Origin of the sequence: Chromobacterium sp. IRSSSOUMB001, assembly GCF_023507765.1 — a bacterium.
GTDB classification, from domain to species: Bacteria; Pseudomonadota; Gammaproteobacteria; order Burkholderiales; family Chromobacteriaceae; genus Chromobacterium; species Chromobacterium haemolyticum.
On the sequence record NZ_JALCYU010000002.1, the window covers coordinates 340,595 to 396,079 of the forward strand.

At 62.4% G+C, this 55,485-nt stretch carries 57 protein-coding genes (2 of these 57 only partly in view); 21 read left to right on the forward strand and 36 right to left on the reverse strand.

The window, feature by feature from the left end:
* On the reverse strand, positions 1-613 hold the 5' portion of the coding sequence (locus MOV80_RS03690) for a LysR family transcriptional regulator (RefSeq protein ID WP_240333852.1). 305 nt of this gene lie to the left of the window's left edge; 613 of the gene's 918 nt are visible here — the first part of the coding sequence; it begins with the start codon at positions 611-613; its stop codon lies beyond the left edge, outside the window.
* Between the two features lie 75 nt (positions 614-688).
* Here MOV80_RS03690 and mdtH point away from each other — a divergent pair, with 75 nt between their 5' ends.
* On the forward strand, positions 689-1,891 hold the full coding sequence (mdtH, locus tag MOV80_RS03695) for a multidrug efflux MFS transporter MdtH (RefSeq protein ID WP_019101270.1): 1,203 nt from the start codon (positions 689-691) through the stop codon (positions 1,889-1,891).
* 85 nt (positions 1,892-1,976) lie between these two features.
* On the opposite strand, the gene MOV80_RS03700 is transcribed toward mdtH, so the two are convergent.
* Positions 1,977-2,180, reverse strand: coding sequence for a cold-shock protein (locus tag MOV80_RS03700; protein ID WP_019101271.1), 204 nt, complete (start codon positions 2,178-2,180; stop codon positions 1,977-1,979).
* Between the two features lie 231 nt (positions 2,181-2,411).
* Here MOV80_RS03700 and clpS point away from each other — a divergent pair, with 231 nt between their 5' ends.
* Entirely contained in the window at positions 2,412-2,720 is a 309-nt protein-coding gene (clpS, locus tag MOV80_RS03705) for an ATP-dependent Clp protease adapter ClpS (protein WP_019101854.1), read from the forward strand.
* Entirely contained in the window at positions 2,720-4,996 is a 2,277-nt protein-coding gene (gene clpA, locus MOV80_RS03710) for an ATP-dependent Clp protease ATP-binding subunit ClpA (RefSeq protein WP_043592750.1), read from the forward strand. The genes clpS and clpA overlap by 1 nt, the downstream gene beginning before the upstream one ends.
* Before the next feature lie 53 nt (positions 4,997-5,049).
* On the opposite strand, the gene xerD is transcribed toward clpA, so the two are convergent.
* The 8 genes from xerD to MOV80_RS03750 form a co-directional block, all read right to left on the reverse strand.
* Positions 5,050-5,937, reverse strand: coding sequence for a site-specific tyrosine recombinase XerD (gene xerD, locus MOV80_RS03715; RefSeq protein WP_039755739.1), 888 nt, complete (start codon positions 5,935-5,937; stop codon positions 5,050-5,052).
* 230 nt (positions 5,938-6,167) lie between these two features.
* Complete coding sequence (locus MOV80_RS03720; protein WP_043592753.1) at positions 6,168-6,635, reverse strand: methylated-DNA--[protein]-cysteine S-methyltransferase; 468 nt, start codon at positions 6,633-6,635, stop codon at positions 6,168-6,170.
* A gap of 91 nt (positions 6,636-6,726) precedes the next feature.
* Entirely contained in the window at positions 6,727-7,095 is a 369-nt protein-coding gene (rplS, locus tag MOV80_RS03725) for a 50S ribosomal protein L19 (protein WP_019102875.1), read from the reverse strand.
* 3 nt (positions 7,096-7,098) lie between these two features.
* Complete coding sequence (trmD, locus tag MOV80_RS03730; RefSeq protein ID WP_019102876.1) at positions 7,099-7,866, reverse strand: tRNA (guanosine(37)-N1)-methyltransferase TrmD; 768 nt, start codon at positions 7,864-7,866, stop codon at positions 7,099-7,101.
* On the reverse strand, positions 7,866-8,372 hold the full coding sequence (gene rimM, locus MOV80_RS03735) for a ribosome maturation factor RimM (protein ID WP_019102877.1): 507 nt from the start codon (positions 8,370-8,372) through the stop codon (positions 7,866-7,868). The genes trmD and rimM overlap by 1 nt, the downstream gene beginning before the upstream one ends.
* Positions 8,373-8,407: 35 nt before the next feature.
* Entirely contained in the window at positions 8,408-8,656 is a 249-nt protein-coding gene (gene rpsP / locus MOV80_RS03740; protein WP_019102878.1) for a 30S ribosomal protein S16, read from the reverse strand.
* A gap of 107 nt (positions 8,657-8,763) precedes the next feature.
* Complete coding sequence (locus MOV80_RS03745) at positions 8,764-11,439, reverse strand: bifunctional acetate--CoA ligase family protein/GNAT family N-acetyltransferase (RefSeq protein ID WP_191186329.1); 2,676 nt, start codon at positions 11,437-11,439, stop codon at positions 8,764-8,766.
* Positions 11,436-12,446: a cation diffusion facilitator family transporter gene (locus MOV80_RS03750; protein WP_019102880.1), complete on the reverse strand. Its 1,011-nt coding sequence runs from the start codon at positions 12,444-12,446 to the stop codon at positions 11,436-11,438. Before MOV80_RS03750 ends, MOV80_RS03745 begins: the two co-directional genes overlap by 4 nt.
* Before the next feature lie 189 nt (positions 12,447-12,635).
* On the opposite strand from MOV80_RS03750, the gene nadA reads away from it, so the two are divergent.
* From nadA to rpoS, 5 genes are all read left to right on the forward strand, one after another.
* Positions 12,636-13,553: a quinolinate synthase NadA gene (gene nadA / locus MOV80_RS03755; protein WP_107732801.1), complete on the forward strand. Its 918-nt coding sequence runs from the start codon at positions 12,636-12,638 to the stop codon at positions 13,551-13,553.
* A 130-nt stretch (positions 13,554-13,683) separates the two neighbouring features.
* Entirely contained in the window at positions 13,684-14,430 is a 747-nt protein-coding gene (surE, locus tag MOV80_RS03760) for a 5'/3'-nucleotidase SurE (protein ID WP_019102882.1), read from the forward strand.
* Positions 14,412-15,083, forward strand: a complete 672-nt coding sequence (locus MOV80_RS03765) for a protein-L-isoaspartate(D-aspartate) O-methyltransferase (protein WP_019102883.1) — start codon at positions 14,412-14,414, stop codon at positions 15,081-15,083. Before surE ends, MOV80_RS03765 begins: the two co-directional genes overlap by 19 nt.
* On the forward strand, positions 14,996-16,255 hold the full coding sequence (locus MOV80_RS03770; protein ID WP_232060505.1) for a peptidoglycan DD-metalloendopeptidase family protein: 1,260 nt from the start codon (positions 14,996-14,998) through the stop codon (positions 16,253-16,255). The genes MOV80_RS03765 and MOV80_RS03770 overlap by 88 nt, the downstream gene beginning before the upstream one ends.
* Before the next feature lie 49 nt (positions 16,256-16,304).
* Positions 16,305-17,252, forward strand: a complete 948-nt coding sequence (gene rpoS, locus MOV80_RS03775; RefSeq protein ID WP_019102885.1) for an RNA polymerase sigma factor RpoS — start codon at positions 16,305-16,307, stop codon at positions 17,250-17,252.
* 52 nt (positions 17,253-17,304) lie between these two features.
* Here rpoS and MOV80_RS03780 read toward each other — a convergent pair whose 3' ends face one another.
* Genes MOV80_RS03780 through MOV80_RS03790 form a run of 3 tightly spaced genes read right to left on the reverse strand, consistent with a single transcriptional unit; the run spans position 17,305 to position 21,077 of the window.
* Positions 17,305-19,242, reverse strand: coding sequence for a DUF3488 and transglutaminase-like domain-containing protein (locus MOV80_RS03780; RefSeq protein ID WP_249604845.1), 1,938 nt, complete (start codon positions 19,240-19,242; stop codon positions 17,305-17,307).
* Positions 19,229-20,197 (reverse strand): DUF58 domain-containing protein, encoded by a 969-nt coding sequence (locus tag MOV80_RS03785; RefSeq protein ID WP_249604846.1) that lies wholly within the window; start codon positions 20,195-20,197, stop codon positions 19,229-19,231. The genes MOV80_RS03780 and MOV80_RS03785 overlap by 14 nt, the downstream gene beginning before the upstream one ends.
* The gene (locus MOV80_RS03790) at positions 20,181-21,077 is read right to left on the reverse strand and encodes an AAA family ATPase (protein WP_019102888.1); all 897 of its coding nucleotides are present in this window, start codon (positions 21,075-21,077) and stop codon (positions 20,181-20,183) included. Before MOV80_RS03790 ends, MOV80_RS03785 begins: the two co-directional genes overlap by 17 nt.
* A 73-nt stretch (positions 21,078-21,150) precedes the next feature.
* On the opposite strand from MOV80_RS03790, the gene MOV80_RS03795 reads away from it, so the two are divergent.
* Complete coding sequence (locus MOV80_RS03795; protein ID WP_019102889.1) at positions 21,151-22,110, forward strand: histone deacetylase family protein; 960 nt, start codon at positions 21,151-21,153, stop codon at positions 22,108-22,110.
* A gap of 64 nt (positions 22,111-22,174) precedes the next feature.
* Here the strand turns inward: MOV80_RS03795 and plsY are convergent, their stop codons facing one another.
* On the reverse strand, positions 22,175-22,804 hold the full coding sequence (gene plsY, locus MOV80_RS03800; RefSeq protein WP_019102890.1) for a glycerol-3-phosphate 1-O-acyltransferase PlsY: 630 nt from the start codon (positions 22,802-22,804) through the stop codon (positions 22,175-22,177).
* Positions 22,805-22,877: 73 nt separating this feature from the next.
* On the opposite strand from plsY, the gene MOV80_RS03805 reads away from it, so the two are divergent.
* Positions 22,878-23,237 (forward strand): dihydroneopterin aldolase, encoded by a 360-nt coding sequence (locus tag MOV80_RS03805; protein ID WP_019102891.1) that lies wholly within the window; start codon positions 22,878-22,880, stop codon positions 23,235-23,237.
* Positions 23,238-23,309: 72 nt separating this feature from the next.
* Positions 23,310-23,735: a PaaI family thioesterase gene (locus MOV80_RS03810; protein ID WP_081554369.1), complete on the forward strand. Its 426-nt coding sequence runs from the start codon at positions 23,310-23,312 to the stop codon at positions 23,733-23,735.
* Between the two features lie 14 nt (positions 23,736-23,749).
* Here the strand turns inward: MOV80_RS03810 and MOV80_RS03815 are convergent, their stop codons facing one another.
* The 15 genes from MOV80_RS03815 to mutY all read right to left on the reverse strand — a co-directional run bounded on the left by MOV80_RS03815 (position 23,750) and on the right by mutY (position 39,074).
* Positions 23,750-24,040, reverse strand: coding sequence for a hypothetical protein (locus tag MOV80_RS03815; RefSeq protein WP_146176145.1), 291 nt, complete (start codon positions 24,038-24,040; stop codon positions 23,750-23,752).
* Between the two features lie 74 nt (positions 24,041-24,114).
* Positions 24,115-24,507 (reverse strand): group II truncated hemoglobin, encoded by a 393-nt coding sequence (locus MOV80_RS03820; protein ID WP_231138240.1) that lies wholly within the window; start codon positions 24,505-24,507, stop codon positions 24,115-24,117.
* Entirely contained in the window at positions 24,504-25,718 is a 1,215-nt protein-coding gene (purT, locus tag MOV80_RS03825; RefSeq protein WP_200123058.1) for a formate-dependent phosphoribosylglycinamide formyltransferase, read from the reverse strand. The genes MOV80_RS03820 and purT overlap by 4 nt, the downstream gene beginning before the upstream one ends.
* Before the next feature lie 109 nt (positions 25,719-25,827).
* A complete protein-coding gene (locus MOV80_RS03830) occupies positions 25,828-27,084 on the reverse strand; it encodes a D-amino acid dehydrogenase (protein WP_019102896.1) in 1,257 nt (418 codons plus the stop codon).
* A 67-nt stretch (positions 27,085-27,151) separates the two neighbouring features.
* Positions 27,152-28,003: a CheR family methyltransferase gene (locus MOV80_RS03835; RefSeq protein WP_019102897.1), complete on the reverse strand. Its 852-nt coding sequence runs from the start codon at positions 28,001-28,003 to the stop codon at positions 27,152-27,154.
* Positions 28,004-28,065: 62 nt separating this feature from the next.
* Positions 28,066-28,398, reverse strand: a complete 333-nt coding sequence (erpA, locus tag MOV80_RS03840) for an iron-sulfur cluster insertion protein ErpA (protein ID WP_019102898.1) — start codon at positions 28,396-28,398, stop codon at positions 28,066-28,068.
* A gap of 216 nt (positions 28,399-28,614) precedes the next feature.
* Positions 28,615-29,643: an N-acetyl-gamma-glutamyl-phosphate reductase gene (gene argC, locus MOV80_RS03845; RefSeq protein ID WP_019102899.1), complete on the reverse strand. Its 1,029-nt coding sequence runs from the start codon at positions 29,641-29,643 to the stop codon at positions 28,615-28,617.
* A 156-nt stretch (positions 29,644-29,799) separates the two neighbouring features.
* Entirely contained in the window at positions 29,800-30,192 is a 393-nt protein-coding gene (gene rpsI / locus MOV80_RS03850; RefSeq protein WP_019102900.1) for a 30S ribosomal protein S9, read from the reverse strand.
* 15 nt (positions 30,193-30,207) lie between these two features.
* Complete coding sequence (rplM, locus tag MOV80_RS03855; protein WP_019102901.1) at positions 30,208-30,636, reverse strand: 50S ribosomal protein L13; 429 nt, start codon at positions 30,634-30,636, stop codon at positions 30,208-30,210.
* Positions 30,637-31,135: 499 nt separating this feature from the next.
* Entirely contained in the window at positions 31,136-31,846 is a 711-nt protein-coding gene (deoD, locus tag MOV80_RS03860; protein ID WP_043632219.1) for a purine-nucleoside phosphorylase, read from the reverse strand.
* 70 nt (positions 31,847-31,916) lie between these two features.
* On the reverse strand, positions 31,917-33,131 hold the full coding sequence (locus tag MOV80_RS03865; RefSeq protein ID WP_019100356.1) for a phosphopentomutase: 1,215 nt from the start codon (positions 33,129-33,131) through the stop codon (positions 31,917-31,919).
* Positions 33,132-33,146: 15 nt separating this feature from the next.
* The gene (deoA, locus tag MOV80_RS03870) at positions 33,147-34,472 is read right to left on the reverse strand and encodes a thymidine phosphorylase (RefSeq protein ID WP_019100355.1); all 1,326 of its coding nucleotides are present in this window, start codon (positions 34,470-34,472) and stop codon (positions 33,147-33,149) included.
* A 214-nt stretch (positions 34,473-34,686) separates the two neighbouring features.
* Positions 34,687-35,454, reverse strand: coding sequence for a deoxyribose-phosphate aldolase (deoC, locus tag MOV80_RS03875; RefSeq protein WP_043592765.1), 768 nt, complete (start codon positions 35,452-35,454; stop codon positions 34,687-34,689).
* Between the two features lie 330 nt (positions 35,455-35,784).
* Entirely contained in the window at positions 35,785-37,989 is a 2,205-nt protein-coding gene (locus MOV80_RS03880; protein WP_039753689.1) for a bifunctional (p)ppGpp synthetase/guanosine-3',5'-bis(diphosphate) 3'-pyrophosphohydrolase, read from the reverse strand.
* Positions 37,990-38,033: 44 nt separating this feature from the next.
* Complete coding sequence (gene mutY, locus MOV80_RS03885; RefSeq protein WP_048415718.1) at positions 38,034-39,074, reverse strand: A/G-specific adenine glycosylase; 1,041 nt, start codon at positions 39,072-39,074, stop codon at positions 38,034-38,036.
* A 126-nt stretch (positions 39,075-39,200) separates the two neighbouring features.
* Here mutY and MOV80_RS23545 point away from each other — a divergent pair, with 126 nt between their 5' ends.
* From MOV80_RS23545 to MOV80_RS03900, 3 genes are all read left to right on the forward strand, one after another.
* A complete protein-coding gene (locus tag MOV80_RS23545) occupies positions 39,201-41,891 on the forward strand; it encodes a THUMP domain-containing protein (protein ID WP_345944376.1) in 2,691 nt (896 codons plus the stop codon).
* 414 nt (positions 41,892-42,305) lie between these two features.
* Complete coding sequence (locus tag MOV80_RS03895) at positions 42,306-42,620, forward strand: DUF1484 family protein (RefSeq protein ID WP_019100350.1); 315 nt, start codon at positions 42,306-42,308, stop codon at positions 42,618-42,620.
* Between the two features lie 195 nt (positions 42,621-42,815).
* On the forward strand, positions 42,816-43,418 hold the full coding sequence (locus tag MOV80_RS03900; protein WP_019100349.1) for a MarC family protein: 603 nt from the start codon (positions 42,816-42,818) through the stop codon (positions 43,416-43,418).
* A gap of 28 nt (positions 43,419-43,446) precedes the next feature.
* On the opposite strand, the gene MOV80_RS03905 is transcribed toward MOV80_RS03900, so the two are convergent.
* The gene (locus tag MOV80_RS03905) at positions 43,447-44,172 is read right to left on the reverse strand and encodes a transporter substrate-binding domain-containing protein (protein WP_249604847.1); all 726 of its coding nucleotides are present in this window, start codon (positions 44,170-44,172) and stop codon (positions 43,447-43,449) included.
* Positions 44,173-44,466: 294 nt separating this feature from the next.
* On the opposite strand from MOV80_RS03905, the gene MOV80_RS03910 reads away from it, so the two are divergent.
* Both MOV80_RS03910 and MOV80_RS03915 read left to right on the forward strand, forming a co-directional pair.
* Positions 44,467-45,801, forward strand: coding sequence for a dicarboxylate/amino acid:cation symporter (locus MOV80_RS03910; RefSeq protein ID WP_249604848.1), 1,335 nt, complete (start codon positions 44,467-44,469; stop codon positions 45,799-45,801).
* Between the two features lie 125 nt (positions 45,802-45,926).
* The gene (locus MOV80_RS03915) at positions 45,927-46,517 is read left to right on the forward strand and encodes a hypothetical protein (protein ID WP_019100346.1); all 591 of its coding nucleotides are present in this window, start codon (positions 45,927-45,929) and stop codon (positions 46,515-46,517) included.
* Between the two features lie 73 nt (positions 46,518-46,590).
* Here the strand turns inward: MOV80_RS03915 and MOV80_RS03920 are convergent, their stop codons facing one another.
* The 3 genes from MOV80_RS03920 to ppsA form a co-directional block, all read right to left on the reverse strand.
* Positions 46,591-46,938 carry a NirD/YgiW/YdeI family stress tolerance protein gene (locus MOV80_RS03920; protein ID WP_019100345.1) on the reverse strand — a complete coding sequence of 116 codons (348 nt, stop codon included), beginning with the start codon at positions 46,936-46,938 and terminating at the stop codon, positions 46,591-46,593.
* Between the two features lie 61 nt (positions 46,939-46,999).
* Positions 47,000-47,434, reverse strand: a complete 435-nt coding sequence (locus tag MOV80_RS03925) for a hypothetical protein (protein WP_249604849.1) — start codon at positions 47,432-47,434, stop codon at positions 47,000-47,002.
* 92 nt (positions 47,435-47,526) lie between these two features.
* Positions 47,527-49,914: a phosphoenolpyruvate synthase gene (gene ppsA, locus MOV80_RS03930; protein ID WP_081576306.1), complete on the reverse strand. Its 2,388-nt coding sequence runs from the start codon at positions 49,912-49,914 to the stop codon at positions 47,527-47,529.
* Between the two features lie 321 nt (positions 49,915-50,235).
* On the opposite strand from ppsA, the gene MOV80_RS03935 reads away from it, so the two are divergent.
* The 5 genes from MOV80_RS03935 (at position 50,236) to MOV80_RS03955 (ending at position 54,058) form a co-directional block, all read left to right on the forward strand.
* The gene (locus MOV80_RS03935; RefSeq protein ID WP_043592814.1) at positions 50,236-51,060 is read left to right on the forward strand and encodes a pyruvate, water dikinase regulatory protein; all 825 of its coding nucleotides are present in this window, start codon (positions 50,236-50,238) and stop codon (positions 51,058-51,060) included.
* Between the two features lie 446 nt (positions 51,061-51,506).
* Positions 51,507-51,806 carry a hypothetical protein gene (locus MOV80_RS03940; protein WP_019101872.1) on the forward strand — a complete coding sequence of 100 codons (300 nt, stop codon included), beginning with the start codon at positions 51,507-51,509 and terminating at the stop codon, positions 51,804-51,806.
* A gap of 228 nt (positions 51,807-52,034) precedes the next feature.
* Positions 52,035-53,057: a tryptophan--tRNA ligase gene (trpS, locus tag MOV80_RS03945; RefSeq protein WP_249604850.1), complete on the forward strand. Its 1,023-nt coding sequence runs from the start codon at positions 52,035-52,037 to the stop codon at positions 53,055-53,057.
* Between the two features lie 138 nt (positions 53,058-53,195).
* Positions 53,196-53,501, forward strand: coding sequence for a chorismate mutase (locus tag MOV80_RS03950; protein WP_019101874.1), 306 nt, complete (start codon positions 53,196-53,198; stop codon positions 53,499-53,501).
* Positions 53,502-53,593: 92 nt separating this feature from the next.
* On the forward strand, positions 53,594-54,058 hold the full coding sequence (locus tag MOV80_RS03955) for a CreA family protein (protein WP_019101875.1): 465 nt from the start codon (positions 53,594-53,596) through the stop codon (positions 54,056-54,058).
* A 44-nt stretch (positions 54,059-54,102) separates the two neighbouring features.
* Here the strand turns inward: MOV80_RS03955 and MOV80_RS03960 are convergent, their stop codons facing one another.
* The 3 genes in view from MOV80_RS03960 to MOV80_RS03970 are tightly spaced (at most 24 nt apart) and all read right to left on the reverse strand, a layout consistent with a single transcriptional unit that may run on beyond the window.
* Positions 54,103-54,879, reverse strand: coding sequence for an MBL fold metallo-hydrolase (locus MOV80_RS03960; protein WP_019101876.1), 777 nt, complete (start codon positions 54,877-54,879; stop codon positions 54,103-54,105).
* A gap of 24 nt (positions 54,880-54,903) precedes the next feature.
* Entirely contained in the window at positions 54,904-55,296 is a 393-nt protein-coding gene (locus MOV80_RS03965; protein WP_043592816.1) for a hypothetical protein, read from the reverse strand.
* A 14-nt stretch (positions 55,297-55,310) separates the two neighbouring features.
* A protein-coding gene (locus tag MOV80_RS03970; RefSeq protein ID WP_019101878.1) for a TatD family hydrolase crosses the window boundary here: on the reverse strand, positions 55,311-55,485 show its 3' end. 596 nt of this gene lie beyond the right edge of the window; 175 of the gene's 771 nt are visible here — the last part of the coding sequence; its start codon lies beyond the right edge, outside the window; its stop codon occupies positions 55,311-55,313.

The following is a 55,485-nucleotide window of genomic DNA, read 5'->3' on the forward strand; positions in this document are numbered from 1 at the left end:
CGTCACACTCAACACCCCAATACTGGGGCGCAATCCGGTAAGCCGCCGCCTCCTCCAGATACAGCGGCTGTGCGCGCTCCGCCAAGGGATGTCCGGCCGCTGCCACAGCCACGATGGGAGAGCGCCACAGCGTTTCCATATGAATGCCCGCCATCGCCGGGCAACGCAGCACAAAACCCACCTGCACCAAACCGGACAACAGGTTCTGCATGATCTGCGATGAATGGTCGGTGTCGCAGCGGATTTCCAGCGGCGCTTCGACCAGATCCAACAACAAGGGGCCAAAAACCGCCGATGTCAGCGATGGCAGACAAGAAAGCCGCAAACAGGGTAAGGCCGGCGTGCCCTGCAGGATTTCCCTCCCCTGCTCCAGAGCCGACGCCGCCTGCTGTGCCGATGGCAAAAAGGCCAGGCAGGCCGCAGTGGGTTCCGCGCCACGCCGATGACGATGAAACAGGCATACCCCAAGTTCCAGCTCCAACGCTTGCACTCTCTGACTGACCTGTGGCTGCGACCAGCCGCGCTTGGCGGCAGCCTGACTGAAGCTGCCCAACTCAGCGATATCCAGCAGCAGGCTCAAATCCGAGAGGACGATAGACATAAGAAAATCCAATATTAACTATTACAGATTAATCAGTTACAGAATATCAGGGTCGCTCATAAAATGACATGAAAATAAGGAGATTTCATGGCACTGCTAAAGCGGGCCCGGACCTTGGGCAAAGCTTTCATCCTGGTGGACAACCTGATCGTGGTATTCGGTTTCTTCATGGTTTTTCCCTTGATCAGCCTTCATTTCGTCGATCAACTCGGCTGGACCGCCGCTGCGGTGGGCTTTGGATTGGGCCTGCGTCAATTCACCCAGCAGGGGCTAGGCCTGTTCGGCGGATCCTTGGCTGACCGTTTCGGCGCCAAACCCCTGATTGTGGCCGGCATGCTGCTGCGCGCCGCCGGCTTCGCCGCCATGACGCTGGCGGACTCCCCATGGCAGCTCTGGCTGTCCTGCTTGCTCTCCGGCCTGGGCGGCACGCTGTTCGATCCGCCCCGCTCCGCGCTGGTGGCCAAATTGACAAGACCCCGCGAGCGCAATCGTTTCTATTCCCTGCTGATGATGCAGGACAGCGCCGGCGCAGTGGGCGGCGCCCTGTTCGGCTCCTGGCTGCTGCAGTTCGACTTCCGCTGGGTCTGTCTGGGTGGCGCTGCCGCGTTCTTGGCCGCGGCGGCGGCAAACGCCTGCCTGCTGCCGGATTATCGCGTTGCCGCGCGGCGCGCGCCGGCGCTGGCCTCTATCCGCACGGTACTGAACGACCGCCGCTTTCTGAAACTGGTGCTCACGCTCAGCGGCTACTACCTGCTCAGCGTGCAGATCATGTTGCTGCTGCCCATCGCAATCAAGCAATTGACCGGCACTCCTCAGGCCGTCGGCTGGATGTACGGGCTGGAAACCGCCTTGTCGCTCAGCCTGCTCTACCCGCTGGCGCGGCTGGGCGAACGCCATTTCCGCCTGGAAACCCGAGTACTGGCCGGCATTGCGCTGATGAGCCTCAGCCTGGCCTGCATGGCCGCGGTGCGGCAACCGCTGGCCGCCTTTGTCATCCTGGCTGTGTTTTTTCTCGGCACCCTCATCACCGAACCTGCGCGGGAAACCCTGGTCGCCAGCCTGGCTCGTCCGGAAGCCAGGGCCAGCTATATGGGCGCCAGCAGGCTGGGGCTGGCCTTGGGCGGCGGCGGAGGCTTTCTCGCCGGCGGCTGGCTGTACGACTTTGCTCAGAACCAGCATCAAGCCGGCCTGCCCTGGCTGCTGCTGGCCGCCGCGGGCGCGCTCACCTTTATCGCGCTGGCGCGCCAATTTGGCCCAGCCGCGCCCAGAGCAGCCAAACAAGCGGCCTAACAACAACAAAAGCCCGCCGGATGGCGGGCTTTTCATCAATCAGCTGGGCTGTTTGCCTTACGGCAGACAGACAGTAAAACCGGTGTTACGCGTTCTGAATATTAGACGCTTGCTTGCCCTTCGGACCGGACACAACTTCAAAGCTTACACGCTGCCCTTCTTTCAGGGTTTTGAAGCCTTGCATGTTGATGGCCGAGAAGTGAGCGAACAAGTCTTCGCCGCCTTCATCCGGAGTAATGAAGCCAAAACCTTTAGCGTCATTGAACCACTTAACGGTACCTAATGCCATTCTTACTTCCTTGCAAAAAAAGGCTGGTGAAGCCGACCAACTTAGAGCTTAATAAGAGTTGTCTGGCTTGCCTAGCGCAAAAAAATGCCAAACAGTTAAGCCAAGCACCAGCTGCATTTCTACGCAACCCGCCGCTCATCGTCAAGTCGTAGAGGAAAAGTGCCAGTCCCCTTGAAAAAAACTCTCGGGGAACCCAAATTGAAGTAAGACGCAGATTCCACGAAAGCCGACATGTCTACGCAGTTCAAGGACGATGCCATACAAGAGGCGTCCCGGGTTAGGGAAAACCCACCCCCGATGTATAAGGTCTTGTTATTGAACGATGATTTCACCCCAATGGATTTTGTGATCCAGGTTCTCCAGCAGTTCTTCTACATGAACCGCGAAAAGGCCACTCACATCATGCTGCAAGTCCACACGCAAGGTCACGGCGTGTGTGGCGTTTATACCAAAGACGTGGCTGCAACAAAGGTCGAGCAGGTGTTGCAATATGCGAAAGCGCACCAGCATCCGCTCCAGTGCGTTATGGAGGAAAACTGATGATTGCCCAGGAGCTTGAAGTAAGCCTGCACATGGCGTTCATGGACGCAAGGCGCAAGCGCCACGAGTTCATCAGCGTGGAGCATCTGTTACTCGCGATGACCGACAACCCGTCGGCTGCCGAAGTACTGCGCGCATGTGGAGCCAATATCGACCAGCTGAAAAAACAGCTGGGCGATTTTATCGATGAGCACACCCCCACCGTGCCTGGAGAGGCGGAGGTGGAAACTCAACCCACACTCGGCTTCCAGCGCGTGATTCAGCGCGCCATCCTGCACGTGCAGTCTTCCGGCAAAAAAGAGGTGACCGGGGCTAACATCCTGGTGGCCATCTTTGGCGAGAAGGACTCCCACGCGGTGTACTACCTGCACCAGCAAGGCATTTCGCGGCTGGACGTGGTGAATTTCATTTCTCATGGAATCACCAAGCAGCGCTCGCAGCAGCAACCGCAAGAGCCGCGCGACAGCAGCGGCGAAGCGGAGAGCGAGGAACAGGCCACCGGTCCGGGCGGAGCCTTGGAAAACTACACGCAGAACCTCAACCAGCAGGCGCGCGAAGGCAAGATAGACCCGCTGATCGGCCGCGAATCCGAGTTGGAACGCACCGTTCAGATCCTGTGTCGCCGCCGCAAGAACAACCCGCTGCTGGTGGGCGAAGCCGGCGTGGGCAAAACCGCCATCGCCGAAGGCTTGGCGCGCCGCATCGTCAACGGCGAAGTCCCGGAGATTCTGGCCAAATCCACCGTTTACGCACTGGACATGGGCGCGCTGCTGGCCGGCACCAAATACCGCGGCGACTTCGAACAGCGGCTGAAGGCGGTGATCAAGCAACTGACCGAGGACAGCAACGCCATTCTGTTCATCGATGAGATTCATACCCTGATCGGTGCCGGCGCGGCCTCGGGCGGCACGCTGGACGCGTCCAATCTGCTCAAGCCAGCCCTCTCCAACGGCAGCCTGCGCTGCATCGGAGCGACCACCTACAACGAGTACCGCAGTATCTTCGAAAAGGACAACGCGCTGTCGCGCCGTTTCCAGAAGATCGACGTCAACGAACCGACGGTGGAACAGACCGTGGAAATCCTCAAGGGGCTGAAGTCGCGCTTCGAGGCTCACCACGGCGTCAAGTACACGCAATCCGCGCTATCCACTGCGGCAGAGCTGTCGGCGCGCTTCATCAACGATCGCCATCTGCCGGACAAAGCCATCGACGTGATAGACGAGGCCGGCGCCGCGCAGAAAATTCTGCCCAAGTCCAAGCAGAAAAAGGTCATCAACAAGACCGAGATCGAGGACATCGTCGCCAAGATCGCGCGCATTCCGCCCAAGACCGTATCGTCCGATGACAAGAACGTGCTGAAGAACCTCGAGCGCGATCTGAAAAACGTGGTGTTCGGGCAGGAGAAGGCCATCGAAGGACTGGCCAGCGCCATCAAGATGACGCGATCCGGCTTGGGCAATCCGCAAAAACCAATCGGATCCTTCCTCTTCTCCGGCCCAACAGGTGTTGGCAAGACGGAGGTGGCGCGCCAGCTAGCCTATATCCTAGGCGTGGAGTTGATCCGCTTCGACATGTCCGAATACATGGAACGCCATGCGGTGTCCAGGCTGATCGGCGCGCCTCCGGGCTATGTCGGCTTCGAACAGGGCGGCCAACTGACCGAGGCGGTCAACAAGCATCCGTACGCGGTGGTGTTGCTGGATGAGATCGAAAAAGCGCATCCGGACATCTACAACGTGCTGCTGCAGGTGATGGACCACGGCACGCTGACCGACAACAACGGCCGCAAGGCGGACTTCCGCAACGTGGTGATCATCATGACCACCAACGCAGGCGCCGAGTCTTTGTCCAAGCCCACTCTGGGCTTCACCCAGACCAAGGCGGCCGGCGACGAGATGGGCGACATCAAGAAGCAGTTCAGCCCGGAGTTCCGCAACCGCCTGGACGCCATCATCCCGTTCAAGATGCTGGACGAGCAGATCATCCTGCAAGTGGTGGACAAGTTCCTGATGCAGCTGGAACAGCAGTTGGCCGAGAAGCGGGTGGATATCCACTTCACCGACGAACTGCGCCGCTACCTGGCTAAGAACGGTTTCGATCCGCTGATGGGCGCCCGCCCGATGGCGCGTCTGATCCAGGACACGCTGCGCAAGGCGCTGGCAGACGAGTTGCTGTTCGGCCGTCTGGTCACCGGCGGCGAAGTCACCGTCACCGTGGTGGACGACAAGGTGGAGCTGCAATTCGACCACCAGGCCCTGACGCCCGAACCCGCCTGATTTTGCTTCCGCAACAAGCAACGCCCGCTAAAGCGGGCGTTTTTCTTTTTGTCTCAACCGCGCGGATGATGTTTGGCGTGCAGTTGTTTCAAGCGCTCCCGCGCCACATGGGTATAAATCTGCGTGGTGGATATGTCCGAATGCCCCAGCAAGAGCTGCACCACGCGCAAATCCGCGCCATGATTGACCAGATGCGTGGCGAAAGCATGTCGCAACACATGCGGGCTCACTGCCGGCAAGCCCTGCCGCTTGGCGTACTGCGAAATCAAATGCCAAGCCATCTGCCTCGTCATGCCCGCCTTACGCTGGGTCACGAACACGGTGTCGCAGACCGCTCCCGCCAACAAGAGCGGCCTCGCCTCTACCAAATAGCGCTGCAGCCACTCCTGAGCCAGTTCGCCCAAGGGCACTAGTCTTTCCTTATTGCCCTTGCCCATGGTCTTGACCAAGCCGTCCAGCAAGTTCACCTGCTGCAGCGTCAGGCCCACTAGCTCCGACACGCGCAGGCCGCTGGCGTAAAGCAGCTCCAGCATCGCCCGGTCGCGCAGGCCCAAGGGCGTGGCCACATCGGGCGCCTCCAGCAAGGCTTCCACATGCCGCTCGGACAGAGACTTGGGCAAACGCGGCCCTTGCTTGGGCGCGCGTAAGCGGGCACAAGGGTCGTCATCGCGCAAACCCGCCTGCGTCAGATATTGATAAAAGCGCTTCATCGCCGACACCATCCGCGCCCGGGTCGCCGGTTTCTCGCGATCCACCCCCAGCAATAACGCCTGCTCCAGCTGCTCCGGACCGGCCTCCGTCAAACGTGTGCCTTTATCCCCCAAACGCGCGGCTAGCTTGCCCAGATCGCGTCGATACGCGGCTAGGGTGTTCTTGGACAAACCATCGCTCAGCCATAGCTGGTCCAAAAACGCATCGATGGCCTCCTCGGCCGCCTTCATCTCTTCGCTGCTCGCATCCATTTTTGTCGTCGTCCGCTGAAGTGCGCGTCAAGCCGCCCGCGCGGAACACCCATCCTGAATAATCTTCAGTCTTTGTCCGCCTCGCCGACAAAACATTCCCTCGCAAGCCCTGCCTCTTCATCAAGCGCGAGCCGGGTCTAGCGGAAAGACACCCCGGACGGCGCGCAAAAAAGCGCAAAACATCCCTCTTGCGCCTATCTCAGCGCTGCTCAACACCCAAACTCATGCGCCAGCAGCCACTGCTTGATGTCGACGGTTTCCCGGCCCAATGAGCGATTAAAGCCGCCCAGGCTATTGCGAGCCACCACGCGGTGGCAAGGCACGATGATGGGCACAGGATTGCGTCCGCAAGCATTGCCCACCGCCCGCGCCGATGAACCCAGCGCCGTGGCGAGATCCTGATAGCGCCTCATCTGCCCGCAAGGAATCCGCTCTATCTCGCCCCAAACACGCAGCTGGTGCTCGCTGCCCCGCAAACGATAGGGCAGGCTGAAGCCGAAGCGCGGATCAACGAAATAAGCGCGCAGTTGCTCCGCCACCTCTTGCTCCAGGCTGCGCGGCATCGGCGGTCTGAGAGCTTGCCGCTCAGCCAAGAATTCCAGATTCACAAGCGCGCCGTCGAGACACAAAATGCCCAGTTGCCCGAACGGCGCGTCGATTACCGCGCTGTATTCCATTTTCCGCCTCCGACGCTCCGGCAATAAAAAAGCGCAAGGCATCGCCTTGCGCTTTGAACCGTCATCAAGCCTAAGCCTGACTCGACAAGGCTTAACCTTGCTTGCGAGCCGGCAGTTTTTCCTTGATGCGTGCGGATTTGCCGGTACGGCCGCGCAGGTAGTACAGCTTGGCGCGACGCACGTCGCCGCGGCGCTTCACTTCAACGGAAGCCACCAGCGGGGAGTAGGTTTGGAAAGTACGCTCTACGCCTTCGCCGGCGGACATCTTGCGCACGGTGAAAGCGCTGTTCAGGCCAGCGTTTTTCTTGGCGATAACCACGCCTTCGTAAGCCTGCAGACGTTCGCGGTTGCCTTCCTTAACCTTCACCTGAACGACGATGGTGTCGCCCGGTGCGAATTCCGGCAGGGTCTTGCCCAGGCGGGCGATTTCTTCTTGCTCGAGTTTCTGGATCAGATCCATGATTCACTCCTGGTTTTTCTGGAGATCTTGTTCCTGCTGGTACTCCGCCAGCAGCCGAGATTCCTGTTTTGTCAAAATACGGCCTTGCAGCAAATCCGGGCGACGTTGCATCGTCCTGCCCAGCGCCTGTTTCAGCCGCCATTTAGCGATCAGCGCATGATTACCGGACAACAACACATCCGGCACCCGCATGCCCTGATAGTCTTCGGGTCGGGTATAGTGCGGACAATCAAGAAGCCCGTCCACAAATGAATCTTCGTAAGCCGACTGCGCGTCGTTCAGGACGCCTGGGAGCAAACGCACCACCGCATCCATCAACACCATGGCCGGCAGCTCGCCGCCGGACAAAACGTAGTCGCCGATGGAAATCTCCTCGTCGACTTCGCGCTGGATCAACCTTTCATCCACGCCCTCGTAGCGGCCGCACAGCAGGATCAAGCCCGCTCGCTGCGACAGCTCCGCCGCCTTCTCATGCGTAAGCGGACGGCCTTGGGGCGAAAGATAAATCACATGGCTGCGCTCGGCTCCGGCTTGCGCCTGCCTCGCCCTGGCCGCAGCGATCGACTGCGCCAATGGCTCAATCTGCATCACCATGCCGGGGCCGCCGCCATAAGGCCGGTCGTCAACCCGGCGGTAGTTGTCGTGCGTGAAATCGCGAGGATTCCAAGCCTGAAAACCCCAAATGCCCAAATCAAGCGCCCGCTGGCTAACGCCAAAGCGGGCGATGGAATCGAACATCTCCGGAAACAGCGTTACCGCGTCGATTTGCATCAGTAGTCCAGACCCCAGTCCACCTGGATCTTGCCTTCGGCAAGCTGGACTTCCAGCACATACTGATCCACAAAGGGAATCATGCGCTGAGCGTCCCCGCCCTGCACTACCAACAGATCATGGGCGCCGGTTTCCATCAATTCACTGACTTTGCCCAGCACTTCGCCTTGCTGATTGACGACTTCCAGGCCGATCAGATCAGCCCAGTAGTATTCGCCTTCTTCAGCGGCCGGCAACTCTGCGCGCGGCACAGCGATCTGCATGCCGCGCAAGGCTTCGGCCGCATCGCGGTCTTCCACGCCTTCCAGCTTGGCGGCAAGCGCCTTGGGCTGGAGAGCGCCATTTTCAAATGTGTACGGCTTCCAGTCGTTCTCCTTGCCCAGCCACCAGACCGGGTAGTCGAACAGACCGTCAGCGTATTCGGTGTCGGCCTGGACTTTTACCCAGCCCTTGACACCAAAGGCGCCACGCACAAACCCCATCACTACGAGATCTTCGCTGCGCATGCGCCTAGTCCGTCAGTTGATGTATCAACGAACGCTTAGGCAGCGGCCTTCTGCTCTTTCAGCAGCTTGGCAACGGCGTCGGAAACTTGAGCGCCAACGCCTACCCAGTGGTTCAGGCGGTCCATGGTGAAACGGACGCGCTCTTGCTTCTCGTTGGCAACCGGGTTGTAGAAGCCAACGCGCTCGATGAAGCGACCGTCACGACGGTTACGGGAATCGGTCACCACGATGTTGTAGAACGGACGGTTCTTGGCGCCGCCACGTGCCAGACGAATCACTACCATTGTCGATTGTCCTTGAATAAAAACGGTATGTAGAAAAGCCCACGATTTTAGGTCAGTTTTCCCTTATCTTGCAAGCGCTTAATGCAAGACGGCTGTCAAGCCCGCCGTTACAAGCTCTTGGACACCATGGTCAGGGCCCGGTCTTCCGGGTGAGGCTCAACGGAAAACCCCAGCTTGTGCATCAGTTTCAGCATGCCCTTGTTGCCGGCCAACACCTCGCCGCGCATCACTTTCAGGCCCTGCTCGCGCGCCGCGTCGAACAAGGCGCTCATCAATAAATAACCTATGCCCTTGCCCTGCCAACGGTCGGCCACTTCCAGCGCGAACTCGCAGCCCTCGTTGTCCGGATCGGTGATGAAGCGGGCCACAGCCAGCATTTCCTCGCCGTCCTTGTGTTCCCGCGTCATCGCCAACGCCATTTCGCGGTCGTAATCCAGCTGGGTGAAACGCACCAACATGCTTTGCGACAATTGCTTGATGCTGGACAGGTAGCGGTTGTAGCGGCTTTCCTCGGACAGATTGCGCACAAACTCCTGTTGCATATCCGCATCTTCCGGCCGCACCGGCCGCACCATTACATTGGTGCCGTCGTTCAATTTGGCGCACACCACCATGTGGCTGGGATAAGGCATGATCGCCATATGGCCGTAGCGCTTCAAATCCGGCCGCCGCGGCCGCACGATGATGCGGGCGTCCAGCGCGATCACCCCCTGCTCGTCGGCCACCAACGGATTAATGTCCATTTCGCGCAGTTCCGGCAGTTCGCACACCATTTCCGACACATGCAGCAGCACATCCTCTAATTCGTCCTGATCCACCGCCGGCAGGTTCTTGAACGCCCCCAGCAACTGGCCGATGCGGGTATGGCGGATCATGCTGGCCACTAGATAACCGTTGAGCGGCGGCAGCGACAGCGCGCGGTCGTGCATCACCTCCACCGCGATGCCCCCGGCGCCGAAAGTGATCACTGGGCCGAAGGCCTCGTCGTGGGTAACGCCCACCATCACTTCACGGGCGAAGCGGCGCTTGCGCATCGGCTGCACCGAGACCCCGTCAATGCGCGCCTCCGGTCTTGCCTGCCGCGTACGGCTGATGATGGCGTCGAATGCCTCGCGCAGCGTCGCCTCGTTGCTGATGTTCAGTTCCACTCCGCCAACGTCGGACTTATAAATAATGTCCGGCGAATCGATCTTCAGCACCACAGGGTAACCAATCTTGTCGGCCTGCTTGACCGCCTCGTTGGCGGTACGCGCCAGCCGGGTGGGATTGACCGGGATCTGAAAAGCGGCCAGCACTTCCTTTGACTCCCGTTCGGACAAGATATCCCGCCCATCCTTCAGCGCGGCGGCGATGACCTTGCGCGCCTTGGCCACATCCGGATCCGCGCGCTTGCCTTCCAGCGGCCCCGGGGTCTGCAACAGCAACTGCTGGTTGCGCTGGTAGGCCGCCAGATTGCGGAATACCTCAATGCCGTACTCCGGCGCGCGGAAGTGCGCGCATTTGGCCTTGGAAAACAGTTCGCGGCTTTCCGACACCTTGGCGTCGCCCAGCCAGGACAAAAACAGCGGCTTGCTGGATTCGCGTTGCAAGCCAATCATCAACTGCGCGGTTGTCAGGTGATCCGTGCCGGCCTGCGGAGTAAACACCACCATCACGCCATCCACATTGGGATCGTCCAAACAGGCCTTCACCGCGGTGCGAAAACGCGAGGGACTGGCGTCGCCGATGATGTCAAGCGGATTGCCTCGCGACCAATTACGCGGCAAGACGCCATTGAGCAGTTCCATGGTGGCGTCGGATAGCTTGGCCAGCTCCACCCGGTTGGAATAGGCGCTGTCCGCGGCCAGCACGCCGGGGCCGATGCCGTTGGTGACGATGGCCAACCGCTTGCCGCCCACCCGGTAGTTGGCGGCAAGCACTTTGGCGGCGGTGAACAACTGGGCAATGGTGTCCACGCGCAGCACGCCTGCACGCGCCAGCGCGGCGTCGAACACATCGCCGCTTTCCACCAGATTGCTTGAGTGCGTGACCCCGGTCACCGCGTCTTCGTAACGCCCGGACTTGATCACCACCACCGGCTTGGTCCGCGCCGCGGCGCGCAAGGCAGACATGAAACGGCGCGCGTTGTGAATGTGGTGGACATGCAACAGAATGCCCTGGGTGAAGTTGTCCGCCACCAGGTAATCCAGAATTTCGCCAAAGCCGACGTCCAAGGCGTTGCCCACCGAAATCACGCTGGAAAAACCGATGCCCTTGCTGTCCGCCCAGTCCAGCATCGCCGTGCACAACGCCGACGACTGCGACACCAGCGCCAGATTGCCCGGCCTCACCTTACTGGTGTAATTGCTGGCATTGAAGCCCGCCACCGGCCGCATCAGGCCCAGCACGTTGGGCCCCAGGATGCGGATGCCGAAATGACGGCTGATCGACAGCGTCTCGTTGATGATCTCCCGCTCCAGCTGCTCGCTGTCCGCGAACTCCTTGGCCAACAGCACCGCCTTGATGCCCTTCTTGCCGCAATCCTTCATGATCGCCGGCAAAGTGCGCGTGGCGGTCACCACCACCGCCAGGTCCACGGGCTCGCTGATCTGGCGCACCGAAGCCACCGCGGGCACCCCGGCCACCACCTTGTGGTTGAGGTTGACCGGAAACAGCTTGCCCTGGAAGTTGCCCGCCAGCAGATTGGCGAACACCGCCTGCCCGATCGAGCCCGGCGTGTCGCTGGCGCCGATCACGGCGACGCTGCGAGGCGAAAACAACGGTGTCAGGTAATGCGGCCTCATTGATGCTTATCCTCGGAAATAATGGTAACCGGCACGGTTTTCCCCGCCGGCGGCGGCAGGGGCCACTCCGGCTGCAAAGTCACATGATCGATGCCGAACTCGCGCGACAGCATGCGCTGACAGGCGGCCAGGATGCGCGGCCAATCCTGCGGCGCGCTCACCTGCAAATGCGCAGACAAAGCCACGCGGTCGGCAGCCATGGTCCAGATGTGCAGATCATGCACCGACCTCACCCCGGCGATGCCGCCCAAAGCGCGACCGATGCGGTTGAAATCCAGCTCCGCCGGCACCTCTTCCATCAACACCGCCAACGACTTGCGCAACAACCTCCAAGTCGACGACAGGATCAGGCAGGCCACCAGCATGGATAAAATCGGGTCCGCCGGCGTCCAGCCAGTCCAAAACACAATAGCCCCGGACGCGATCGCGGCCAGCGAGCCTAACAAATCTCCCATGACGTGCAGCAGCGCCGCCTTGCTGTTCAGACTATGCGCGCCGCGGCTCAGAATCCACGCGGCCAGCACATTCACCATCAAGCCCGCCACCGCGATGCCCATCACGCCCAGACCGTTGACCGGGTGCGGCTCCAGCAAACGCCGCACCGCCTCCACCGCAATGAAGACGATGACGCCGAACATGAACAAGCTGTTCAGAAACGCGCCGATCACCTCCGCGCGGCCATGGCCGAAGGAATGCGACTCGTCCGCCGGACGGCGGCCTATATGCGCAACCCACAAGGCCAGCAGCAGCGATATGGAGTCTGTCAGCATGTGACCGGCGTCGGACAGCAAGGCCAGGGACCCCGTCACCCAGCCGCCCACCGCCTCCACGCAGGCAAAACCTACCGTCAGCAGCGCCACCCAGCGCAAAGCGCGCATGCTGGCGGCGCGCGCCGCGGCCCCCGTCACCCCGCCATGGGGATGACGATGCGGGTGATTGTAATCGTGCTCGTCGTCGTGCTCGCCGCCCGCCGAGCCATCATCATGCAGACTGAACCTTGACGTCATCTTGACCTCCGGCAAGCCGAATCCATCTGGCTCCGCTCCGCCGCGAGCGGCCTAACAAGAATGGACTGGCGCGGACACTACAATATTGTTAATCTTTACTGTTTAGCAATAGCTCTTTACTGCACCGCACAAAGTCGCCACGCGCCCTTGCACCAACAGAGGCCGGATGGCGGCGGGAGTCGATCCATCATGACGAAACGCGTCGTCACGCTTGCTCATTACTATACCCAGCCTGAAATCCAGCAAATGGCCGACAAGGTTGGCGACAGCCTGGAGCTTTCTTTGTACGCCAAGGAAGCCAATGCCGACATCATCGTTTTTGCCGGCGTGCGCTTCATGGCGGAAACCGCGAAAATTCTCAATCCCCAGGCGGAAGTGATTCTGCCCGACGCGGGCTCCACCTGCTCGCTGGTGACCCAGACCGACGTCGGCGCGCTGGCCAAATGGCGCAAGCAGCACCCGGATCACGTGCACGTGTCCTACATCAACTCCAGCGCCGAGCATAAAGCGCTGTCCGACTGGATCGTCACCAGCCGCAATGTCGACGACATCATTGCCCACCTGTACGCCGAAGGCAAAAAAGTGATCTTCTCGCCGGACCGCAACATGGGCGGCTACCTCAACTACCAGTACGGCTACAACATGCCGCTGTGGTCCGCGGTGTGCGAAGTGCACGACAAATTCAACGAAGCGGCGCTGGACGAGGCCTTCGCGGTTGCCGGCTCGGAAAAATATCTGATCGCCCACCCGGAAAGCCCGCTGCCGGTGCTGAAGAAGGCCGACTATGTAGGCTCCACCTCCGGCATGCTCAACTGGGTCAAGCAATTCTCCGGCAGCTCCGACGCGGTGATCTTTGTCGCTACCGAAGACGGCATCCTCTACAACATGGGCCTGGCCCGCCCAGATCTGGACCTGCGCCAGGCGCCGATCTACGCCGGCTGCCAATGCAACTCCTGTCCGTACATGAAGATGAACACCATAGAAGCGGTGAAGCGCGCGCAACAGGGCGTGGGCTTGCGCATCGACTACCTCAGCCGGGAGCAAATGGACGCGGCGCGGCTGCCGATCGAGCGCATGTTGGAATTCAGCCAGCGTTATTACGCCTGAGCCGCCTTCCCCAACCCGCCCACCGGCGGGTTTTGTTTATCGGTCTTCCACGCCGGACTTTTCCGCGTCATCGTTGGAGCGATACAATCAGCCGGGCCACCTTTGCCGGCCAAAACAATAGAAAGACAGCATGAAGTTTCTCATCAGCAACGACGACGGATATTTCGCTCCGGGACTGGCCATGCTGGCGCAAACCCTGTCCCGCCATGGCGAAGTCGTCATTGTCGCGCCGGAGCGGGACCGCAGCGGCGCCAGCAACTCCCTGACCCTGGATCGCCCCTTGACCGTGCGCAAGGCCGCCAACGGCTTTCACTACGTCAACGGCACTCCCACCGACTGCGTGCACCTCGCCGTGACCGGCATGCTGGACTTCAAACCGGACATGGTGTTCAGCGGCATCAACCACGGCCCCAATATGGGCGACGATACCTTGTACTCCGGCACCGTGGCCGCCGCCACCGAGGGCTTCATGCTGGGTATCCCCTCCATCGCGGTGTCGCTGGCGGGCTATAGCGGCCAGCACTTCGCCAGCGCCGGGCTGGTCGTCGATCAACTGGTGGAACGCTGCAAACGGACCCCGTTCCGCGAGCCGGTGCTGCTCAACGTCAATGTGCCCGACATCGCCCCGGAAGCGCTGGGCCAATTGACCGTCACCCGCCTGGGCCGCCGCCACTGCGCGCAGCCGGTGATCAAGTCTCAGAATCCGCGCGGCGAGACGATATACTGGGTAGGACCGGTCGGCAACGTGCAGGACGCCGGCGCGGGCACGGATTTCGGCGCGCTGGCCAACAACGATATTTCAGTGACGCCGCTGATGCTGGATTTAACCGCCTATGGCCAACTAGACGGAATCAAAACATGGCTACACCACAGCTGACGCCGGGCCAGCCGGCCTACGGCATGCTTTCCGACCGCACCCGACGCCGCATGGTCGAGCGATTGCGCCAAAACGGCGTGGCCGACGAACGCGTGCTGACCGCGATGTCGGACGTGCCGCGTCACCTGTTTGTAGACCAGGCGCTGGCCACCCGCGCCTATGACGACGTGTCGCTGCCCATAGGCCACGGCCAGACCATATCCCAGCCCTTCACCGTGGCGCGGATGACGGAAATCCTGTTGAATGGCAAGAAGCCGGGCAAGGTTCTGGAAATCGGCACCGGCTGCGGCTACCAGACCGCGGTGCTGCTGAAGACCGGCGCCGAGGTCTACTCCATTGAACGCTTGGGCGTCATTCTTGACAAAGCCAGACGCAATTTGCGCGCCGCCAAGCTGGTACACGCCCGCCTGGTTCACGGCGACGGGCACTTCGGCCTGGCCGAGGCCGCGCCTTTCGACGGCATCATCATGACCGCCGCCGCGCGCAACATTCCCCAGGCCTTGGTCGAACAACTCAACGACGGCGGCCGCATGATCATGCCGATAGGCGAAGAGGAACAGTACTTGTGGCTGATAGAGAAAACCGCGCAAGGCCTGCAGAAAAGCCGGCTGGACCCGGTGAAATTCGTACCCTTGCTTGCCGGACGCAGTTAAAACTGCAAAAACACAACAGTTTCTTTGTCCGACAATTTATCAAATCACTTAAACAGACTATAAAAAACAAAAGTATGCTAAAAATGCATTGCAGCTATGCATATATATTCACGGCCTCGATCGGCATCGCTCTGAGCGGATGCAGCAGCATCGTCCAGCAGCCGGCCCCCGTGGAAAGCGCAACACCTGCCGCCACTCGCAACGCGCCGCCTTCGGCGCCCGTCGCTACAACCGGCAGCGGTGCGGCGGTGGCAACGCCGTACCAAGATAACGGAGGAGTGTCCGCCGCGCCGATAGGTTCCGCCTCGGCAGCGGGCGCGACAACAAGAGAAAAGACCCATGTGGTTCAGCCGGGGGAGAATCTGTTCCGCATCTCCCTGAACAACGGCCTGAAATACAAGGATGTCGCGGCCTGGAACAACCTGCCGGACAACAATATCAAAGTAGGACAAGTGCTGCGCTTGACCCCGCCCGGCGGAGACGCCTCCCCGGCGGCCAGCGCCGGCCAGCCGACGGCGGCCGCCGCGCCGGCCCAGTCAAGCGCTCCGGTGGAAAGCGCAACTGTCCAAGCTGGCGGTGTCAAGGCCTACCCCAAAGCCCTGAAACTGCCTTATAGCGCAGAAGCAGCAAAATCCTTGTCCGCCCAGAGCGAGGGTGGACCGGGCAACAACAAGAACGCTCAAGCCCCGATCAGCTCCGCCGGCTCGCCGGCGGCGGCAAGCGCTCCGGCCAAGGCCGAAGCCCCGGCGGCGACGCCGTCCGGCAAGCCAGAGGCCAGCAAGCCCGCGGCGAAAGCGGACGAAGACGCGGTGCCGTGGCTATGGCCTACCGAAGGCAAGATGATCCGGGGGTATTCCGATAGCAGCAAGGGCATAGACATCAGCGGCCGTAGCGGCCAGCCGGTGTTGGCGGCGGGAGACGGCAAAGTGGTGTACAGCGGCACGGGCCTGCGCGGCTACGGCAAGCTGATCATCATCAAGCACAATAAATCCTTCCTGTCGGCCTACGCCCACAATAGCCAGTTGCTCGTAAAGGAGGGCCAGTCTGTCAAGCGAGGGCAGAAGATTGCCGAAATGGGCAATTCCGACGCCGACCAAGTGAAACTGCACTTTGAAATCCGCCGCCTCGGTAAACCGGTGGATCCGATGCAGTACCTTGACCATAAGTCCTGACGGGCGGCCGGGGCCCCCGTCCAGGATCAGAAAGAGACGGGGGTAGAACATGAGTAGCGAACTCGACATTCTCGAAGAGCAAGAAATTCTCGACGAGGAAAGCAATGAGGAAGCCGTTGCTGAAGTGGAGGCAGAGGAAGTCGGCGAAGCGCAGCCGGTATACGAAGAAGTTGCCGACGTCACCCAAATCTACCTCAACGATATCGGCAACAACGCTCTGTTGACGCCGCAGGAAGAACTGGCTCTGGCCCGCCGCGTGGTGGCCGGCGAGTTCGAAGCGCGGCAAAAGATGATCGAACACAATCTGCGGCTGGTGGTGAACATCGCCAAGCATTACATCAACCGCGGCCTGGCGCTGCTGGATCTGATCGAGGAAGGCAATATCGGTCTGATGCACGCGCTGGAGAAGTTCGATCCGGAGCGCGGCTTCCGCTTCTCCACCTATGCCACCTGGTGGATTCGCCAGAGCATAGAACGCGCCATCATGAATCAATCTCGCACCATCCGCCTGCCGGTGCATGTGATCAAGGAGCTCAACGTTTATCTACGCGCCTCGCGCCACCTGGAAAGCCAGATCGGCCGCGAGCCGACGCTGGATGAAATCGCCCATCTGGTGGGCAAGCCGGTGGACGATGTGCGCAAGGTGATGAACCTCAACGAGCGCATGGCCTCGCTGGACGCGCCGCTGGATATCGACCCGATGCTGTCGATCGGCGAGTCCATTCCGGACGAGCAGCATGACGAGCCGGAAATCCAGTTGCACAACAGCCAGTTGGAACACTTCGTCCATGAATGGCTGGGCCAACTGAACGAGAAGCAAAAACTGGTGATCGAGCGCCGCTACGGCCTCAACGGCTACGAGATCTGCACGCTGGAAGAGTTGGCCGCCGCACTGAGCCTGACCCGCGAACGCGTGCGCCAGATCCAGATTGAAGGCCTGGAACAACTACGCCGCATCCTGCGCCGCAAGGGCATCTCCAAGGACTTTCTGTTGTAGCTCGCGACAGCGTCATTCGCCGCCAGCAGCCCCCGGTTTCCCGGGGGCTTCGTTATTTGCGCGCCAGACGAAAACGGCGGCAGCGGCGCAGCCAGTCCATATGCCGAGCGGCGTCTACGGCGCGCGAACGATAGCGCAAGGCCACGTAATCATTCACCAGCGCCTTCAGCTGTCGGTATTCCGCATCCGCCAAACCGGGTTTGGCGCGGCGCAGCAACTCCAAAGGACCATCGCAAGAGCTGGCCTCAATCCGGCGCCGGCGCAGTTGCTCCAACAGCAGCCTCCATCCCCGCGCCATCGGCTCCTCTCGCCCGCGGCCCCGCCGCCACCACCAAGCCAAGGGCAGCCCCGCCAGCAAGACGCCGACAAACAAAGCCTGCAATACGCTGGTCGCGCTTACGCCTTCCCCCAGCCCCAAGCGTTGAAACACGTTACGCTGCCGAGCGGCGTCGTAGCCCACCACCCATTGCTGCCAGGCAAAGCCCGCCGCTTGCCAGTTTTGACGTAAATTACGCAACCAGGCCGGCGGCAGGCCCGTCACCCCGCCTTCCTTCAACGCCGGCACAGCTTGTTCCGCGCCGTCCGCTAGACGCAGCGGCGCCACCGCGCCGGTGGGATCGACGCGCAACCATTGTCGGCTCCCCGCCAGCCAAATCTCCACCCAAGCGTGAGCGTCGGACGACTTCACTTGCCAGAAACGCCCCACCGGGTTGTATTCGCCGCCCTGATAACCGACGACAATCCGCGCCGGCATACCGGCGGCGCGCGCCAGAAATGCCAATGCCGACGCGTAATGCTCGCAAAAACCTTGCCGGCTGGAAAACAGGAATTGATCGATCTCGTCTTGCTGGTCCAACAACGGCGGATTCAACGTGTAGCGAAAGCCCTGACTTCGAAACGCCTGCAAGGCGGCCTGCACGAAAGCGCCCTCCCCGCTCGCCGCCAACTCTCTCGCCCAAGCGCGCGCTCGGGAATTGCCGGGCGGCAAGCGCAGGTAAAGCGCTCGCTCGGCGTCGGACAAAACCGCCTGGTAGCGCGCGCCTAAGCGGCTGACGGCGTAAAAGCGCTGCGTCCTTCTGTCCTTGCCGTCTCCGCGCAACACCATGCCGTATCGCAAACTTGACGCGCCCTCGCCCGGCTGCGGCACATCCAGCGCCGGCACGCGCCCCTTGTCCGGCTCCAGCGTGATCGCGTACTCCACCGCCTCGCCGCCGCTGACGCTCTCCTCCGCCTCGCCGCGCGCCTCGCCGCCGCTCCAGCGGCTGCCGTCGAAACGGTCCAGCAACAAGACCCGCCAGTACATCTGCGCCCGCTGCGGCGGCCGCTGCGGGAACACAACGGAAAACGCCGGCTCCCGGCTCAGAATCAGCTGACTGACGCTGCCCGGCGCCAAACTGTCACCCAGACCGCTGACCGCCTGCCTGCCCGGTTCGCTGGGCATGCTCCACAGCGGGCCGGATAGCCGCGGCATGACTACGAACAAGACCAGCATCAAGGGCAGCGCCAGGCCTAAGGCCGACGCGGCCGAACGCAGGCTGCCTCGCCACGGCGCGCCCTCCAGCGCCGCCATCGCGCCGGTCAGCGCCAACAGGCTCAGAGCCAGCCAGACCGCAGCCACCGGCGACTGATCAAACAGCAAGGGCATGGCGGCCAGAAACACCCCCAGGGCGATCAACACCCGCCAATCCCGCAGTTGAGCGCACTCCTGCGCCTTGAAGCCCAGCAGCAGCAGCAAAATGCCGACGCCGCCCTCTCGCCCCACCAAAGTGCCGAGCGTTCGCCAGGACAGCCAGGCGGCCAAGAGCAGCGGCGGCAACAGCCACCAGAACGCCGGAGGCGCTCTGCGCCGCCAGACCAAGACCGCCTTTCCCAGCAATAAGGCAAAGGCCAAGGCGACCAGCCAGAACGGCAGATGCAACCATAGCGGCGCGGCGCTCAGGGCTACCGCCGCCAGCGTCGGCCACACCCTGCCGCGATCAGGGACGCTCATCGCCGCGCTCCAGATACAAAGCCAGGGCCGTCAGCGCCAATAAACGCTGTTGCGGTTGCGGGCCCACGCTGCGTGTCGGCAGCTTCAGCACATAAGGTTGGCGCAGGCGCTCGCATTGCTCGACGCGCCAAGCCAAGCGCGACAGCTTGAGCTCCACGTCGCCGCCACGGCCGTAATCCTGCCAATCCAAAGCCAGCAAGCCGGCGCGCCCTTCCCCGGCAAATTGCTTGCTGACCAACGCGCCTCTGCGCGCCAGCACTTTCCAGGCAATGCGGCGCGGCGAATCCCCGACTCGATACGCGTCCAGATGAGAGAAGTCCTCTTCCTCGCCCGGCTGATCGCTGGGCTGATCGCCGCCGCCCAGGCTGCGGCCGCGCTGGCCGTCCTGCAGAGGGGCGGGAAACAACAGCGCCTGAGCCCTCAGCCTGACCCAAGCGCTGGCGCGCACCAGACCAAACGGCGCCTCGCTCCAGATCTGACAGGCCGGCAAAGCCATATAACCGCGCCGGCTGCCGCAGACGCTCAGTTCCACCTCGAACTCCGCGCCGCCGGGCAGCCGTTCAATCCGGGTCTCCACGCCATCCTCAAGCGCCAAGCTCAGTTGACGCTCGCCGTCGTCCTCATGCCGCAGCAACACGCGAAAACGCGCGGCATCGCTAGCGAAGACGGGCTCCGCGTCCAGCGCGCGCAGCTGCAGACCGGCCAATTGCCGGTAAGCCAGCAGCACCGCCACCAGCAGCAAGCCGGCCACCCAGAACGATAAGGCGTAGGCCAGACTGACGTCGTAGTTCAATGCGCCTATCCACACCGCCAGCGCCACCAGGCCAAGCGTCAGGCCAAAACGGGTGGGCAACAGATAGATCCGGTTTTGTTCCAGCCGGCACTGCGGCTGCGGCTGCGCGCGGCGCAGCATCCATTGCCGCAGACGGCGGCGCGGATCAAGGGATGGGAACATGGGCGAGCAGGCCGCTGGCGGCGTCGCCGCCATTGCCGCCTAACAGGCGATGGCCGGCTACGCTGGGAAAAACCGCTTTCACGTCCTCCGGCAACACGTGATCGCGCCCTTCCAGCAAAGCCCAGGCGCGCGCCGCGGCCGCCAGCGCCAAACCCGCGCGCGGGCTCAGCCCCGAGGCGAAGCGGCTGTCCCGGCGCGTGGCCTCCACCAAAGCCAGCACATAGCCGGCCAAGGCCGGGCTCACGGTCAACTGCGCGGCCTGACGCTGCAGCGCGACCAAGTCGCCGGGACGCAAGGCCGGCACCAGTTGAGCCAGCAGTTGACGGCGGTCTTCGCCTTGCAGCAAGGCCAGTTCGGCCTCGCGCGGCGGATAGCCCAGCGAAATGCGCATCAGGAAGCGGTCCTGCTGCGACTCCGGCAAGGGGAAGGTGCCGGCCTGTTCCGCCGGGTTCTGGGTGGCGATGACGAAGAAGGGCTCGGGCAAGGGATAGGTCGCGCCGTCGACCGAAACCTGGCGCTCTTCCATCGCCTCCAGCAAGGCGGATTGCACCTTGGGCGACGCGCGATTGATCTCGTCGGCCAGCAGCACCTGGGAAAACACCGGCCCCTGATGGAAGTGGAAGGAGGCGGAATCTCGCTGGTAGATATTGACGCCCAGAATGTCCGAAGGCAGCAGATCGCTGGTGAACTGTACCCGACGGTACTCCAGGCCCAGCACCCCGGCCAGGCCGTGCGCCAGCGTGGTCTTGCCCACGCCGGGAACGTCCTCGATCAGCAAATGGCCGCGAGCGATCAAGCAGGTCAAGGCCAGGCGAATCGCCTGCGGCTTGCCCAGGATCAGCTGATTCAGTTGACGATACGCAATGGAGAGAGATTGCATTTGCACCCGCTTACGCGCACTATTTATCGATATCACATATCCCGCGCCCATTGTACGCAACAAGGAATCGCACGTGTTGACCTGGCTGAAAAATCGCTTGCAACGCTCTGGGCTCACCGCCTACATCACCCACCCGGACTGTCTGCAGCACAATATGGGCGTGGGCCACCCGGAATGCCCGGAGCGCCTGATCGCCATCCGCGACCAGCTCATGGCCTCGCAGATACTGGACGGGCTGCAGGAAATCGAAGCGCCGGAGGTCACCGAACAACAACTGGCGCGCGTGCATCCTCCGCACTATCTCGAATATCTGGAGTCCTGCTCTCCCAGCATAGGCACTTTTCGCGTGGATCCGGACACCGCGATGTCCGCCGGCACGCTGCAAGCCGCCCGGCGCGCCGCCGGCGCCGTGGTCAAAGCGGTGGAGCTGGTGGCCGAGGACAAGGCGCCCAACGCCTTCTGCGCGGTGCGCCCGCCTGGCCACCACGCCGAAAGCGGCAAGGCGATGGGCTTCTGTTTCTTCAACAATCTGGCCATCGGCGTCACCCACGCGCTGTCCCACTATCAGTTCGAACGGGTGGCGGTGATCGACTTCGACGTCCATCACGGCAACGGCACCGAGGAAATCCTGCGCGACGATCCCAGGGTGCTGATGGTGTCCGTCTTCCAGCATCCGTTCTACCCCTATTGCGGCGACGCGCCGCTGGGCCCCAACATGCACAATGTGCCGCTGAAGGCAGGCAGCGGCGGCCGCGAGTTCCGCGAAGCGGTGGAGACGGTCTGGCTGCCACTATTGCACGACTTCCAGCCGCAGATCCTGTTCATCTCCGCCGGCTTCGACGCCCACCGCGAAGATGATATGGGCTCTCTGGGGCTAGTGGAGGCCGATTACGAGTGGGTGACCCGCCACCTGATGCAGATTGCCGATCTCTACGCCGACGGCCGCGTGGTGTCGGTGCTGGAAGGCGGCTACGACCTGTCGGCGCTGGGCCGCAGCGTGGCCGCCCACCTGCGGGTGCTGTCCGACGGCTGATCCTGGCTGCTCAAAAACAAAAGGCCGTCGCAATTGACGGCCTTTATGTTTGGCGGAACACCGTTCAGGAGGAGCTCTTGTCGGTGCCCTTGCCGCCTATCTTGTCCTCTTGTCCCGTCAGGAGCTTGATCAGATTGGACTTATGGCGATGCACCACCAGAATGGCGATGATGATGCAGCTGCCGAAATAAACGCTTTGCGGCCCGACAATGAAGTAAGCGTATACCGGTGTAAGCACACAGGCGACGATGGCGGACAGCGAGGAGATTTTCAGCACGAAAGCGACAAACAACCAGGTGGCCAATGCCGCCAGCGCCAGCCACGGGCTAAAGCCCAGCAATACCCCCACCGCGGTGGCCACGCCCTTGCCCCCCTTGAAACCGAAGAACACCGGCCACATGTGGCCGATCAGCACCGCCAGCGCCGACATCGCGATAGCCTGCTCGCCCAGGCCGTATTGCGGGCCGAACCAGGCGGTCAACGCTACCGCCACCCAGCCCTTGACCCCGTCGCCGAGCAAGGTCAGCACCGCCGCCAGCTTTTTACCGCTGCGCAACACATTGGTGGCGCCCGGGTTGCCGGAGCCGTAACTGCGCGGGTCGGCCATGCCCATGGCCTTGCTGACAATCACCGCGAACGAGAGCGAGCCAATCAGATAAGCCGCAACAACAAAGGCAAAAGCTGTCGTGGTCATGGTGTATCCATTAGAATAGAAGGCTTCGGATTTTACGGTATCGGGCGGCAAACCCCAACTCCCAGACAAACTGATGGACATCATATTCCTGCGCGAAGTGCGCGCCGACACCATTATCGGTGTCTACGAATGGGAGCGGAAAGCCCCGCAAACCATTGAAATCGACCTGGAAATCGGCATTCCCAGCGAAGCGCCCTGTCACAGCGACAATATCGGCGACACCATACATTACGGTGTCGTGGTGGAGCGCTTGCGCAAGGCGCTGGCGGAGCAGCATTTCCTGCTGCTGGAAGCGCTGGCGGAGTACATCGCCAAGGTGATCCGCGAGGACTTCGGCGCGCCTTGGGCCAGGGTATCGGTTACCAAGCTGGGCATTCTGCCCGGCGTCAAACGCGTCGGCGTCCTGATCGAACGCGGCCACCGCCCGCGCTGAGTCCAAGCTCCGGGCATTGACGTCCGGGCCCCGGCGCTTGATGATGTTTACATCACAGCGCCGGAGCGCCCCATGCCTCGTCTATCCGTCCCGGAATTCCAAAGCCTGATCGATCAGGAACTGCCCTTGGTCCGCCTGTTCGGCATTCGGACCGAGTCCATTGCCGACGGCGGCGCGGTGTTGCGCATGCACTTCAACCCGGACCTGATCCGGCCCGGCGGGACCATCGCCGGGCCCGCCCTGATGGCGCTGGCCGACGCCACGCTGTACGCAGTAGTGTTGGGGATGATAGGCAGAGTGGAGCTGGCCGTCACCACCAGCCTCAACATCAACTTCCTGCGTAAGCCGCCGCCGGCGGACGTGATTGCGGAAGGCCGCATCCTGAAGCTGGGCAAACGGTTGGCGGTGGGAGAGGTCTTGCTGTTGTCGGCCGAGCTGGAAGAACCGGTGGCCCATGTCACCGGCACCTACTCGATTCCGCCGCTGTCAGGAAGCTGAGGCGGCTGCGGGCCTCAGTCGGTGTTCACTTTCAAACGCAGGCCAAACTGCTTGGGCGTCAAACGCAAGGACAGCTGAGCTTGCTTGTTCAGGTCCAGCACAGGGGACAGCGACAGACGGTTGCTGACCGCTTCGCGCTCAAAGCGCAAACCACCGATGGCGATGTCCTTGCCAACGCTCCGAGGCGCGGACTTGACCCCCTCGTCGGACGGCGAGGCGCAAGCCCAGGCTTGCGGCAGACACGCCTCAGCAACGCCCGCGCATCCCCACAAGCCCAGCCACAATATCAACAACTTGCACGCCATGCGCTCCATCTCCGCCAGATGAAATGCGAGAACCTCCTCTCATCATGGACACTGGCGCGCCGGCTGCAAGTTTTTTATTGATTGCGCATGAAATCGGCGGTGTTATGGAAAGCCTCGATCAGCTTTTGTTTCAGCCAATCCTCGGCCACCAGTTCGTCCACCGCGCGGCTCATGCAGGACATCCACTGATCCCGCGCCGCCTCGTCCACCGCAAAAGGCATATGGCGCATGCGCAGCCGCGGATGACCAAAGGCTTCCATGTACAAGGAAGGGCCTCCCAGCCAGCCGGACAGGAACATGAACAGCTTCTGGCGCGAACCGCTCAGGTCCTGCGGGTGCATATCGCGCAGCGGCTTGACCGCCGGATCGCTATCCATGATGTCGTAAAAACGGTCAGTCAACCAACGCACCACGCCTTCGCCGCCCAATAATTGATAGGGCGTCATTTCCCGCACTTCATCGCTCACGCTTTATTCCCCGTCGTCGGCCGCACCAGCGCGGCCGCCGTTCTGGCCCGTTCGCGGGCCTGTTCCACCGTGTCCGCCGTAGCCAGAGCCACGCCCATGCGGCGCTTCAAATAACTTTCCGGCTTGCCGAATAAACGCAAGTCCGCCCCCGGCACTCGCAAGGCGGCATCCACGCCGTCAAAGGCGATGCCCGCCTCGTCCAGGCCGCCGTATATCACCGCCGAGGCGCCGGCGCTAAACAACGCGGCGTCCACCGGCAGCCCCAGAATGGCCCGCGCGTGCAGTTCGAATTCGGACCAGCGCTGAGTCGCCAGCGTCACCAAACCGGTGTCGTGCGGCCGCGGGCTCACTTCGGAGAACCATACCTGATCGCCCTTGATGAATAGCTCCACGCCAAACAAGCCTCGGCCGCCCAGCGCATCGGTTACCGCCTTGGCCACCTCGCGCGCGCGCAATAAGGCCAACTCGCTCATAGGCTGAGGCTGCCAGCTTTCCACGTAATCGCCGCTGCGCTGCAAATGACCGACCGGCGCGCAGAAATGCGTGGCGATGCCGCCTGCCTCGTCCGTCGCGCGCACGGTCAACTGAGTGATTTCATAATCGAAATCGATGAAGCCCTCGACAATCACTCTGCCCTTGTCCACTCGGCCGCTGCTGGCGGCGTACTGCCAGGCCTTGGCCACGTCCTCCGGCCCGCGCAACAGGGATTGCCCCTTGCCGCTGGACGACATCACCGGCTTCACCAGGCAGGGGTAGCCGATACCGTCGTCTATCGCGGCTTGCAACTCTTCCAAACTGGACGCGAACGCGTACGGCGAGGTGGGCAGCCCCAGCTCCTCCGCCGCCAGTCTGCGTATTCCTTCGCGGTTCATCGTCAAGTGGGCGGCGCGCGCGGTGGGAATCACCTCGGCCAGGCCATCCGCCTCAATACGCAGCAGCTCGTCGGTGGCGATGGCCTCGATCTCCGGCACGATCAGATGCGGGCGCACTTGCTCCACCAGCCGGCGCAAGGCCGCGGCGTCCGACATGTCGATCACATGGCTGGCGTGGGCCACCTGCATCGCCGGCGCGCCGGCGTAACGATCCACGGCGACGGTTTCCACTCCCAGCCGCTGCAAGGCGATCACCACTTCCTTGCCCAGCTCCCCGCTGCCCAACAACATCACCCTGACGGCACTGCGACTTTGCGGCGTTCCGATACGCATGACGATCTTTCCTGGATATGAATGGCTTAGCCCGCCGGAGGCGGACGATGGGAATCCGAATCGGCGCGATTTTACCATGCGTCGGGCATCGACTCGCTTCAGTTGAGCCTATCGCTCAAGCACGGCAAAACTCAAAATCCAACGCTGGCGTTTCGCCGCTGATGATCTCGGCCAGCGCGCGCCCGGAGCCTGCGCCTTCGGTCCAACCCAAGGTGCCGTGGCCGGTATTCAGATACAAACGCCTCAAGCGGCTGGGGCCGATCAGCGGCACATTGCCCGGCGTGGCCGGCCGCAGGCCGCTCCAGAAACGGGCGCGCTCCCAATCACAAGCGTCGCCGAACAAGGCGCGGCCGCGCTGCAGCAACAAATCGCAACGCCTCGGCTCAAGGTGGGTGGAATAGCCGGATAGCTCAGCAGTGCCGGCGATGCGCAATTCGTTGCCCAGCCGCGACACCACCACCTTGTGGGCCTCGTCTGTAATGCTGGTCAAGGGCGCGGCGGCCGCATCCAGAATCGGCAGAGTAGCGGAATAGCCCTTGGCCGGGTACACCGGCAGGCGCAAACCGGCCTGCGCCGCCAGCAATGGCGAATAAGAGCCCAGCGCCAAAACATAGGCGTCTGCCTCAATCCGCCCGTAAGCGCCGTCAGCGGCGGTAACGGACACTCCGCTCACCGCGCCGTCGGCGCACTCCAGCGCATTGATCCGCGTCTGAAAGCGGAACTCCACGCCACGCAGCGCACAGGCCTGGGCCAGAGCGACGGTGAAGAGATGCACGTTGCCGGACTCGTCGTCCGGGCTCCAGCACGCGCCGCTCAGCTTGGGCTGAATGCGCGCCAAGGCCGGCTCCCTCTCCAACGCCTGCAGCGGCGTCAGCAGGCTTTTTTCCACACCCAGCGCGCGCATCCGTTCGCAGACGTTCCGGGCCTGCGCCAGTTCCGCCGGCGAAAACAGCAAAGTCAGGATGCCCCGCTGCAACTGCTGGTAATCGATGCCCAATTCCCGGCGCAAGCCGCGCAGCGTATCGCGGCTGTACAGGCCAAGCGCCACCATCTGGCGCATATTGCGCTCGCTGCGCCCCGGCATGCATTCACGCAGGAAATCCAAACCCCAGCGCCATTGCCTCGCATCCAGCCGCGGCCGGAACAACAGCGGCGCGTCATCGCGCAACAGCCAACTCAATACCCTCCACGGCGCGCGCGGATTGGCCCAAGGCTCGGACTGACTGACCGAAATCTGGCCGCCATTGGCGAAACTGGTTTCTCTCGCCGCGCCGCTGGCACGGTCCACCACCACCACTTGGTGGCCCCTCTCCGCCAAGAACCAGGCGGTGGATACGCCGATGACGCCGGCGCCTAGGACAACTACTCTCATCGACTCTCCACAAAAGCCAATGGGCAAGACCCGCTTGCCCATTAGCCTTGCCAGCCGCGATCTGCCGTTACGGCTTCTTCGCGTGCTCGTAAACCGTCTTGCCGCGCAGATGGAAATAGTCCGACGCGAAATAGAAATTCTCGGAATGACCGACGAACAGCAGGCCGTCCGGCTTCAAAAGCGGCGCAAAGCGCTTTAGCACGCCAAACTGGGTGTCGCGATCGAAGTAAATCATGACGTTGCGGCAGAAAATGGCATCGAACTGACGTTTAACCGACCAGTTGCTCTCCACCAGGTTCAAACGCTGAAAGGTGATCATATTGCGCAGCTGGGCCTTGGCCTGGAAGCTGCCGTCCGGCTGCTTGTCGAAGTACTTCGCGGCGTAACCGGGCGGCAGGCGCGCCACTTTGTCGGCGGCGTAAATGCCCTTGCGCCCGGTTTCCAGCACGCTGGTGTCCAAGTCGGTGGCCAGCACGCTGATGCGCGCGCCCGGCACCGCCTCCAAGGCGGTGATCGCCAGCGAGTATGGCTCTTCCCCGGTGGACGACGCCGCGCACCAGATCGCCAGTTCTCCGCCTGCCGTCGCTTTCTTCTTCAGATGCTCGGCCAGCAGCGGGAAATGATGTTCTTCGCGGAAGAAGAAAGTCAGATTGGTGGTCAGCGCGTTGACGAACTGTTCAAACTCGCGCTTGCCGCTGATCGACTCCAGAAAATCGACGTAGGCGGCGAAACCGGGAAGCTTCAGCTCGCGAATGCGACGCACCAGGCGGCCGTAAACCATGTCTTTCTTCGACGGGTTCAACGAAATGCCCGCTTCCTTGTAGATCAGTTTGCGAATGCGCTCGAAGTCGGCATCGCTAAACGCGAATTCACGCGTGAATTCGATCTTCGGCAAGACGACGGGTGGCAGCTTATTCATTTTGTTGTCCCCATAAAAAAGGCCCGGGCAATAGCCCGAGCCTGTATTCTACCGCGTCCGGATCACACCGAGAACGACGAACCACAACCGCAGGTGGTGGTGGCGTTCGGATTGCGGATCACGAACTGGGAGCCCTCCAGGCTTTCCTGGTAATCGATCTCGGCGCCGACCAGATACTGGTAGCTCATCGGATCCACCAGGAAGGTCACGCCTTGTCTCTCTATAGCGGTATCGTCTTCATTTGCGATTTCGTCAAATGTGAAACCGTACTGGAAGCCGGAGCAGCCGCCGCCGGTCACGAAGACGCGCAGTTTCAGATCGGGATTGCCTTCCTCGGCGATCAGCTCCTGCACCTTGGAACAAGCGCTTTGGCTGAAGTTGATCGGGGACGGCATTTCAGTTGCAGCATTAGTCATGTCAAACCTCGCAATTCAGTTCCGGGGCCTCGAGAAACCCGCCAACAGTCCACAGCGGCCTGGCTGCGCGCGCTGCGGTTTCTCAAACCCCTTCTCAAGCCGGCAGAGCGGCATTCACCCACTATTTTAGTCGGATATTGGGGCCGATGGCGAGTCTTCAAGCGAACTAGTTCTTTCCGCGCATGCGCGGGTGTCTCATGGCAGCAAGGGAACGATGCCCAACCCCGCCTGTTCCGGCAGCCCAAACATCAAGTTCATGTTCTGTACCGCCTGACCCGCCGCGCCCTTGACCAGATTGTCTATCACCGACAACACCACCACGGTGTCGCCGCCCTGCGGCCTGTGCGCGGCGATGCGGCACACATTGGCGCCTCGCACCGAGCGCGTCTCCGGATGGCTGCCGGCCGGCAGCACGTCGACGAAGGCTTCGCCCTCGTAGCGGCGCTCGAAGAGCGCCTGCACATCAACGTCGGCCGTCAACCGCGCGTACAGCGTGGCGTGGATGCCGCGTATCATCGGCGTCAGGTGCGGCACAAAAGTTAGCCCCACAGGCTGAGCAGCCGCACGGCCCAGGCCCTGACGGATTTCAGGCAGATGGCGGTGGCCTGCCACGCCGTAAGCCTTGAAAGAGTCTCCGGCCTCGGCCAGCAAGGCGCCCACTTCCGCCTTGCGCCCGGCGCCGGACACGCCGGACTTGCAGTCGGCGATCAGGCTGGACAGCTCCACCGCGCCGGCTTCGATCAAGGGCAGGAAGCCCAGCTGTACCGCGGTCGGATAGCAGCCCGGATTCGCCACCAGTCGCGCGCCGCGTATGGCCTCGCGGTTGATTTCCGGCAGCCCGTACACCGCTTCGGCCACCAGATCCGGCGAGCCGTGGCTCATGCCGTACCATTTTTCCCACTCGGCGACATCCTGGATCCGATAATCGGCGGCCAGGTCCACCACCCGCACGCCGGCGGCCAGCAGTTCGCGCGCCTCGTTCATCGCAATACCGTTGGGTGTGGCGAAAAACACCACATCGCAGTCCTGCAGCCGGGCTTCGTCGGGAGTGGAAAACGCCAGATCGATGCGACCTCGCAAGCTGGGAAACAAGTCGGCCACCTTCATGCCGGCCTCCTTGCGCGAGGTGACCGCGGTCACGCGCGCCGACGGATGGCCTGCCAGCAAGCGCAGCAATTCGACACCCGTGTAACCGGTGCCCCCGACGATTCCCACCTTGATCATGCCCATTCCTTTATATAAAACAGCGTCGCAAAAACGACAGTGTAGGCACTGCGATGCTGCCTTGCAATATGAAAGGGGAGAAGCGGGAAAACGACAGACAAAGAAAAAACCGCCTGGCAAACGCAGGCGGTTTTCTTGAAAACAGAATTCGGCGAATTAACGCTTGGAGAACTGCTTGGCGCGGCGAGCTTTGCGCAGGCCGACTTTTTTACGCTCAACTTCACGAGCGTCGCGGGTCACGTAACCAGCAGCGGACAGAGCCGGCTTCAACGCGGTGTCGAAGTCGATCAGCGCACGGGTGATGCCGTGACGGATCGCGCCGGCTTGGCCGGTTTCGCCGCCGCCGACAACATTCACCTTGATGTCGAAGGATTCGAGGTTTTCGGTCAGCGCCAGCGGCTGGCGGATTACCATGCGACCGGTTTCACGGGCGAAATATTCATCAACCGGCTTGCCGTTGACGATGATCTGGCCCGAGCCCTTTTGCATGAACACGCGAGCTACGGAGCTCTTGCGACGGCCGGTGCCGTAGTAGTATTTACCGTTCATTTCTACGCCTTAAAATCAGATTTCCAGCACTTTCGGCTGTTGAGCAGTGTGCGGATGCTCGGAACCGGAGTACACCTTGAGTTTCTTGATCATGGCGTAGCCCAGCGGACCCTTCGGCAGCATGCCTTTTACGGCTTTTTCCAGAACGCGCTCCGGGAACTTGTCTTGCAGTTCGGTGAAGCTGCGCTCGTAGATACCACCCGGGTAGCCGGAGTGACGGTAGTACTTCTTGTCTTGTGCCTTGGCACCGGTAACGCGCAGCTTCTCGACGTTGACCACGACGATGAAATCGCCGGTATCTACGTGCGGGGTGTATTCCGGCTTGTGTTTGCCACGCAGGCGACGGGCGATCTCAGCAGCGAGGCGGCCCAAAACCTTGTCGTTGGCATCGACCACAAACCAGTCGCGTTTAACCTCATGCGGCTTGGCAGAAAAGGTCTTCATGGAACTCTTCCATCGTAATTCTTGAAAGTTACGGATTCTATTACAGCCCCGATCCAGCTGTCAAACCCTTGTGAGACAACAGAAATCCGGCTACCGGGCGGCGATGCTCCCGCAGAGGGGAAAATGCGGTTGGAATGAAGGGTTTGGCGGAGGCGGGGCAAAAAAAAAGCGCAACATCTAGCTTTGTTGCGCCAAGTTCCACCTAAAGAAGGAGGATGGAGGAGACAACACCAAAACGCACACTTTGCATGCCACGTCCTGATGCAGGTTTCATTATCTGCAGAGACTTGCTTCATTGCAAGGCTTTTTGTGCATCGCACTATAAAACGTGGCTTTTTACGTCACAAATACAAAAACCACTATTAAATCAATGGCAAAATCACCACCGCACTGCAAGGCAAACTGGGAGCGGACTTGTCTTTTATCTCAATTCCTGCGCCTCCAGGCGCCAAAACGGGGCCTAAAGGCCCCGTTGCGCTGTCAGACAATCGGCAAACGCTTACAGCTTGATCGCCGCGGCCAGAGCCACTTCCATCATGTCGCGGAAGGTGGTTTGACGCTCTTCGGCGCTGGTGGCCTCGCCAGTGGGGATGATGTCGGACACCGTCAGAATGCCCACCGCGCGCGCGCCGTATTGCGCGGCCACGCTGTAGATGCCGGCAAGCTCCATTTCGATGACCTTGACCTGCATTTTGTCCAACACTTCCAGCATATTGGGCTGCACGCCGTAGAACAGATCGGCGGAGAACACATTACCCACCGTCACCGGCTTGCCCTGCTCCGCCGCGGTGTCCACCACGGCGCGCAGCAGGCCGTAATCGGCGATGGCGGCGTAGTCGTGGTCGTTAAAGCGCATGCGGTTGACCTTGCTGTCGGTAGACGCGCCCATGGCGACGAAGAGCTCGCGCAACTTGATGTCAGGCGTCACCGCGCCGCAAGAGCCGATGCGGATGATGTTCTTGACGCCGTAGTCCTTGATCAGCTCGGTGGTGTATATGCTGGCGGACGGAATGCCCATGCCGTGAGCCATCACCGACAGGCGTTTGCCCTGGTAGGTGCCGGTGTAGCCGAACACATTGCGCACCGTGGTCACCAGCTTGGCGTCTTCCAGAAAGGTTTCCGCGATCATCTTCGCGCGCAGCGGGTCGCCCGGCATCAGCACGGTTTCGGCAAAATCGCCCGGTTGGGCGTTGATATGTGGGGTCGCCATCGTCTTTAGTCTCCAAATTCAAAAGAGCCCCGGCGCGTCAACGCCGAGGCGTATTGCATTCAGCCGCGTCTCACAGGAAGGACTGGCCGTAATCCATGGGGCTCAGGCCCAGGTGAGCCGCCACGGTCTGGCCGATGTCGGCAAAGGTGGCGCGTTCGCCCAGGGAGCCGGCCGGCACGTTCTTGCCGTAACACAGCACCGGGATATGTTCGCGAGTATGGTCCGTGCCCTCCCAGGTGGGATCGCAGCCATGGTCCGCGGACAGGATCAGAATATCGTCGTCGCCAAGCGCCGCCATCACCTCAGGCAGACGCGCGTCGAACTCCTCCAGCGCGCGGGCGTAGCCGGCGGTGTCGCGGCGGTGGCCGTAACTGGAGTCGAAGTCGACGAAGTTGGCCATGATGATGGCCGGCCGCTCGCGGTGATCGCGCATCGCGCTCAGGGTGGCGTCCCACAATTGGTCAAAGCCGGTGGCCTTGTGCTTGTGGGTAATGCCGACATGGGCGTAGATGTCGGCGATCTTGCCGATGGACACCACGTCGCCGCCGGCCTTGGCCAGTTTTTCCAGCACCGTAGCCGCCGGCGGCTCCACCGCCAAGTCCTTGCGATTGCCGGTGCGCACAAACTGGCCTTTGCCTTCGCCGACGAAGGGACGGGCGATGACGCGGCCGATATTGTACGGCTCCAGCAGTTCGCGGGTGATCTTGCACAACTGGTACAAACGCTCCAGGCCGAAGGTTTCTTCGTGACAGGCGATCTGAAACACCGAATCCGCCGAGGTGTAGAAGATGGGCTTGCCGCTCTTCATATGCTCCTCGCCGAGCCGGTCCAGGATTTCGGTGCCGGAGGCGTGACAGTTGCCCAGATAGCCGGGTAGTTCCGCCTTGGCGACGATGGCGTCCAGCAGTTCTTGCGGGAAGCTGTTGTCGTGGTCGCTGAAATAGCCCCAGTCGAACAATACCGGCACGCCGGCGATTTCCCAGTGACCAGAGGGCGTGTCCTTGCCGCTGGACAGCTCGCGCGCGTAGCCGTAGGCCGCCGCGGGCTCCGCCGGGTCCATGCCCTCCGGAAAATAGCCGGAGGACAAGCGGCAGGCGTGACCCAGGCCCATGCGGGATAGATTGGGCAGGGTCAGCGCGCCGTTGCGACCGATGTTGGCGCGGCCGGCGGCCGCCTCCATGGCGATGTGGCCCAGCGTGTTGCTGCCGGCGTCGCCGAACTGCGGGGCGTCGGCGGCGGCGCCGATGCCCAGCGAATCCAGAATGAGAATGATGGCTCGTTTCATATTGCCGCTCCGGGATTACTGCTGGCGAATCTTCTGATAGACCAACGGCAACGCGGAAGGTGCCGCGTCCGCCAGTTGGATCGCCGCCTTGAGGCGGCGCTCCGCGTCGGCGAAGCTGTTTTCGTCGGCCGCGTGGATAAAGGCCAGCGGCGCGCCGGCGTCGATGCGCTGGCCCAGCTCGACGAAGCGGGACAGGCCAACGCGGAAATCCAGCTCGTCGCTGGGCAGGCGGCGCCCGCCGCCCAGCGCGCACACCGCCATGCCGATGCCGCGGGTGTCCATGCCGCCGACGAAGCCGGCGCGTTCGGCCAGCACCGGGCGCACGATGGGCGCCGGCGCCATATGGGAATCATAGTTCTCCATGAAGTCGGCCGGCCCGCCCAGCGCGGCCACCATACGGCCGAAGATCTCGGCGGCGCGGCCGGAATCCAGCGCGGTCTGCAGCTTGTCGCGCGCCTCGGCCTCGTCCTTGGCCAATTTTCCCACCACCAGCATCTCGGCGCACAGCGCCATGGTGACTTCATGCAGCCTCGGATTGCGCTCGTCGCCCTTCAGGTAACGCACCGCCTCGCGGGTTTCTATGCTATTGCCGGCGGTCCAGGCCAGCGGCTGGCTCATTTCGGTGATCAGCGCGCTGGTGGCCACGCCGGCGCCGTTGCCCACCTTGACGATGCGTTCCGCCAGTTCCACGGATTTCTCCATCGTCGGCATGAAAGCGCCGGTGCCCGCCTTCACGTCCATCACCAGGGCGTCCAGGCCGGCGGCCAGTTTTTTGGACAGAATCGACGCGGTGATCATCGCCACCGACTCCACCGTCGCAGTCACGTCGCGCACCGCGTAAACGCGGCGGTCGGCCGGTGCCAGGTCCGAAGTCTGTCCGATGATGGCCACGCCCACTTCCTTGACCACGCGGCGGAACTCGTCCGGGCTGGGGAAAGGATTGTAGCCGGGAATCGCCGACAGCTTGTCCAGCGTGCCGCCGGTATGGCCCAGGCCGCGGCCGGAAATCATGGGCACGAAGCCGCCGCAGGCGGCCACCATCGGCCCCAGCATCAGCGACACCACGTCGCCGACGCCGCCGGTGGAGTGCTTGTCCACCACAGGGCCGGGCAGATTAAGGTCACTCCACTGCATGCGGCGGCCGGAGTCGCGCATCGCCAACGCCATATGCACGTTTTCTTCCAGGGCCATGCCGTTGAAGTACACCGCCATGGTCAGCGCGGAGATTTGACTATCGGCCACGCTGCCATCGGTGATGCCGGCGACGAACTGCTGGATGTCCTGTTGCGACAGCGCCTGGCCGTCGCGTTTCTTGCGAATGATTTCCTGAGGCAAAAACATGGCATTCTCCCTGCCTTGCGCCTGCCGCGACGAAACGCGCCGCGAGCAATAAATAATGGCCGGGACCCGGGCCACGGCCAAGAATTAAGAGCCGCTAACAAAACCGCTTAGCGCACCTGAGGCAAGGCGCACCGACGCAGGCAGTACTAAAGTACGACAAGTCGGTGCAACGCGGCATCAGGGGTTTTGTCAGCGGCGATGAAACAGCGAACGATCAGTAGCCGCTAATCGGCTTAACCTCGCCCCCTTCGATTTCCGCCTGCAAATTGCCCAGCAGACCGGACGCGCCGAAACGGAAGCGCGCGGCGCTCACCCATTCCGCGCCCAGCAGATGCTCGGCCAGATCCAGGTATTCCACCGCCTCGGCCGCGGTGCGCACGCCGCCGGCGGCCTTGAAGCCGCAAGCGCCGCCGGTTTCACGGATGGCGGACAGCATCACGCCGGCCGCGGCCAGCGTGGCGTTCACCGGCACCTTGCCGGTGGAAGTCTTGATGAAGTCGGCGCCGGCCTGAATGGAAATCAGGCTGGCCTCGCGGATCAGCGCCTCGTCCTTCAGTTCTCCGCTTTCGATGATGACTTTCAAGGTCTTGCCGTCGCAAGCATCCTTGCAGGCCGCCACCAGTTGTGCGCCCACTTCGCGGTTGCCCGCCATCAGCGCGCGATACGGAAACACCACATCCACCTCGTCCGCGCCGTAGGCGATCGCGGCGCGGGTTTCCGCCACCGCGATGGCGATGTCCTCGTCGCCGGCCGGGAAGTTGGTGACGGTGGCCACTTTCACCTCGGGGCAGCCGGCTTCGCGCAAGGTTTTCTTGGCAATGGGCACAAAGCGCGGGTAAACGCAGACCGCGGCCACGGTGCCGGCTTCGCTCTTGGCCTTGCGGCACAGCGCGGCGACCTTATCATTGGTGTCGTCGTCGTTCAGCGTGGTGAGGTCCATCAGGGACAGAGCGCGGCGCGCCGCGGCGATCAGTTCGGACATGAGCTAACAAACCTTTCAAAGATGAACAGCCAGGCAAGCCGGGCGCAGCGCTCGCCAACCATTCCAAAACCTCAGCGCCGCCGGACAGCGGCGGCGCAAAAAGCCCATTATGAAAATTTCTTCAAGTCAAAGCAATGCACAGCGACGGTGAACTTGTGCCAACGCAAACTCGGCCGCGCCGGCAATTAGGGGACCTCGCAAACCGTAGCGAGCGGTTCGAGAGCAAGGCGCACCGCGCGCAGCGACCGAGATAGTACAAATGGTACGGCGAGGGAGCGAGCACGGAGCAACGCCGCTATCGAGCAGCGCAGTAGGTTTGCGAGGTCCCCTCTATAAACGCCGCGCCTCCTGCACCCCGCTCAACTCCATCATCCGCGACAGCACCCGGCTGATGTCCTGCACCTGGCGCACCTCCACAGTGAAGCGCATGCGGGCGCGGGTGTCGCGCGACAGGGTGTTGACGCCGATCAGGTTCAGCTTCTCGCGCGACAGCACGTCGGAGAGGTCGCGCAGCAGGCCAGGGCGGTCCATTGCGATGATTTCGATGTCGATGGGGAACACGCTGCTGCGCTGGTCGCCCCATTCCGCGGCGATCAGCCGCTCCGGCGCTTCCACCGACAGTTTTTTCAGAGTCAGGCAATTGGTACGGTGAATGGAAATGCCGCGCCCCTTGGTGACGAAGCCCATCACCCCGTCAGGCGGCGCCGGCTTGCAGCACTTGGCCAGCACCGTCATCAGATTGTCCACGCCCTCGATCAGCACGCCGCCGGCGTCGTGGCCGCCCTTGCTGGCCTTGACCAGGCTTTCCGGCGCCACGTCCGTCGGCGGCGGCGGCGCGAAGCTGACGATGGCGTTGGACACCACGCGCGTGGTGAGCTCGCCGTGGCCCAGCGCGCCGTACACTTCTTCCAGTTTGTCGTAGCCCAGCTTCTCCGCCAGCGCGCCCAGATTGGGCTGCATATGGCTGTGGCGCGCCAGCTCGCGCTCAAACAGCATCTTGCCGGTTTCGCGCACGGTGTCCGCGTTAAGCAGGCGGATGTGCTGGCGGATCTTGGAAATGGCGCGATGGCTCTTCACCCAGCCGTCGTGCAGCCAGTTCACCGAGGGCCCGCCCTCCTTGGCCGTGAGGATTTCCACCCGCTGGCCGTTTTGCAGCGGCGTGGACAAGGGCACGATCTGCCCCTCCACCTTGGCCCCACGGCAACGGTGCCCCAGATTGGTGTGCACCGAATAGGCGAAGTCGATGGGGGTGGCGCCAAAGGGCAAGGCGATCACCCGGCCTTGCGGCGTCAACACATAGATGGTGTCGGCGAACAGCTCGGTCTTGAACGCCTCGGCCAGACCTTCGCGGTCAGACATCTCCTCGCGCCAGTCCAGCAATTGGCGCAGCCAGGAGATTTTCTCCTCGTAGGCGGCGTCGCCCTTGCCGCCCTCCTTATAGCGCCAGTGCGCGGCCACGCCGAACTCGGCGTGCTCGTGCATTTCGAAAGTGCGGATCTGCACCTCCACCGCCTTGTCCTCCGGACCGATCACCGCGGTGTGCAAGCTGCGGTAATTATTGGCCTTGGGGTGGGAGATGTAATCATCGAACTCGCCGGGAATCGGCTGCCAGGTCCCGTGAATAATGCCCAGCGCCGTGTAGCAGTCCGGCAGCCGCTCCACCAGGATGCGCACCGCGCGGATGTCGTAAAGCTCGCAGAAATCCAGCTTTTTCTTCTTCATCTTTTTCCAGATGGAGAAGATGTGCTTGGGCCGGCCGGCCACCTCCGCCTTCACGCCGGCGTTCTTCAGTTCCGTGCGCAAGGTGTCCAGCAGCCGGTCGATATAATCGATGCGCTCCAGCCGGCGCTCGTCCAATAGTTTGGCGATGCGCTTATAGCTGTCCGGCTCGGTATGACGGAAGCCCAGGTCCTCCAGCTCCCACTTGATCTGCCACACCCCCAGGCGGTTGGCCAAGGGCGCGAACAGGTCCAGCGTTTCCGTGGCGATGCGGCGGCGCACCGTCTCGTCGGCCACTTCCGCCAGGTAGTGCATGGTCTGGGTGCGCCAGGCCAGCTTGATCAGCACCACGCGGATGTCCGCCACCATGGCCAGCAGCATCTTGCGCATGGTTTCCGCCTGGCGCGCGCGCTCTTCCGGCGTGGAGAGCTTGTCTATGCGCGCCAGCTCGGTGATGCGGCGCACGCCGTTGACCCCCTCCACCAGCACCGCCACCGTCGGATTGAAGGTTTCGGAGAGCCAGGCCTGCCAGTCCTCGCGGTAATCCGAGGCAGCAAACATCAAGGTGGCGACGATGGCGTCCGGCAACAGATTCAGATCCGCCACGATAGCGGCCGCGGCCACCGCGTGGTTGAACAAATCCTCGCCGGTCTGGGCCATGGTCTTGCCGCAGTACAGGGCGCGCGCCTCGTCAAAGGCGCGGGTGATCATCGCCTGCTCTTCGCCGCTCAGCGAAGAAGACAAGCCCTCCAGCCAGCGCTGCGGATTAGCCGCGTCTGCCAAGGTGTCAGCCATCGAACGAACTACGGAAACCATATCAACCCAGTAACTCAATCAAATCGTGTTTCGACAGCGCCCGGCTACTCGGCCAAGCGCAACAACAGCCGGCGCACCGGCGCGGGCACGCCGGCGTCCGGCGCCTCCGCCAACGGCAGCCACTGGCCGTTGTCCTCCATCGCCGCGCCGCCGTTCAAGCCGTCCAGGCGCGCCGGCAGCGGCGTAATGATCAAACGGTAATGCGTGAACACATGCTCCAGTTCCGGCCAGGCCGGCAACGCGTCGCCCCGCCCCGTCCGTTGCAGCCAGTCCTCGGCCTGCGTCGAGGTCTCGAACTCCGGCAAAGACAGCAAGCCGCCCCAGATGCCGGTGGGCGGCCGCCGCAGCAGCCACACCTTGTCGCCATGGGTGGCCAGCAGCATCACCGTATGGCGGGTGGGTACCGTCTTCTTCGGCCGCGGCGTCGGCAGCTCGCCGGTACGCCCCTCGCGCGCCGCCACGCAGCCGTCCACCATAGGACAGACGGTACAGGCCGGCTTGCCGCGACTGCACACCGTGGCGCCCAGGTCCATCAAACCTTGAGTGTAGGCGCTCATCAGCGCCGCATCCCGCGGCAGCAGGTCTTCGGCCAACCGCCACAAACTCTGCTCCACCGCCCGCTCGCCGGGGAAACCGGCGACGCCGAAGCAGCGGGTCAGCACCCGCTTGACGTTGCCGTCCAGAATGGTTTCCCGCCGGCCGAAGGCAAAAGAAGCAATCGCCGCGGCGGTGGAGCGCCCCACGCCGGGCAGGCGCTCCAGCTGCTGGCGCTCGGCCGGGAAGCTGCCGCCAAACTCGGTCATCACCATCTGCGCCGCCTTGTGCAGATTGCGCGCCCGGCTGTAATAGCCCAGGCCGCTCCACAAGGCCAGCACGTCCTCCTGCGGCGCGGCGGCCAGGGCGGCCACGTCCGGAAAGCGGGCGAGAAAGCGCGGGTAGTAGTCCAGCACGCTTTTGACCTGGGTCTGTTGCAGCATGATCTCGGACAGCCAGATCCGGTACGGGTCGCTGACCTGCCACGGCAGATCATGGCGTCCATGCGTTTTTTGCCAGGCGGTCAGGCGCGCGGCGAAGGAGCTGTGCAGCATCGTCTATCATCTTGAATCGAACCGGATATGGTAGCGGAAAGCCTCGCTGTCACCAAGCAGCCTCCGGATAAATAAGTTAAAATCAAAGAATTGCTTAAAAGTCTGCTTACTCAAGGAAGTTCCATGTCCAGTTTCCGTTCCCGCCAGCGTGCCAATATGCGCCGCGAATTCAATAGCCGCGACAATGAGGCCAGTTCGCCGGCAGGCGGAGACAGCCCGGCCGGCAAAAGCCCCGTGATCCAGAAGAAAGCGCCTTCGGCCGACTCCGCGCCGCGCGCGCCCTATTCCGGCCCGCGTCCGGGCAACGCCAAGCCCAATTGGCAAGACCGCGGCCCAGGACAGGGACAAGGCCCGCGCGACGGCGGCAAGCGCGGCCCTTATCAAGGACGCGACCAACAAGCCGGGCGCGACAAGCCCTATGGCAACGACCGCCGGCCGCAAGGCCAGCAGCGCTTTGAGCGCAACGAAGGCCAGGACCGCTTCAATAAAGAGCGCGGCAACAACTGGCAGCCGCGCAGCTTCGCTCGCGACGGCGAAGAGCGCCCGCAAGGCAGCGGTCCCAAAAAGCCCTTCCATCACCGCGAAGACCGCGAGCCGCGCGACTACAGCCGCGACCGAGGCCCATCCGGCCGCAAACCGCTGAACGCCACGGCGGACGTGGAACAAGAACGCAAGCCTTACAGCCGCGACCGCGGCCCGTCCGGCCGCAAACCGCTGCATCTGGAACGGGACGGCGAACAAGGCGCGCCGCAAGGCAAGCCCCGCTGGCAACAGCGCGACGGCGAACGCCATGTGGATCAGCCGCGCAAGCCGTTCAATCCGTCCGCCGACCGTGAGCAACGCTTCCGCCGCGACGACGCAGAACAGGCGCCGCGCAAGCCTTGGCAGGAACGCCAGCACAGCGAGCAGCGCGAAGATGGTCCGCGCAAACTGTTCGGCAAATCTGCCAACCGCGACAACCACTTCCGCCGTGACGACGCCGAGCAAACACCACGCAAGCCATGGCAGGAACGTCAACACGGCGAGAGCCGCGACGATGCCCCGCGCAAACCGTGGCAAGAGCGCCAGCATAGCGACCACCGCGACGACACCCCGCGCAAGCCATGGCAAGAGCGCCAACACGGCGACCGCGACAACCGTTTCCGCCGCGACGACGCCGAACAAGCGCCCCGCAAGCCGTGGCAGCAAAACGAACCCGCTGAACGCGGTGAGGACGGCCCGCGCAAGCTGTTCGGCAAATCCGCCGAACGCGACAACCGCTTCCGCCGCGACAACGCCGAACCCGCTCCGCGCCAGGAGCGCCCGCAAGGCGAAGCGGCCGCGCGCAACGAAGGCGGCACGCGCAAGCTGTTCAGCAAACCGTCCTATCGCGATAACGACGTCCGCCGCGACGACGCCGAACGCGCGCCGCGCCAAAGCTGGCAACAGGAAGAACGCCCACGCCACGAGCGCCGTGAAGGCGACGCCCGCCAGCTGTTCGGCAAGCCGAACGCCGGCGGCCTGAAGCCGCTGGGCGACCAGCACCGCGTGGAAACCCGCGGCGAACACCGCCACGCCGAAGCGCCGCGCCACGCGCCGTCCGAACGTCAGGCCCCCAGCCTGACCCAGGTGCGCGACAGCGTACTGTCCCTGTTCGCCCCCTGCCCGCGCGGCCTGGAAGCCATCCTGGCTGACGAATTGCGCAGCCTGGGTGCGCGCGACATCGCCACCGCCGACGGCGGCGTGGCCTTCGCCGGCGACCGCGACCTGCTGATGGCGGCCAACCTGCACAGCCGCACCGCCAGCCGCGTGCTGCTGCAACTGGCCCAGGGCGGCTACCGCAACGAGCAGGACATCTACCGCCTGGCGATGAACGTGGACTGGCCGCGCTGGTTCGACGTGTCCAACAGCATCAAGCTGAAGACCGACGCCATCCGCTGCCACTTCAAGAGCCTGGACTTCATCTCGCTGAAAGTGAAGGACGCGATCTGCGACCGCTTCCGCCAGGCGCAGCTGGGCCGTCCCAATGTCGACACCCGTCACCCGGACGTGCGCGTCCACGTATTCCTGACCGAAGACAGCGCCACCATCTACCTGGACACCAGCGGCGAGCCGCTGTTCAAGCGCGGCTGGCGCCAGGAAACCGGCGACGCGCCGCTGCGTGAAAACCTGGCCGCCGGCATCCTGATGCTGACCGGCTACAACGGCAGCCAGCCGCTGCTGGACCCGATGTGCGGCAGCGGCACCTTCCTGGTGGAAGCCGCCGACATCGCGCTCAACCGCGCGCCGGGCCGCCAACGCAAATTCGCCTTCCAGAAACTGCGCGGCTTCGATTCCGCCAGTTGGGAAAAACTGCTGCTGGACGCTCAACACGCCGAAAAGCCGCTGACCAAGCTGACGATCAACGGCTCCGACCGCGATCAGTCCATCATCAACGTCGCCAAGGACAACCTGGAGCGCGCCGGCCTCTCCGGCCTGGTGGAACTGAAGGCGATGGACGTGCTGGACGCCCGCCCCAACGGCGAAAACGGCATCCTGGTGGCCAACCCGCCCTACGGCGTGCGCATGGACGAACTGGACCAGCTGGCTGAATGGTACCCGCAACTGGGCGACTGGCTGAAGGCACACTTCGCCGGCTGGCACGCCAACCTGTTCAGCGGCGACCTGCGTCTGGCCAAGCTGATCCACCTGTCGCCCAAGCGCCGCACCCCGCTGTACAACGGCTCGCTGCAATGCCGGCTGTTCGTCATCAATATGGTGGAAGGCAGCGCCCGCAAGGAAAAACCGGGCGAGCAGGCCGAAACCATCGAGCAGGACGATCACACCGCGGAGTAACACAGCGCGCGGACAGCAAAACGGCGAGCCATGGCTCGCCGTTTTTCATGGTACACCCCTCCCCGCTTGACCCCACCAGCCCCTTCGGCAACAATCGCCGCGTGCCGCTTCACTTAGCGGCGCTGGGTGTGAGAGCCCATATAAAGGGAAAAAGGGGATGCCACTGCGTATGCAGTCGCATCCAGAACGCTATTGCTTCGCCATCCGGCGGGCCGTGGCGGGGAGGCCTTTACGGCCTACCGGCTTCCTTTTTCCCCGGTCTCTCAACCTCGTCACGCGCCTGTCAGCCCGTTTGAGAGCGAGCCCGCAGGCGAACCACGAAAAAGGAGCGTTCCCCATGTTGGTTCTACCCTTGTTCAGCTATCCCCCGCCCTGCAACACGCCAGCCCGCGCCCCGGCTCAGGAGGCGCAGCCATGAACCCCATCCCCAGCTTCATTGAACTAGACCGCCTGATCCAGCAACTGCGCGCGCAGTGCCTGCGCCAAGACGCGCCGCCCATTCTCGAATCCGAATGGAAACGGCTGACGCATTGCAGCCAATACCTCCACGACAGCTGTCACGCCACCTCGCTGGAGCTGGGCCAGATCAGCAGCGCGCTGGCCGGGCTGCTGACGCTGCTGGATCAGTCCGAGATCGAGCATCTGGACCGAGAGCAGGCGTATTGCCTGCTCGAACCCTTCACCCGCCGCTTGCAGCAAAGCTATCGGCAGTTGCAGGAACTGAGCTGAGCTCGTCCACGCCCGCCGGCCCGGTCTGGCGGGCAGGACTGAGAAGCAGGCCAAACGAATAAAACCGTCGCAATCCGGACTAACCCATTCGGCATCTCCATGAGATAATCCCGCCCGGACGCGCGCTTAAAAACCAGAGCCTTACCCACAAGGCCTGCGCGCCATCGTTACCCTACAACGCTGCAAGCACACACCATGCAAACCTCTTTCCTGTCCGCCACCGTCCTGCTGATCCTGATCACCGATCCGCTGGGCAATATCCCGCTGTTCATCGCCGCGCTCAAGCAGGTCAAGCCGGAGCGCCGCCGGCGCGTGGTCTACCGCGAATGCCTGATCGCCTTCCTGGTGCTATCCGCCTTCATGTTCTTTGGCCGCAACTTCCTGGACCTGATGCATCTGACCGACGATTCGATGCGGGTGGCCGGCGGCGTGATCCTGTTCCTGATCGCCATCAAGATGATCTTCCCCGGCGAGGGCAGCGTGTTTGGCGGCGACAAGATGCACGGCGAGCCCTTCATCGTGCCGATTGCCGTGCCCTTGATTGCCGGCCCGTCGGCGATGGCCACCGTGCTGCTGATGTCCACCCGCGAGCCGGAGCGGATGCTGGAATGGTTGGGCGCCTTGACCATCTGCATGCTGGTGACGCTGCTGGTGTTTCTGTTTTCCGGCAAGCTGCAGAAGCTGCTGGGCGAGCAGGCGATCACTGCGCTGGAGCGGCTGATGGGCCTGGTGCTGACCGCGATCTCGATCGAGATGCTGTTGGGCGGCGTGGCGTCCTACATCAAGCAATTCCATTGAGCGGCGCACTCGTCCGCATGGCCCCGGGCTAGCGGTAATGCTTGCGCAGCGCGTCCACCACGCCGTCGCGCTGCATATTGCTTAGCGTCTTGTTGAGTTTCTGCACGATGCGCTCATCCAGCCCCGGATTGCAGGCCAGATACATCTGCACCGTGTTGAAGCTGAACAGCAGGCGGATGGGCAGACGGTTGGCGGAGGCGATGTAAGCGCCGCTGAACTCGCCGCTGGCCCAGAAATCGATATGGCCGGCCACCAGCTTCTTGGCGTTCAAATCGTCCGCTCTCGCCAGGTCCAGTTTGAAGCCCAGATCGGCCAGATACTGCGACATGCCCGAGCCTTTGTAGCTGCCTATGGTGTAGCCGCGCGCGTCCTCCAGCATGGCCACGCCGGCCGGGCTGTGGGGGCCGGCGAACAGGCTCCAGGAATTGCTGACCAGGGGTCCCACCCATTTGAACTGACTTTCCCGGCTCTGCGTGCGCGAGGTCGAGTAAACGCAGCTATTGCTCTCCTGCTGCGCGATGGCGTAGGCGCGCAGCCAGGGCAGCAGTTCCATGCTGTACGGAATGCCGGCGCGCTGGAACAGTTCGCGCAGGATGTCGGTGGACAGGCCGCCGATCTTGCCCTCCTCCAGCGCGATGTTGAACGGCGGATAATCCTCGGTCAGCAAACGGAGGCGGGGCGATGTCGACTCCGCCCGGACACCGACGGAGAGCGCGCCCAACAGCAGGGCGACGTGAACAAATGCTGACTTCATGGCGGCAAGCCTCCCGCGCGATTCCGACGATGCGTCTTCCAAGCATAGAAGCTGACGGCTCGGATGGAGCCTTGCCTCCACCAAAACCGCCGCGCCGCAAGGACGACAGAAGCGATTTGGTTCGTGTTGGGGTTATCCCGCATAGGGATATCGGCAATTCGTCGCCACGCCTCCTCTTGCTAGCATCCCGCCTCATGGGCCAATAAGAGCCTGCCTTTCGATCGCATAAACGACTTCGGCCCGCCCGGCTTTCCGGGAGGCGCGGCTGGAGCGGACAACGCCACAGGGATCACGATGCAAACCAAAACCCCTCTTTACCAGCGCCTGTATTTCCAGGTGCTGCTGGCCATTTTCCTCGGCGTGATGCTCGGCGCCTTCGTTCCCGACCTGGGCGCGAAGATGAAGCCGCTGGGCGACGCCTTCATCAAACTGATCAAGATGATGATCGCCCCCATCATCTTCGCCACCGTGGTGGTGGGCATCGCCAAGATGGGCGATATGAAGGAAGTAGGCCGCGTGGGCGTGAAAGCGCTGTTCTACTTTGAAGCCGTCACCACGCTGGCGCTGGTGATCGGCCTGGTGGTGGTGAATGTGCTCAAGCCCGGCGCCGGCCTCAATGTGGACCCCAGCACGCTGGACGCGCACTCGGTGGCCAAGTACGCGGCCAACGCCAAGGAAATGAGCAGCATTGATTTCCTGATGCACATCATCCCGGACACGGTGGTGGGCGCGTTCGCCAACGGCGAAATCCTGCAGGTGCTGACCTTCTCGGTGCTGCTGGGCCTGGCGCTGACCAAGATGGGCGACAACGGCAAGACCATCGTCCACATCCTGGACGAGTTTTCCCATGCGCTGTTCGGCGTGATCAATATGCTGATGAAGCTGGCCCCCATCGGCGCCTTCGGCGCGATGGCCTTCACCATCGGCAAGTACGGCGTGGGTTCGCTCAAGCAGTTGGGCTTCCTGATGCTCTGTGTCTACCTCACCTGTTTCGCCTTCGTCTTCGTTGTGCTGGGCACCATCGCCAAACTCAACGGCTTCAGCCTGTGGCGCTTCCTGGTCTACATCAAGGAAGAACTGCTGCTGGTGCTGGGCACGTCTTCGTCGGAATCCGCGCTGCCGGGCATCATGAAGAAGCTGGAGAACCTGGGCTGCTCCAAACCGGTGGTGGGCATGGTGATTCCCACCGGCTACTCCTTCAATCTGGACGGCACCTCCATCTATCTGACCATGGCCGCCATCTTCATCGCCCAAGCCACCAATGTGGAGCTGACGCTGGCGGAGGAGCTGGGCCTGCTGGGCGTGCTGCTGCTCACGTCCAAGGGCGCGGCGGCGGTGACCGGCGGCGGCTTCATCACCCTGGCCGCCACGCTGGCCACGCTGGGCGGCAAGCTGCCGGTGTCCGGCCTGGCGCTGCTGATCGGCATCGATCGCTTCATGTCAGAAGCCCGCGCCATCACCAATTTGATAGGCAACGGCGTGGCCACCATCGTGGTGGCGCGCTGGGAGAAGGCGCTGGACGAAGAACGCATGCGCCGCGTGCTGGCCGGCGAGCCGGTTCTACCGGAGGATCCGGTCGCCGCGCCGCAGCCCGCTCAGCTGGCCGCCGCGAAAGCCGCCCAATCCTGAACTTTTGTTTTCCCAGCCCTTACAGCCTGCGTCCACGCGGGCTTTTTTTATGCTCATAGCAAAACGGCGGCTTGATTTTGCCGTCATGTGGTCCACGATAGAAGAATGGGCATAGGGAGACGAGAATGAGCGACTTCATGTTGCAATACGGCGATGAGTTGTTGCCGGTGGAGGGGGACTTCCCTGAAGTGGGCGCTTATCTACCCAGCTTCATGCTGGTGGGCGACGGCAAGCAGGACGTGTCGCTGGAAGGCTTGGGCGGCGTGCCCAAGCTGATTCTGACCTTGCTCTCGCTGGATGAATACGAGCATGGCGGCCAATATCTGCTGCAGGAGACGCGGCGCTTCCTGGAGCGCTGGCCGCAAATCAGCCTGGCGGTGATTACGGTGGATTCGCCGTCCTCTCTGGCCCGCGCCCGGCGCGAGCACGGCTTGCCCCACGTTACCCTGCTGTCCACGCTGCGCGGCCGCGATTTCCACAAACATTACGGGGTGTTGATCCGCGAATATCCGCTTAGCGGCTACACCGCGCCCGCTCTGCTACTGGCCGACGGCAGCAACATCATTCATTACGCCGAGCGGCTGCGCAACACCCAGGATCTGTTCGACTTCGAAAGGATCAACCACTTGCTGCGCGAAGCCGAGGAACAGGCGCTGGAGGCGCAACAAGAATTGGAGCACGAGGAGCAGTTGAAGGACGAAGGCCCGTCACAGTAAGCCCCCAATAAAGACACGGGCCCGGCCTGCTCATGCAGCGCCGGGCCCGTCGCATTGGCCAGGGGAAAGCGGCTTACGGCAAAACTTCCACCAGCTTGGCGTCCACCTTGGTCGAAGTCAGTTCCTTGTCCACTTCGCCGACGATGCGCAGCTTGCTGTTCTGGTCGAACTTTTTCGCCGGCAGGCGTTTCTGGCTGATCTTCACCGTCATCGAACCGGTGGCGTCGCGGAATTCATAACGCTTGTGGTCGATCTGGCGCACGATTTTGCCTTCCAGGGTGACCGGGGTGTCGTCGGCGGCTTTCTGCGCGGCGGCTACGGTAGTGACCGCGGCCGGCACGCCGGGGCCGGCGAATTCCGCCTGAGCGGCGAACGGCAGGGACAAGGCGGCGGCAGTGAGCAGAACGGTGATGGTTTTCATGTTGTGGCTCCTTAAGTGTTGGTTGACGGTGCCATTAAAACAGCGCCGGCTTAACGCAAACTTAAGCGTTCGCCCGGGCCCCCAACAAGCGGCGCGAAGAGTCCGGATCGGCCGCATAGCCATGCTGAGCATAGCGCGCCTGTTGACGGTAATGCGCTTGTTCGCTGGCGATTCGCTTGTCCACGCCCTTGAGCGCAAGCTGCAACTCCGCGTTCAATCTTAAGTCTTTATGCCCGAAGCTGGCCGGCAGCGGTTTGATCTCCGCGGCGATGGCATCGCGCAAAGCGCCCAAGTCCGCGTAGCTGCCGCGCTCCACGGCCTGATTGGAGCAAGCCTTTAATACTTTGGCCAGCGCGCTGGCCTCCTTCGCCTGGGGCGCGTTCAGATAGCGCGGGATCAAGACATCCAGTGTCTGATGGGAAACCGGGAGAAATGGGAGTCGCATGGGTGCATCCTGATAAAGGTGATGAGTCGAATCGTTGATGCCGCCCAGCATATGCATCCGTTCCCGCGCCAGCTTGCAAGAAACGCCGGACAAAACAAAACCGCCCGGCAAGCGGGCGGTTTGAAAGCGACGGAACTGCGAACTTAGCTGTTCAGTTCGCGCGCCAGATACAGCCAGGTTTCCACCACGGTGTCCGGGTTCAGGGACACGGTTTCGATGCCCTCTTCCACCAGCCACTTGGCGAAGTCCGGATGGTCAGACGGGCCCTGGCCGCAGATGCCGATGTACTTGCCCTGCTTGCGGCAAGCCTGGATCGCCATGTGCAGCATGGCTTTGACCGCTTCGTTGCGCTCGTCGAAGGTGGAGGCGATCGGGCCGCCGGAGTCGCGGTCCACGCCCAGCGTCAGCTGGGTCATGTCGTTGGAGCCGATGGAGAAGCCGTCGAAGTGCTGCAGGAACTTGTCCGCCAGCACGGCGTTGGTCGGCAGCTCGCACATCATGATCAGGCGCAGACCGTTTTCGCCGCGCTTGAGGCCGTTGGCGGCCAGGATCTCCACCACTTGCTCGGCTTCGGACAGGGTGCGCACAAAGGGAATCATCACTTCCACATTGGTCAGCCCCATCACGTCGCGCACTTTCTTGATGGCGCGGCATTCCAGTTCAAAGCAATCGCGGAAGGATTCGGCCACGTAGCGCGCGGCGCCGCGGAAACCGATCATCGGGTTTTCTTCGTGCGGCTCGTACAGTTGACCGCCGATCAGGTTGGCGTACTCGTTCGACTTGAAGTCGGACATGCGCACGATGACCTTTTTCGGATAGAAGGCGGCGGCCAGAGTGGACACGCCTTCGGCGATCTTGTCGACGTAGAAGTCCACCGGGCTGGCGTAGCCGGCGATGCGGTCGCTGATGGTGGCTTTCAGATCCGCCGGCAGCTTATCGAACTCCAACAGCGCTTTCGGGTGGATGCCGATCTGACGGTTGATCACGAACTCCATGCGCGCCAGGCCCACACCTTCGTTCGGCAGCTGCGCGAAGTCGAAAGCCAGTTCCGGGTTGCCGACGTTCATCATGATCTTGACCGGGGCCTTGGGCATCTTGTCCAGTTCCAGGTCGATCACTTCCACGTCCAGCAGGCCGTCATAGATGTTGCCGGTGTCGCCTTCGGCGCAGGAAACAGTGACCTGCATGCCTTCGGACAACACTTGGGTAGCGTCGCCGCAGCCCACCACGGCCGGGATGCCCAGCTCGCGCGCGATGATGGCAGCGTGGCAAGTACGGCCGCCGCGGTTGGTGACGATGGCGGCGGCGCGTTTCATCACCGGTTCCCAATCCGGGTCGGTCATGTCGGTGACCAGCACGTCGCCCGGCTTGACGCGGTCCATCTCGGACGCGTCCTTGATGGTGCGCACCACGCCCTGGCCGATCTTCTGGCCGATGGCGCGGCCTTCGCACAGCACTTGCGATTTGCTGTTCAGACGATAGCGGCGCAGCGTGTCCTTGCGGTCTTCCTGCGACTTCACCGTTTCCGGGCGGGCCTGCAGGATGTAGAGCTTGCCGTCGTGGCCGTCGCGGCCCCACTCGATGTCCATCGGACGACCGTAGTGCTTCTCGATGATCAACGCGTATTCGGCCAATTCGGCCACTTCGGCGTCGCTGATGGAGAATTGCTGACGCTCCAGCGGGGGCACGTCCACGGTCTTCACCGAGCGGCCGGCTTGCGAGGCGTCGGTGAACTCCATCTTGATTAGCTTGGAGCCCATGGTCTTGCGCAGCACCGCCGGACGGCCGGCTTTCAGCGTCGGCTTGTGCACGTAGAACTCGTCAGGGTTTACCGCCCCTTGCACCACGGTTTCGCCCAGGCCGTAAGACGCGGTGATGAACACGACGTCTTCAAAGCCGGATTCGGTGTCGATGGTGAACATCACGCCTGCCGCGCCGCAGTCGGAACGCACCATGCGCTGCACGCCGGCGGACAGAGCCACTACGTCGTGCTCAAAGCCTTTGTGCACGCGGTAAGAAATGGCGCGGTCGTTGTAGAGGGAGGCGAAAACGTGTTTCATCGCATCCTTGACGTTGTCAAGGCCGCGGATATTCAGGAAGGTTTCTTGCTGGCCTGCGAACGAGGCGTCGGGGAGGTCTTCGGCGGTGGCGGAGGAGCGAACTGCAACGGAGATATCGGCACCGCCGGCATCGGCCACCATCTGATCCCAGGCCTCTTTGATATCGGCGTCAAGCTTGGCGGGGAACGGGGTGTCGATGATCCATTGCCGGATTTCCTTGCCGATTCGGGCCAGTTCGCTGACATCGTCGATGTCCAGATTGGCCAGTGCGGCGCTGATCTTGTCGGCCAGACCGTTGTGCTGCAAAAAATCCCGGTAAGCCTGCGCCGTGGTGGCAAAGCCGCCTGGGACGCGAACCCCGGAGCCGGCCAATTGGCTGATCATTTCACCAAGGGAGGCGTTCTTGCCGCCTACCTGCTCCACATCGGTCATGCGCAGTTTCTCGAACCAGATGACGTAGTTCTCAGCCATCACTTCACTTCCTGTGTTGGATTGGGACGATAGGGCCGCATTCTAGCCGAATTACGTGCCAGATGCGTAGCGTCTTTTGCAGCGCAACACGGGTTTTCGGCCGAACAAGGACAAGCATTGCAACAGAATCAATAAGTTGACAGACATTCCTGATGAAAATGATTGTCAAAACCGTGTAATTTACGCACTACACGGCTAAGCGGCGCTCCTAGCGGGTTTCGTCGCGGCCTTTCAGAGTATAGAATCCTTTGAACCCCGGGCGCGCCGCAAAGCGCGGCAGGCGCGGTTCCGGCCTTGTTCACTCGCAATACAGGTGTTTGCATGCCCCACCATCTCCGCTCCGCCTTCTTCGTTTCCGATCGCACCGGCATCACCGCCGAATCGCTGGGCCACACGCTGCTGACCCAGTTCGACACTGTGGAATTCAAGCGCGAGACCATTCCCTTTGTCGATACCGTGGAAAAGGCCGAAGCGCTGGCGGAGGTCATCCGCCAAGTGTCGGAAACGGATCACCTGAAGCCGCTGGTGTTCACCAGCATCATCAACCCGGACGTGCGCAGCGCGCTGCAGGTTGAGAACGCGGTGATGATAGATTTCTTCGACACCTTCATTGGCCAGCTGGAACAGGAAATCGGCCAGCGAGCCTCGCTGAGCGTGGGCAAGGCCCACGGCATGGTCAACGAGGAGAAGTACGATCACCGCATCGAGGCGGTCAACTTCTCGCTGAACCACGACGACGGCGTCAAACTGAAGGACTTGCATGAAGCGGACGTGATCCTGGTGGGCGTATCCCGCTCCGGCAAGACCCCGACCTGCCTGTATCTGGCGCTGCAATACGGCATCCGCGCCGCCAACTACCCGCTGACGCCGGAAGACCTGGGAAGCCCGACGCTGCCCAAGTTGCTGCTGCCGTTCAAGGACAAGATCTTCGGCCTGACCATCGATCCGGCGCGGCTGCACCATATCCGCTCCGAGCGCCGGCCGGACTCCAAATACGCCAGCATGGACAACTGCCGACGCGAGGTGAACGAGGCCGAGTCCATGTTCCGCCATCACGGCGTCCCCTTCATCAGCACCACTCACAAGTCCATTGAGGAAATCGCCTCCACCATCATGCACAAGGCGGCGCTGGGCCGGCGTTTCTAAGAGCCTGTTCAAAATCATGCTGCGCTTCGGCGATACGGCGTTGAAAACATCCTAAAAATGCTCATGCACCACTTGACCATTCCGTTTTTTCGCTCGTTTTCGCCTTGTCTCGCCCTAGCCCGCGAGACTTTGAACAGGCTCTAAGACCCCCTAACAAAACCCCTGATCCTGCGTTGCCCTCCTTGTCGTACCACTTGTACTGCCCGCGTCGGCGCACCTTGGCTCAGGTTCTCTGCGAGGTTTTGTTAGCGGCTCTAAGCCTTGCCCGTATCCCATTGGAACCGGCCGGCGTCGCCCGGCCGTTTTCATGCCCACCACCGAAGAAGCTCAGTAACAATATCCATATAGCACTTTGTTTATTATCACTTTTTTACAATTTCGACCGGAACATATAGCAAGCAGGCGCTCTCAAATAGGCATCTTGATCCCTTGAACCGGGAACCCCGATGCATATCGTATCCATCGCCGCGCAGCTCAAGGCCGCCGCCTCGCCGTTGCGACAAGTGAGCGCGGTCGCCGCCAAGACCGACAGCCGCGCCGCCGCGAGCGATCCACGCAAGGAAATGGCTGAGTTCGTCGCCCCTCACCCGCAATCCTCCACAACCAACAGGGATGCCGCTTCCCACGGCGAGTCTTTCGAACGGCTGTTGCGCCAAGCTCAGAGCGCGGCCGGAAAAAAGAATGATTCGCCCTATTCCGAAGACCTCATGCCGCCGGCCGGCAGCCTGTTGCATGTCCTGGCCTGAAAAGACGCTTGACGCTGCTTTGCCCGCCGTGCTCTGATAAAGCCCATGAACTACGCAACCGCATTCGCATCCTTTTTTTGGTGGTGGCGCCTGAACTAAGGCGGCGCCGGCGTTTGCACACCCAAAACCCGGAAGCTGCCGATACGGCGGCATAGGGTTTCCAGCAGTACCTCTCCTCCCCCGGATCGGCAGTTTCCAACAAGCTCAAGCTTACTGGAGACCACTGTTATGAATCTGGACAGCATCACAGCCAAAGACATCATCCTGACCGGCGACCGCACCACCGGACAATTGCATCTGGGCCACTACGTCGGCTCGCTGCGCAACCGCGTGATCCTGCAAGACCGTTGCCGCCAGTTCCTGCTGCTCGCCGACGCCCAGGCGCTGACCGACAATATGGGCAACTATCTGAAGGTCCGCGACAATGTGCTGCAGGTGGCGCTGGATTACCTAGCGGTGGGCATAGACCCGGAAAAAAGCACCATCTTCATCCAGAGCCTGGTGCCGGAGCTGACCGAGTTGTCTTCCTACTATCTCAACCTAGTCACCGTGGCGCGGCTGGAGCGCAACCCCACCATCAAGGACGAGATCAAGCAGCGCGGCTACGAGCGCGACATCCCCGCTGGCTTCCTCACCTACCCCGCCGCCCAGGCCGCGGACATCACCGCCTTCAAGGCCAGCATCGTGCCGGTGGGTGAAGACCAGATTCCCATGATCGAGCAGACCAATGAGATCGTGCGCCGCTTCAACGCCAGCGTAGATCAAACGGTGTTGGTGGAAGCGCGCACGGTGGTGCCGGAACACGGCTCCCGCCTGCCCGGCATCGACGGCAAGGCCAAGATGTCCAAATCCCTGGGCAACACCATTACTTTGTCGGCCACGCCTGACGAGATCCGCCAGGCGGTGAAGATGATGTACACCGACCCCAATCACCTGCGCGTCGCCGACCCGGGTCAGGTGGAAGGCAATGTGGTGTTCACCTATCTGGACGTATTCCATTCCGACACGGCGCAAGTGGCGGAATGGAAGGATCATTACCGCCGCGGCGGCCTGGGCGACACCGTGATCAAGAAACAGCTGGAAGAATGCCTGCAGGCCTTGCTGGAACCAACCCGCACCCGCCGCGAACAGTACGCGCGCGATCCGGCCGCGGTGATGGAGATGCTGAAGACCGGCACCCAGCGCGCGCGCGCGGTGGCGGCCGCCACGCTGGCCGAGGTTAAGGCGGCAATGGGCTTGAACTACTACTGAGAACCTGTTCATCGTCTGCCGCGCTTCAGCGATACGGCGTTGGGAACGACTCCAGCATGCCCATGCGCCACACAGCAGCCTACGCCTTGTCTCGCCCTAGCTTGTTAGGCTATGAAACCGATTCTGAAAGGCTTTTTAATGGAACAGATCTACCAATGCCAAAACCTGGATGAGGTGCGGGGCCAGATCGACCGCATCGACCGCGCTCTGGTGTCGCTAATCGCCGAGCGCGGCCTTTATGTGCGTCAGGCGGCGGCGTTCAAGCACGGCCGGGACGAAGTGGAAGGCGGCAAACGCGCCGATCAGGTGATGCGCCGCGTCGAGCGTCTGGCCGGCGAACTGGGGGCCGACGCGGCGCTGACCGCGGCGGTCTACCGCACGATGATAGAGTACTTCGTCGCCGATGAAATGGCGGCTTTCCGCGCCAAAGCGGCTGGCGATTGAGGCGAAGGCCGGCTTTCCCTACAATCGCTTCCATCCGCTGACCGTCGGCCGCCCTTCCCGGCCGGCGTCTTTCCCGCGGCTGGAGAACACGAATGAACAAGATAGCCCTGTTGCTGCTCGCCTGCCTGGCCGCGCCCGTGATGGCCGAAGAGGTGGGCGAGGTGTCCACCACCTTCAAACTGCTCAGCCCCAACGACAAGGTAGTGGTGGAAGCTTTTGACGACCCGGCGGTGCAAGGCGTGGCCTGCTATATCTCCCGCGCCAAGACCGGCGGCTACAAGGGCGCGCTGGGGCTGGCCAAGGACCCGTCGCGCTTCTCCGTGGCCTGCCGCCAAGTGGGCGCGATCAAGTTTTCGCGGCCGCTGCCCAAGCAGGAACAGGTGTTCAAGGAAGGCGCGTCCTTCATCTTCAAGCATGTGCGCGTGGTGCGCATCGTCGACGCCAAGCGCAATACGCTGACCTACCTCAGCTACTCCGACAAGCTGATAGACGGCAGTCCGGACAACGCGCTGACCGCGGTGGCGGTGCTGGATCAGAAAATCCCGCTACAGCCCTGAAATAAAAGCGATTGATTATTAACGATTTCTTGACATGACGGGCATCAGCTAAACGACAGCTCGACGCGCAGGCCGTCATAGCCCACTTCCACGCCGGGCGGGCATTCGGCGCTGAGTGCGGCGAACTCCAGCCGGTGGGTCATGTGGATCAGCACCGTGCGCTCCGCGCCGATGCGTTTGGCCCAGGCGAAGGATTGGCTCACGCCCAGGTGGGACGGATAGGGGTCGTGGTTCAGGCAATCCAGGAACAAGACTTTCAGCCCTTGCAGCAAAGACAAGCTGCTGTCCGGGATGTCCGACACGTCGGTCAACCAGGCCATATCGCCAACGCGCCAGCCAAGGCAAGGCCAGGAGCCGTGTTGCAGCGGCACCGGCGTCAGCGTGACGCCGCCGCAGTCCACCGGCCCGTCCACTTGCTGTGGCAACAGCACCGGCTTGTCCCACATCTTGGACGGCGGCAGCAAGGCGTAGTCGAAACGACGCTTGATGTTGTCCAGGGTGAAGACGTTGCCGTAGAGCGTGATCGGCCCCTTTTTCACATAACAAAAAGCGCGCAGATCGTCGATGCCGTTCAGGTGGTCGGCGTGCGGATGGGTATACAACACCGCGTCCACCCGGCTCAGCCCCTCGCGCAGCGCCTGCTGCCGCAGGTCCGGCCCGGTGTCGATCAACAGCCCCTGGCCGGCCACCTTAATGTAGGCGCTGGCGCGGGTGCGGCGATTGCGCGGATCCGCCGAGCGGCAGGTAGCGCAATCGCAGCCTATGGCCGGCGTGCCGGAGCTGGAGCCGCAGCCCAGGATGGTGACTTCAAGCGAGCCCAATGACGTTTTCCAAGTAACAAGACATCAGCGGCAGCGCTCCGGGCGTTCCGCCTTCTCGCGCACCCAGCCGCCGTCGCAACGGACATTCCCGTCCGCGTCTTGCTGGCAGCTGCCGCGCGGCTGCTTGGCGCAATACGGATTGCCATCCCGCGACAACAGGCAGGCGCCGGGGCCGGCGTAGGTGACGCCATTGGCGCGCACCACCCCGCCGCCCGGATACGGCGAGCACAATACGTTGCCGAATTCATCAATCGCGCATTCGCCCTTGCCGCACATCGCCTGTCCGCGCTGCACCAGAGCGATGCCCCCGTCTTCGGAACAATAGCTGCGGCCGTTCAGATTGACGCAATTGGCCCAAGCCTGGGCCGACAACAGGACGGCCAGCAAGGCCAGCCCGGACAGCAAGATTCGCTTCATGCGCTTTCTCCGCTTCAACGACCGGCCTTGGAGAAGAGCCGGAAAAAATTATCGCTGGTGACGCGCGCCACCTCTTCCAGATCGATGCCGCGCAGTTCCGCGATATGCGCGGCCACATGGCGGACGTAGGCCGGTTCATTGATCTTGCCGCGATAGGGCACCGGCGCCAGATACGGCGAGTCGGTTTCG

Bases quoted from the DNA above. Each gene is read 5' to 3' on its own strand.
- MOV80_RS23545 (WP_345944376.1), top strand. From the start codon at position 39,201: ATGTCCAGTTTCCGTTCCCGCCAGCGTGCCAATATGCGCCGCGAATTC.
- mdtH (WP_019101270.1), top strand. From the start codon at position 689: ATGGCACTGCTAAAGCGGGCCCGGACCTTGGGCAAAGCTTTCATCCTG.
- MOV80_RS03865 (WP_019100356.1), bottom strand. From the start codon at position 33,131: ATGAAACGAGCCATCATTCTCATTCTGGATTCGCTGGGCATCGGCGCC.
- MOV80_RS03900 (WP_019100349.1), top strand. From the start codon at position 42,816: ATGCAAACCTCTTTCCTGTCCGCCACCGTCCTGCTGATCCTGATCACC.
- ppsA (WP_081576306.1), bottom strand. From the start codon at position 49,914: ATGGCTGAGAACTACGTCATCTGGTTCGAGAAACTGCGCATGACCGAT.
- MOV80_RS03940 (WP_019101872.1), top strand. From the start codon at position 51,507: ATGCATATCGTATCCATCGCCGCGCAGCTCAAGGCCGCCGCCTCGCCG.
- MOV80_RS03810 (WP_081554369.1), top strand. From the start codon at position 23,310: ATGCCTCGTCTATCCGTCCCGGAATTCCAAAGCCTGATCGATCAGGAA.
- rpoS (WP_019102885.1), top strand. From the start codon at position 16,305: ATGAGTAGCGAACTCGACATTCTCGAAGAGCAAGAAATTCTCGACGAG.
- deoD (WP_043632219.1), bottom strand. From the start codon at position 31,846: ATGGCGACCCCACATATCAACGCCCAACCGGGCGATTTTGCCGAAACC.
- MOV80_RS03785 (WP_249604846.1), bottom strand. From the start codon at position 20,197: ATGTTCCCATCCCTTGATCCGCGCCGCCGTCTGCGGCAATGGATGCTG.
- MOV80_RS03720 (WP_043592753.1), bottom strand. From the start codon at position 6,635: ATGGAATACAGCGCGGTAATCGACGCGCCGTTCGGGCAACTGGGCATT.
- MOV80_RS03815 (WP_146176145.1), bottom strand. From the start codon at position 24,040: ATGGCGTGCAAGTTGTTGATATTGTGGCTGGGCTTGTGGGGATGCGCG.
- MOV80_RS03920 (WP_019100345.1), bottom strand. From the start codon at position 46,938: ATGAAAACCATCACCGTTCTGCTCACTGCCGCCGCCTTGTCCCTGCCG.
- clpA (WP_043592750.1), top strand. From the start codon at position 2,720: ATGATTGCCCAGGAGCTTGAAGTAAGCCTGCACATGGCGTTCATGGAC.
- erpA (WP_019102898.1), bottom strand. From the start codon at position 28,398: ATGCCGTCCCCGATCAACTTCAGCCAAAGCGCTTGTTCCAAGGTGCAG.
- MOV80_RS03780 (WP_249604845.1), bottom strand. From the start codon at position 19,242: ATGAGCGTCCCTGATCGCGGCAGGGTGTGGCCGACGCTGGCGGCGGTA.
- clpS (WP_019101854.1), top strand. From the start codon at position 2,412: ATGTCTACGCAGTTCAAGGACGATGCCATACAAGAGGCGTCCCGGGTT.
- MOV80_RS03935 (WP_043592814.1), top strand. From the start codon at position 50,236: ATGCCCCACCATCTCCGCTCCGCCTTCTTCGTTTCCGATCGCACCGGC.
- MOV80_RS03880 (WP_039753689.1), bottom strand. From the start codon at position 37,989: ATGGTTTCCGTAGTTCGTTCGATGGCTGACACCTTGGCAGACGCGGCT.
- rpsP (WP_019102878.1), bottom strand. From the start codon at position 8,656: ATGGTAGTGATTCGTCTGGCACGTGGCGGCGCCAAGAACCGTCCGTTC.
- deoC (WP_043592765.1), bottom strand. From the start codon at position 35,454: ATGTCCGAACTGATCGCCGCGGCGCGCCGCGCTCTGTCCCTGATGGAC.
- rplM (WP_019102901.1), bottom strand. From the start codon at position 30,636: ATGAAGACCTTTTCTGCCAAGCCGCATGAGGTTAAACGCGACTGGTTT.
- MOV80_RS03910 (WP_249604848.1), top strand. From the start codon at position 44,467: ATGCAAACCAAAACCCCTCTTTACCAGCGCCTGTATTTCCAGGTGCTG.
- plsY (WP_019102890.1), bottom strand. From the start codon at position 22,804: ATGACCACGACAGCTTTTGCCTTTGTTGTTGCGGCTTATCTGATTGGC.
- surE (WP_019102882.1), top strand. From the start codon at position 13,684: ATGAAGTTTCTCATCAGCAACGACGACGGATATTTCGCTCCGGGACTG.
- MOV80_RS03700 (WP_019101271.1), bottom strand. From the start codon at position 2,180: ATGGCATTAGGTACCGTTAAGTGGTTCAATGACGCTAAAGGTTTTGGC.
- MOV80_RS03745 (WP_191186329.1), bottom strand. From the start codon at position 11,439: ATGAGGCCGCATTACCTGACACCGTTGTTTTCGCCTCGCAGCGTCGCC.
- xerD (WP_039755739.1), bottom strand. From the start codon at position 5,937: ATGAAGGCGGCCGAGGAGGCCATCGATGCGTTTTTGGACCAGCTATGG.
- MOV80_RS03915 (WP_019100346.1), top strand. From the start codon at position 45,927: ATGAGCGACTTCATGTTGCAATACGGCGATGAGTTGTTGCCGGTGGAG.
- nadA (WP_107732801.1), top strand. From the start codon at position 12,636: ATGACGAAACGCGTCGTCACGCTTGCTCATTACTATACCCAGCCTGAA.
- argC (WP_019102899.1), bottom strand. From the start codon at position 29,643: ATGATCAAGGTGGGAATCGTCGGGGGCACCGGTTACACGGGTGTCGAA.
- trmD (WP_019102876.1), bottom strand. From the start codon at position 7,866: ATGCAAATCGACGCGGTAACGCTGTTTCCGGAGATGTTCGATTCCATC.
- rpsI (WP_019102900.1), bottom strand. From the start codon at position 30,192: ATGAACGGTAAATACTACTACGGCACCGGCCGTCGCAAGAGCTCCGTA.
- MOV80_RS03925 (WP_249604849.1), bottom strand. From the start codon at position 47,434: ATGCTGGGCGGCATCAACGATTCGACTCATCACCTTTATCAGGATGCA.
- MOV80_RS03965 (WP_043592816.1), bottom strand. From the start codon at position 55,296: ATGAAGCGAATCTTGCTGTCCGGGCTGGCCTTGCTGGCCGTCCTGTTG.
- MOV80_RS03805 (WP_019102891.1), top strand. From the start codon at position 22,878: ATGGACATCATATTCCTGCGCGAAGTGCGCGCCGACACCATTATCGGT.
- MOV80_RS03835 (WP_019102897.1), bottom strand. From the start codon at position 28,003: ATGAATAAGCTGCCACCCGTCGTCTTGCCGAAGATCGAATTCACGCGT.
- MOV80_RS03895 (WP_019100350.1), top strand. From the start codon at position 42,306: ATGAACCCCATCCCCAGCTTCATTGAACTAGACCGCCTGATCCAGCAA.
- MOV80_RS03790 (WP_019102888.1), bottom strand. From the start codon at position 21,077: ATGCAATCTCTCTCCATTGCGTATCGTCAACTGAATCAGCTGATCCTG.
- rimM (WP_019102877.1), bottom strand. From the start codon at position 8,372: ATGCGCAGCGAAGATCTCGTAGTGATGGGGTTTGTGCGTGGCGCCTTT.
- trpS (WP_249604850.1), top strand. From the start codon at position 52,035: ATGAATCTGGACAGCATCACAGCCAAAGACATCATCCTGACCGGCGAC.
- MOV80_RS03950 (WP_019101874.1), top strand. From the start codon at position 53,196: ATGGAACAGATCTACCAATGCCAAAACCTGGATGAGGTGCGGGGCCAG.
- MOV80_RS03750 (WP_019102880.1), bottom strand. From the start codon at position 12,446: ATGACGTCAAGGTTCAGTCTGCATGATGATGGCTCGGCGGGCGGCGAG.
- deoA (WP_019100355.1), bottom strand. From the start codon at position 34,472: ATGTTTTTGCCTCAGGAAATCATTCGCAAGAAACGCGACGGCCAGGCG.
- MOV80_RS03955 (WP_019101875.1), top strand. From the start codon at position 53,594: ATGAACAAGATAGCCCTGTTGCTGCTCGCCTGCCTGGCCGCGCCCGTG.
- MOV80_RS03765 (WP_019102883.1), top strand. From the start codon at position 14,412: ATGGCTACACCACAGCTGACGCCGGGCCAGCCGGCCTACGGCATGCTT.
- rplS (WP_019102875.1), bottom strand. From the start codon at position 7,095: ATGGATCTGATCCAGAAACTCGAGCAAGAAGAAATCGCCCGCCTGGGC.
- MOV80_RS03830 (WP_019102896.1), bottom strand. From the start codon at position 27,084: ATGAGAGTAGTTGTCCTAGGCGCCGGCGTCATCGGCGTATCCACCGCC.
- MOV80_RS03905 (WP_249604847.1), bottom strand. From the start codon at position 44,172: ATGAAGTCAGCATTTGTTCACGTCGCCCTGCTGTTGGGCGCGCTCTCC.